This is a genomic window from Vibrio aquaticus, from assembly GCF_003970385.1.
In the GTDB taxonomy this organism is placed as follows: Bacteria; Pseudomonadota; Gammaproteobacteria; order Enterobacterales; family Vibrionaceae; genus Vibrio; species Vibrio aquaticus.
Window position 1 is genome coordinate 1 of the sequence record NZ_RXZH01000007.1, and the last position, 57,671, is coordinate 57,671.

A 57,671-nucleotide genomic window follows, 5' to 3' on the forward strand; every position below is an offset into this window, starting at 1 on the left:
AGTGCTGTGAGGCATTGAGCTAACCTGTACTAATTGCCCGTGAGGCTTAACCATACAACACCCAAAGGGTTTTGATGGACTCAATACAAGAATATTGAATGTGTTAAGAACTTAAACAGCTTTCCAGATTATTCTCTAGAAATAGAGARAAAGAATTTGCTTGGCGACCATAGCGATTTGGACCCACCTGATTCCATGCCGAACTCAGAAGTGAAACGAATTAGCGCCGATGGTAGTGTGGGGTTTCCCCATGTGAGAGTAGGACATCGCCAGGCTTCCAATTTATTTTCACTTTTTAAAAAGTGAAGACAAAAAGGTACTGTTACCCGTATAAACGTGTAACCACATCATCAGTGTACTAATCTGACGATGACAATTTGTGGAGAGATGGCTGAGTGGTTGAAAGCACCGGTCTTGAAAACCGGCATACGTTAATAGCGTATCTAGGGTTCAAATCCCTATCTCTCCGCCACTATACAGAAAGCCTGCAAAGTGATTTGCAGGCTTTCGTCATTTCTAGCTTTTTTCATTAAGGCCCGTTGCTAACGCAACGGGCCTTTTGCGTTTTATCGCATAGCCACAAGCCATTTTTTGTTATGCTAGAGAAAATCTCTTACGACATCGCTATCCATGATTAACAACGTAAACCTAGCTGATATCCGATCTTTTGTTTTGATTGCTCAACTCGGAAATTTTACTAAGGCTGCAGAGGCGCTAAACGTCTCGCGCTCTCACGTATCTCGCCAGATCTCTGCGTTAGAATCGCGTATGGGGGTGAGTCTTCTAACCCGCACTACACGCTCACTGAAACTGACTTATGCGGGTGAGCGCTTTTATAAGCAATGTGAAGGGGCATTGACCCAGGTGGAGCAGGCACTTCTTGCAGCAGTCGATGACACGGAGAAAGTACAAGGGCATATTCGCGTCAACAGCGTTGGCGGGCCCTTAGGCGAAGATGTTATTGCGAGTAATATTGCTGAGTTTATGGGGCAATATGAAGATATCTCTGTGGAGCTTGATTTTTCGAGCCCAAGAATTGACTTAATTGAAGATCAGTTTGATGTCGCTTTTCGTATGGGTAAGCTCGAAGACGCTAACTTTGTTGGTAAGCACCTTTGTGATATTGAAATGGTCACGTTGGCCAGTCCGAGCTATTTATCGAAGTATGGTGAGCCTCAGCACCCGAAACAGTTGAGTGAACATCGAATTTTACGAGGCTCTGTCACCAGTTGGCACTTTCACAGCAAGCAAGATAATAGCCGATATGAATTGAGTGTGAAGGCTCATTTAGTGTGTAAAAATGGTCGAGCTCTTGTTACTGGTGCCTTGCACGGCAACGGAATTATTCGTGTTCCAATGATGTATTGCCAAGAGCAGCTTGATGAAGGCTTGCTTGTCCCTGTGATGGAAGAATGGCAGGTTGAGCCAGTTCCTTTTTATGCAATTTATCACCGTGAGAAATATCAGCCGAAACGCCTACAGACCTTTATTGAGTTTATGCAAAGTAGATTTGAGAACCAATAGATAATAAAAAGCCGACACATCATCTGTGTCGGCTTTTCACTTATTCCCATCCAGAGCAGGATGAATCAGTCAATTAAGAGCGGTTAGCTGCTTTATCGCGTAATGCTTGCTTCTCTTCATCAGAGATGAAGGCTAGTTCAAGGCCGTTGATCTGGGCTTGGCGAATCTGCTCTTGAGATAGGCCTGCTTGAGGCGCTGCTACTTCATATTCGTAAGGAAGCTCAATACCTTCAACTGCAGGGTCGTCCGTGTTTAGACAGGCTAGAACACCGTGCTCAAGGAACTGCTTCAGAGGGTGGTTGGTTAGTGACTCAACCGTGCTAGTTTGGAAGTTAGAAGTCAGACATGACTCAATACCAATACGGTTAGCCGCTAGGTAGTCCATTAGCTTTGGATCGTGAATAGCTTTAACACCATGACCGATACGTGTTGCACCAAGCTCTTGGATAGCTTGCCACATACTTTCTGCGCCAGCTGCTTCACCAGCGTGTACAGTGACATTCAGACCCGCATCTTTAACTTGGGCAAAGTGCTTAACAAAGCGGTCCCCTGGTTGGCCAAGCTCATCACCTGCTAAGTCAACCGCAACAATATGATCTTTCTGGGTAAGGATAGCATCAAGTTCTTGCTGACAAGCGTCTGTACCAAACGTACGGCTCATAATACCAATTAGGTTAGCCTTGATGCCAAAATCACGGACACCCGCTTGTACGCCATCAACAACCGCTTCTACTACGCCTTCTACAGGCAGTTTATGTTTCATTGCCATGTAGTATGGAGAAAAACGCAGTTCTGCGTAGTCGATTTGTGCGTTAAGTGCATCTTCAACGTTTTCGTAGGCAACACGGCGACAAGCATCAAGATCACCGAGTACTGCCACACCCCAATCAAGTTTTGAAAGGAACGCGACTAGAGATGGCTCCGCTTCAACGATTTGAACGTGTGGAGTCAATGATTCGATATCGTAAGCAGGAAGTGCTACACCAAACTTCTGACCTAGTTCTAGGATTGTTTTTGTACGAATATTTCCGTCAAGGTGACGGTGCAAATCAGTTAGGGGAAGATTTTTGGTTATCATTGTCGTCGTTCCAAGTAAATGAATTGAGCTAAGTATAAGAATCAAAGATAGAAGTGTCAGTAGAGTAAGCGTAGAAAAGCCGCCATAAACGTTGGTTTTTATTTCATGTTAACCAAATCTGTTGGCCACTCTCCATAAGGAACCGGTCTACTGTATAAAAAGCCTTGCCCTTGTGGACAGTTGAGCTGGTTGAGTAGTTTTGCTTGATCAGAGGTTTCGATACCCTCAGCCACTAAGCTGACTTTCATACCACGTGTCATGTTTACGATCGCAGCCACAATAGAAGTGTCTAAATCTTGTGGAGAAAGTTTCTCAACAAAGGTGCGGTCGATTTTCAAACAGTCAAATGGCAACTTATGTAAATAAGCCAGTGAGCTATAGCCGGTACCAAAATCATCAATGGCGATATGGACGCCAAGATCTCTGATTGCCTGCATATTTTTGATGGTCACTGGATCATTGTCGACAATGCGAGACTCAGTGATTTCGAGTGTTAAGTTGTTTGGCTCGAGTGTCGATGTTGCCAAAATACGCTGCAGCGTTGAAATGAAATCAGGCTGAGATAATTGGTTCACAGACAAGTTCACATGCATGTGAAAATCTTTATCCCATTTCCCTTCTCTCATCCCCTCAACGGTATCGTTACATGCTTGAAGCAGGATCTGTTCACCAATAGCACCAATTAGGCCGCTTTCTTCAGCAATCGGAATAAATTCCAGAGGAGGCACGAGTCCGGAAGAAGGCGAGAGCCAGCGTGCCAGGGCTTCAGCGCCAATGACTTCACCACTATTTAGGTCGACGAGAGGCTGATAAAAAGGAATAAACTCTTTACGTTCAATCGCATCCTGAATTTTTGACACCATGAGCGTGCGCTTACGGGATATATCGGCCATTTCTGGTCGATAGAAACTAATATTGGCGATCTCTTGTTTGGCGTTGCTCAAAGCGATACTGCCGTTACGCAGCCAAAGGGTCATGTTGAAGTCAGGTCCTGACTCTACGATACCAATTGAGACTTTTACGACAATGCTCTCTTGATCCATGATAAACGGAGAGGCAAACATTTGTTTAATACGGCTTGCAGCAAGGAGCAGCTCTTCTTCACTCTGTTCTTGTGGAGAATAAATCGCAAACTCATCCCCGCCAATTCTGGCAATGTAATGGTCGTCAGAGAACAGTGATGTCAGACGTTGAGAGATGATCACCAATAGTTGGTCACCTTTATAGTGGCCCAAGCTGTCATTGATATCTCTAAATTTGTCGATTCCGAGAAGCAGCAATGACCCGTTTAAATTTGGCATCTTGTCACAGGTATCGATCAGACCTTCACGGCTGTAGAGGTTAGTCAGTGAATCATAAAGAAGCTGAGAGCGTAGCGCTCGGAATGACGCTTTTAGGTTGTTGGCCATCTCGTTGAAGGCATACACCAACATCGTAGTCTCGTAGATGTTACCTGGCTTAGGCATGTGGCTATCCCAGTCACCTTTTGCCAAATGCTTTGCCGCAGCAGCGGTGGAGGTAATAGGAGCGACAATGCGATTAAAGGCGAAAAGCCCAAGAGCGATACCAATCAGGCTGGCAGTCATCCCTAGAATCCAGCTGTCTCTCTGACTTTCTGGCAATTTGCCTAATAAATCACTTTCTGAAATCGCGACGCCGATGTACCACTTCAATCCGTGCTCATCAATAAATGGAGTAAAGTGATTAAAGTAACGCTCATTCTCGATATCTTGAGAGAAACGCTGTATTTCACCCTGAGAATAGAAGTTGTGTGACAGTGAGTATTCGGCATTCGCTTTGACGATTGGGTTGGCACTTTCTGTGGCCAATAAACGCTCGCCTTTGTCACTCAGCGGAGTTCCCCAAGACACCACACTGCCCCCGGTTGAGTGGGCAACTAAGCGTTGTTTATCATCTACGATATAGATAACCGCATTGGTTTGCTTCTGTTGTGAGCTTAGGAATGAGTTAAAGGTATCGATTTTGACGTCCGTGACGACCACACCCTGAAAATCTTGATCATAAAAGACGGGTGTTAGGGCAGAGAGGGTAATTTCTTGTCTTTCATCGGCATTGGCGTAGATCGATGACCACATCGGTTTCAAGCTCTTAGCAACCGGTGCATACCAAGGACGGATGCGAGGATCGTAACCTTCAATGACGGAACGTATGTCTTGGCCAACGTGTTGCCCTCGATAGATCACAAGCTTTTGCTGTGTCGTCTCGTCTTGCACCATCAAGGTATAGCCATTATTAGGCTCTTTGCGAAAACCTACGTACTCAGCGCCTTCTCCTCCAAAGCCAATCACATCTAGCTGAGGAATCGATTGATAAAGATGACTAAAAGAGGTGAGAAAGTAGTTTTCTATCGCTTTAGTGTCACCCAGTTGGTAGAGCTGGTTAAAGCCGATCGAGTGGCTTAGCGCTAAGCTGGCTTGGAAGGGTTCGTTGAGGAACTTGCTCAGCTCGAGGTTAACATTGTCGGTTAAAGAAGAAAGCTGCTTATCACTGATATCAACGACCATTTCTTCATAGCTATTTTTCTGAACGGCAATAATGACCCCAATAGTAATGATAAAAATCATCACAAATGGGAGGACAACTGCTGTTCGTAGCGTAATTTGAGTAGTCGCTGACATGAATAATCTTCTATAAGTACAGTACGCTGTATTTTATATCTTTTAGTAAATGCGAGCGAGGCTTTTTGGTCAAAAAATAGGTGATTTCTTCGATTTTAGCCCATTATCCGGAAAGTTCGGAGCTGAAATCACCTAGTTCAATTGGATGACGAGTGGTGGTTATATGAGCTCTGTGTCTTAATAAAGCTCTTTTAATTTACGTGTTAACGTATTTCGCCCCCACCCTAAAACCTTAGCTGCATCCTGCTTATGGCCATTGGTATGTTCTAATGCCGCTTCCAAAAGTATACGTTCAAATTCAGGAAGTGCGTAAGAGAGTAACTCAGTATTCCCTTTAGAGAGGGAGTTTTTCGCCCAACTCGCCAATTGCTGTTGCCAAGTCCCCAATGGGTTTTCAGTCCCGATGGCCTTTTCTTCAAACAGCTCCGCCGGTAGATCGCTAGGTAACACTTCAGTTCCGCTAGCCATGACGGTTAGCCAGCGACAAATGTTCTCCAACTGACGAACGTTGCCTGGCCATTCCAACTGCGTCAGCTTATCAGCGGTAGAACGATGCAGTGTTTTGACATCTACTCCGAGCTCTTCCGCCGCTAATGCAAGAAAGTGCAATGTTAGCTTTTCTATGTCTTGCTTGCGCTCTCGTAGTGCAGGGATCTGAATGCGAATCACATTGAGACGGTGGAAAAGGTCTTCGCGGAAGTCGCCTTTATGCACTAGACCTTCAAGGTTTTGGTGTGTAGCAGCAACGATTCGTACATCGACTTTGATTGGTGAGTGCCCTCCAACGCGATAAAACTGACCATCAGCTAAGACTCTGAGTAGGCGAGTTTGGATATCGAGGGGCATATCACCGATCTCATCAAGAAAGAGCGTGCCACCATTGGCTTGCTCGAATCGACCTTGCCTTACGCTGTTGGCGCCGGTAAAGGCGCCTTTTTCGTGGCCAAATAATTCAGATTCGATCAGGTCTTTAGGAATTGCAGCCATATTGAGGGCGATAAAAGGTTTGGCTGCGCGAGGACTATGTCGATGCAGGGCATGAGCAACCAGTTCTTTACCTGTTCCAGACTCTCCGTTAATTAGTACCGAGATTGAAGAGCGAGATAAGCGGCCGATAGCACGAAATACTTCCTGCATTGCCGGCGCTTCACCGATGATTTCAGGTGGCGTGTAATCTTCTTCAGCGAGAGTGGCTTGCTCCTGCTTTTGTTCCTGACTGTGAGCAATCGCTCTTTCGACTAACGTAAGGGTTTCATCAACATCAAATGGTTTTGGAAGGTATTCGAACGCGCCTTTTTGGTAGGCATTCACCGCGGCATCAAGATCGGAATGCGCGGTCATGATGATCACCGGTAGTTCAGGGCTGCGTTCATTGATTTGTTTCAGCAGCTCTAGACCGTCCATGCCTGGCATTCTGATGTCTGAGACCAAGACATCTGGCATTTCTCTTTCAAGTGCCAGCAGGACGCTTTCTGCGTCTGAAAAGGTTTCACACTTAATATTGGCAGACGAAAGAGTCTTTTCCATGACCCAACGAATGGAGCTGTCATCATCAACAACCCAAACATACCCTTTACTCATAATCTCTTCCTTCCAGCAATGCCAAATAACGTCTCATTAAATGGGTAAATATATTGTAAATGTTGTTCTACCCGGCCAGCTTTCAACATCAATCTTGCCTTGATGTTGGTCTATCAGGTTTTGAGCAATAGAAAGCCCTAAGCCTGTACCACCTTCCCGCCCGCTGACCATTGGGTAGAAAAGTGTGTCTTGTAAATCGGCCGGAATACCCGGGCCGTTATCAATGATTTCAATGCGAGCCGCGAGCTTGCAGCGTTGACCGTGAATATTGGCTTGATGCACTGTTCTGGTGCAAATAGTGATCTGGCCGTTTTCCTGCTGTTTGAGGATTTGCCCAGCGTTGCTGACGATGTTCAGTAGCGCTTGTTCTATTTGCGCTGCATCCATCAGGATCTCTGGCAAGCTAGGGTCATAGTCTCGGTCGATTGTGATGCTTTGATTGGTTTCTAAATCGACAAGCTGCCTGACTTTCTCAAGGATAAGGTGCAAATTCTCTTGCTGCTTTTTCCCCGGCTTCTGTGGGCCAAGCAAGCGGTCCACAAGGGCACGCAGTCTATCCGCTTGTTCGATAATGATCTGTGTATATTCAGTTAGGCTAGGGTCTGGCAGGGTTCTTTCAAGTAATTGAGCCGCGCCTCTAAGCCCGCCAAGTGGGTTCTTGATTTCATGCGCCAGTCCTCTAACAAGTAACTTTGCTGCTTGCTGCTGCGCGTGTTGATTGAGCTCTTGTGATAACCGGCGTTGTTGACCAATCTTTCTCATTTCAACTAACAGCATCAGTTCTTTTTTCCAAGAGATCGGACTGACCGTCACTTCAAGCATCAACGGTTTTCCATCGACCACAAAGGTCACATCGCTGTCGGTAATACTTTGACCACTTTGTAGAGGCTGAGATAACAGCGCCAGATCCATCGAGGCGTGTTGAATAAGGTGAGATAGCGGATGATCAACAATGCGTTTCGCACTTTGCGAGAAAAGTTGCTCCGCCGCAGGATTGGCATACTTAACCTGCAGCGTTTCATTCATGATTAAAATCGCAGTGACTTGGTGATTTAAAATAATGTCGTTGAGTTCGTTATCCACTGTATTGCCTCATCCATGAACCTGAATCATCTGACGCACCAATTTGGTGCATTGAGTCATTCAGTATGGCGCAATCAACGTTATAACGAAAGTGAAATAGAGACTTACCTCAAGCTTTTGGCGAAGGTTTTATCTTACTCACAGAGATACGCTGTAAATGCACCGTGATAGGTAAGGACGATGCAATAAGCTTGCCGTCTCTAAATGCTTGAATCACAAAAGAGTGAGTGCCTCGATCGAGGTTTTTGAGTTGCCATTGAGGAGAGGCTTTGGGCGCACCGTAGCGCTTGTTATCAACAGTCAATTGAAGCTGCTCACCAATAGCAAGCTTGCGGTTTAATTCAGCTTGAATCATCAGTGTACCATCATTGCTTCTGATGGCTTGGTCGTCTTGTGGTGAGGTGATGGTAATCTCCAACGGAGAGGGTTTTTCTGCTGGTTTTGGGGTAGCAGTGTCTTGTGGCTCTACAGGAAGAGCGGGGGCAAATTGAGGGGCAAGGGCAGGTTGTTCAAAGTTAGGCAGATCAATCGCTTTGGCTTTTTTGTTGTTTGGGACATCGTTGAAATGGAGCGTTCCATTTTCATCAACCCAAGTATAAACCGTTTGACTCTGAGCGGCTGAGCTAAAGAGCACCGCTAAGAGGAAGGCGAAGTTAAGCACCTGCATAATCTGTCCTCACGTTATGATGACGCTATATTAGCAGGTCGTTTTTTATCCAGTGATAACAAAAAGGCCCGCCTGCGAGGCGAGCCTTGAATTTATGCAACAGTGTAATCTGTTGCTTACCTAACCTGATTATACAGAGTAGTAAAGTTCGAACTCTAGTGGGTGAGTTGTCATGTTTACTTTCTCTACATCTTGAGCTTTAAGGCCGATGTAAGAGTCGATGAAGTCGTCAGAGAATACACCGCCAGCTGTTAGGAACTCACGGTCAGCGTCTAGACACTCTAGCGCTTCTTTTAGTGAGTAAGCCACTGTTGGGATTTCTGCTGCTTCTTCTGCAGGTAGGTCGTAAAGGTCTTTATCCATCGCCTCACCTGGGTGGATCTTGTTCTTAATACCGTCAAGACCAGCCATTAGCATTGCTGCGAAACATAGGTATGGGTTCGCTGATGGGTCACCGAAACGTAGCTCGATACGACGAGCTTTAGGACTTGGTACTACTGGAATACGGATAGAAGCAGAACGGTTACGTGCAGAGTATGCAAGCATAACAGGTGCTTCGAAGCCAGGTACAAGACGCTTGTACGAGTTAGTCGATGCGTTAGCAAATGCGTTGATTGCTTTAGCGTGTTTGATCACACCACCGATGTAGTAAAGTGCCATTTCAGACAGGCCGCCGTACTTATCACCAGCGAATAGGTTAACACCGTCTTTCGCTAGAGATTGGTGAACGTGCATACCAGAACCGTTATCACCAACAAGTGGCTTAGGCATGAATGTCGCTGTCTTACCGAATGCGTGTGCAACGTTATGAACAACGTACTTGTAAACCTGAATTTCGTCCGCTTTTGCTGTTAGCGTGTTAAAGCGAGTTGCGATTTCGTTCTGACCAGCTGTTGCTACTTCGTGGTGGTGCGCTTCTACCACTTGGCCCATCTCTTCTAGGATTAGACACATTGCAGAGCGGATATCTTGAGATGAATCCACAGGTGCTACTGGGAAGTAACCACCTTTAACGCCAGGACGGTGACCTTTGTTACCACCTTCATAGTCAGAACCTGTGTTCCAAGCTGCTTCTACGTCATCGATCTTGAAGAAAGAACCTGACATGTCAGTTGCGAACTTAACATCGTCAAATAGGAAGAATTCTGGCTCAGGACCAACAAGAACAGTATCAGCGATACCTGTTGCACGTAGGTAATCTTCAGCGCGTTTAGCGATAGAGCGTGGGTCACGATCGTAGCCTTGCATTGTTGCAGGCTCAAGAATGTCACAACGGATGTTTAGTGTTGCGTCTTCTGTGAATGGGTCAAGAACAGCAGATGATGCGTCAGGCATCATTACCATGTCAGATTCGTTGATACCTTTCCAGCCAGCAACAGATGAACCATCGAACATCTTACCTTCTTCAAAGAAGTCTGCGTCCACTTGGTGAGCAGGAATCGATACGTGCTGCTCTTTACCTTTTGTATCTGTAAAACGTAGGTCAACAAACTTAACTTCGTTTTCTTGGATTAGCGATAGAACGTTTTCTACTGACATCTTGGATAACCTCCAGTGTTATTAAAGCGGTATTAGCTCGATTTGTTTATTAATCCAGCATTGATTAACTTCATTTCAATCGTATTAATCGATGCTGAATTTATTAAAGCCAAAACCGTGCCAAAAAAATTAATCCATTAATTTCAATAAATTAGCGGGCTTAGTTCCATTGTGGTGAAGCGTGTTGCACCACAATGATCTCTTGTTGCTCCATTTTGGTGCAAAGAATTAGTTGCTGCACCAAAATAAAACAAAAGCGCATACCATTCAGCCCAGTTTTAGGGGCGATGTCAATCGGGATTTTGCTTTACTCGGAGTCAGCTTGCGTTTCATCAATAAAATATATGCCGAAAAGGAGCGAATGAGATCACATATTTCTGGGTTTTTCGCTAGAATCTGGTACATTATGGCCGTTTTTTTAATCAAATAAGTTTGCTGAGATTTTCAGTGGGCTTCTTATATCGAGTGAATCAAATCCATGGCTACTCCACAGATTGATAATTTAAGAAATATCGCGATCATCGCGCACGTTGACCACGGTAAAACTACACTGGTTGATAAACTACTACAGCAATCAGGTACTTTAGAGTCTCGCGGCGAAGCTGAAGAGCGTGTCATGGACTCAAACGACATCGAAAAAGAGCGTGGTATCACCATTCTTGCTAAGAACACAGCAATCAACTGGAATGATTATCGCATCAACATCGTAGATACTCCGGGACACGCGGACTTCGGTGGTGAAGTTGAGCGTATCATGTCGATGGTAGACTCAGTGCTACTTATCGTTGACGCTGTTGACGGCCCTATGCCGCAAACTCGTTTCGTAACGCAAAAAGCATTTGCTCACGGTCTTAAGCCAATCGTTGTAATCAACAAGATTGACCGCCCAGGCGCTCGTCCTGATTGGGTTATGGATCAAGTATTCGACCTATTCGACAACCTAGGTGCAACTGACGAACAGCTAGACTTTAAAGTGGTTTACGCGTCAGCACTGAACGGTTGGGCAACGAAAGAAGAAGGCGAAACTGCTGAAGACATGGAAGCGCTATTCGAAACTATCGTTGAAGAAGTAGCAGCACCTCAAGTTGACCTTGACGGCCCGCTTCAGATGCAAGTTTCTCAGCTAGACTACAGCTCTTACGTTGGTGTTATCGGTGTTGCTCGTGTAACTCGTGGTTCTGTTAAGGCAAACCAACAAGTAACGGTTATCGGTGCTGACGGTAAAACTCGCAACGGTAAAGTAGGCACAGTAATGGGCTACCTAGGCCTTGAGCGTCATGAAGTTGATCAAGCGAACGCAGGTGACATCATTGCGATTACTGGTCTTGGTGAGCTAAAAATCTCTGACACTATCTGTGCACAAAACGCAGTAGAAGCGCTACCAGCACTGTCTGTTGATGAACCAACAGTAACAATGACGTTCCAAGTAAACACTTCTCCGTTTGCGGGTAAAGAAGGTAAGTTCGTTACTTCACGTAACATCCTTGAGCGTCTAGAGAAAGAACTGGTACACAACGTTGCACTACGTGTTGAACAAACAGACGATCCAGACAAATTCCGCGTATCAGGCCGTGGTGAACTTCACCTATCTATCCTGATCGAAAACATGCGTCGTGAAGGCTTCGAGCTAGCGGTATCTCGTCCAGAAGTAATCATCAAAGAAGAAGATGGTCAGCTAATGGAACCGTTCGAAACGGTAACTATCGACGTTATGGAAGAGCACCAAGGCGGCATCATGGAGAACATCGGCCTACGTAAAGGTGAGCTGACTGACATGTCTCCAGACGGTAAAGGTCGTGTACGTATGGACTTCGTTATGCCATCTCGTGGCCTAATCGGTTTCCAAACTGAGTTCATGACGCTAACTTCAGGTTCTGGTCTTCTTTACCATACATTCGATCACTACGGTCCACACAAAGGCGGCGAAATCGGCCAGCGTGTTAACGGTGTACTAATCTCTAACGGTATGGGCAAAGCGCTAACTAACGCACTATTCAACCTACAAGAGCGTGGTCGCATGTTCATTGGTCATGGTGTTGAAGTATACGAAGGCATGGTTGTTGGTATCCACAGCCGTGACAACGACCTAACAGTAAACGTACTGAAAGGTAAGCAGCTAACTAACGTTCGTGCATCTGGTACTGATGACGCACAGGTTCTTACTCCGCCAATCAAGATGACTCTTGAGCAAGCACTAGAGTTCATCGATGATGATGAACTAGTAGAAGTAACACCAGAAAGCATCCGTATTCGTAAGAAGTTCCTAACGGAAAGCGATCGTAAGCGCGCTTCACGTTCTGGTAAGTAATCACTCGTTGATTAGATAGTAAAAGCCCCGAGCAGTCTGACTGCTCGGGGCTTTTTTGTATCGACAAGGCTAACCCAATGACAACGGTGCTTTTGGCTTCCGTTACTGAGTTTATTGCGCTAGCTTCTGCAAGAATTTATCCGACTCGGCAATCGCAGCATTCATTTGTTTAATGGCATATTGAATGTCTTTCTCTAGGCTTGAGAACTCTCCTTGAAGCGAACCGATCGCACTCGCATTCAAGTTGTGTTTAAGATAGAGCGTGTTGTCGCGAAGAGTGTTGAGTACCGGAGTCATCTTATCTTCAGCGCGCTTCATGGCACTGAGCATGGTCTTGTAAGACGCTTTAGTCTCTCTTAGCTTCTGTTCGCTAGAGCGGTGCAGCTTCGCACTGGTGTACAGTTCCAGTTCAGCTTGCCACTCATCAAACAGTGCATCCGACACATCTTCGATGGCTGCTATGCGGTCACTGACATCTTGCGCCGCTTTTTCGCTATCTAGGTATTTATCATTGATTTGGTTATAAACTGTTTCTAGCTCGCCACCATCGAAGTTGGTGAGCGCTGAGAGCGCTTCAAGTGCGCTGCTAAATTCTTGTTGTGCGTCTTGTTGTGACTCTTTGGCATCTTCAACGCGATCTACCATGATATCTCGTTTGTGGTAGCCTACCTGTTCCATCGCCGAGTAGTAGGCTGACTGACAGCCTGTTAGGGTGAAAATGGAGAATACCAAAGCCAGTAAATACGGCATGATTGTGTCCTTTCCTTTAGAATTATGATGTTAGGATGACTGAGTCGGTTAGGAGATACAAGTTGAAATTCGAGCAAATTATTAAGCAAAGTCTGATTTTTGGGCGCTATCTACTGACACGGATGAATCATGATCGCGTCAACGTGAATGCGGGCTATTTGGCCTACATTACTTTGCTGTCTATCGTCCCGATGCTGACGGTCCTGTTATCGGTGTTGTCGTCCTTTGCCATTTTTGAAAACGCGGGCGATGCCATTCAAGACTTTGTTATTACCCACTTTGTCCCTGCTGCGGGTGATGCGGTGAAAGGAGCCTTACTCGAGTTTGTGTCGAACACCGGCAAAATGAGTGCCGTGGGTGGTGCGTTCTTGTTTGTTGCAGCCCTAATGCTGATCTCTAACATCGACAAGAACCTCAATTATATTTGGCGAGTACAGCAAAAGCGCCGCGCGGTGTTTTCGTTTTCTATGTATTGGATGGTGCTCACCTTAGGCCCGATATTAGTCGGGGCGAGCATTGCCGCCACCTCTTATGTGACTTCGCTGAAGATCATTGATAGCGAAGCGGTATCGGGAGCTTATAACCTGCTGTTGCGTTGGTTACCTTTTTTACTTTCTTTATTCGCTTTTGTCGGTTTATACCTGCTTGTTCCTAACAAGAAAGTCCACTTTTCTCACGCCTTGATTGGTGCCGTGGTGGCTGCGCTGCTGTTTGAAGCGAGTAAGAAAGGGTTTGCAGCTTACATTACCCAGTTCCCGTCTTATCAACTGATCTACGGTGCGTTGGCTGCCATTCCAATTCTGTTTGTTTGGGTCTATTTATGTTGGCTCATCGTGCTAGTGGGTGCAGAAGTGACAGCCGCGCTTGGCGAGAAGGAAGAGTGGTGCCAACAGGAAGAAGTGGTACACTCTGCAAAGAACTTAACCGTACAACAAGGTGAGGAAGACGGTCGTGATAGCCCTGATTCAAAGAGTAAGTGAAGCCGCTGTCCGAGTTGACGGCGAAGTCGTAGGGGAAATCGACCAAGGTCTACTTGTGCTATTGGGCGTAGAGAAAGACGATGATGAAGCGAAAGCGAAGCGTCTTATGGAGCGAGTCACCACTTACCGAGTGTTTAGTGATGAGGAGGGTAAAATGAACCTCAACGTTAAGCAGGTGGAAGGTAAAGTACTCGTGGTTTCCCAGTTTACATTACCGGCTGATACCAAGAAGGGAACGCGAGCAGGTTTTTCTCGAGGTGCTCACCCTGTTGAGGCGGAACGCTTGTATGAATATTTTTCTGACCGCTGCGCAGAGGTTCTTCCTACTGAACGCGGGCAATTTGCTGCGGATATGAAAGTCTCACTGGTTAACGATGGCCCCGTCACGTTCTGGTTACAGGTATAATAAGATTATTGGCTAGGAAGGAAGAGGAGCTCTCTTCCATAAAAAAGGATTTGTATGTTTAAGCTGATCACGCCAAAAACGGAAAACCAACTCAATAAATACTACCATTTTCGTTGGCAAATGCTGAGGGAGCCTTGGCGTATGCCGATTGGTTCTGAGCGTGATGAATACGATCAGATGAGTCATCATCGTTTGATTGTCGATGGACGGGGTCGCCCAATGGCCATCGGTCGTTTGTATATTACCCCGGACAGTGAAGGTCAAATCCGTTTTATGGCGGTAAAAGGCAATCGCCGTAGCAAGGGGATGGGATCATTGGTTTTGGTGGCTCTGGAGTCTCTCGCTCGTCAAGAAGGCGCTAAGCGTTTAGTGTGTAATGCACGTGAAGACGCGATCTCTTTCTACGAAAAAAATGGTTTCGAGCGCCGTGGCGAACTGACGGATGTTCGTGGCCCGGTTAGGCACCAACAAATGGTGAAACCACTCGACCCAATGGCCAATGTACTGCGCAAGCCTGAGTGGTGTACTGAGCTGCAAGAGCGCTGGGAACACCAGATCCCAATCAGTGACAAAATGGGCATTAAGATCACTCAGTACACGGGTTACCAATTCGAGTGTGGCGCGCAGCTTAACCCCAATCTAAACCCTCATAACACCATGTTTGCTGGTTCTGCGTTTACCCTCGCCACTTTGACAGGGTGGGGAATGACGTGGCTGCTGATGAAAGAGCGTGGGTTAAGCGGTGATATTGTCTTGGCTGATAGCCAGATTCGCTATCGCCATCCAGTGACACAGAACCCCGTCGCTTCTACCTCTCTTGATGGCATCAGTGGTGACTTAGACCGTTTAGCCTCAGGCCGTAAGGCCCGTATCGTTATCCATGTCACCATCTATAGCGGTGATGATGCGGCTGTTGAATTTATCGGAACCTACATGCTGCTACCAAACTATAAGGCTGTGTTGGGCGATGATGGGGCGCTCGAAGTCTGATCTTCTTTGACCTGTGGTAAGTCTGGCTTATCACAGGTCTTCTTAATCACATTGGCGCGATTCAAAATATCTGACCAGAGCTCTAAGCAAGGCTGGTGGCTCTTCAGCAAAATGGTCGCGTATTCCGCTTTGGTCAAATCAGCTTGGCCAGCTAAGTGAGTAGTGTCACTTTTCCCATCAATGGTGATTCGGCCACGATCTACATGAACCTTTACCTGCTCGATATCGAGTGGCTGCGAATAATGCTGCTCTCCATCGACACTACGAGCGTTTAAGCTGACTTGATGTAAGTGAACATTGATGTCGCCCGATACGCTGTGTGACAGCATAGAGTAATCGCCAGACAATCCACTTAACTCCACCTCGAATTCAGATTGCCCCGTGAGTGTGAATGGTAGCGCTTGTTGAATAGCGTGGTGCTCCATCGGCACTCCATCGGCATGTAAAGAGAGTTGCCACGGCGCACTGAGGGTGCTTCGGTCCCACATGCCACTGGCCTCTATGTATCCTTGTTCTAAAGGAATAAATGCACGCTCAAGAATCAGCTTATTTTGGTTAGCTGAGGCAGTTAGATGAGCTTGAGTGGCGATAAGGGTATCAATATTCACCGCATTGGCACTGGCTTCGAGATTGCCCGCCAGTAGCCCTTGATGTTGTCCATCCACTAAGATCAGATCATTGCCTTCAATGTTTAACCCTGATAGTTGCCAGTAGGGCTTTCGTTCAACTTGAATCAGTTGAGTGTTCTCAATATCTAATGATTGAATGGTTAACTTATCGAGAGGCGTAAGCAGCCCTTGTACGGTCGGCAAGAGCGTGTGTGTCTCTTCTAACCATTTTAGAGCAGAGATGGAAAGCTGTTCGAGGGCGACTTCATTGGGTGTTAGGCTTCCTTTGAGTTGCACTCTTCCTTGTTTAAAGTCGGCATCGAACTCTTCAATCTGAATGCGTTCAGGATCCAAACTTAGACTTGAACGAGGAGAGATAAGTCTTAGCTCGCCGTTGGTTAAGCTTTCTGCGTTAAATGACGCATACCCCTGTTGTTGTTGCCAAAAAGAGTGATTGAGATAGAGATTCTCTAGCGAAGCATCCAGCTGTTCGAAGCGCCAGTCAGCATAGTTAAACGAGCTGTTCAAAATATCGAGGCTATTGATATGTGAAACAGGTAAATGCAGCTTGCCTAAGGTGCTCAGTAAGGTCTCGAGCTGGTTGGATTCGGGTAAGTTGAGTTGATCAACCGTGACGTTGACGAGGGACCAACCGTGAGGATATTGCTCTGCCTGACCGGAAATCTTTGCGCCTTGCCAAACAAAAGAGCTACCAAATATGGTGCTATCTTGCGGTTGATAGCGTAGGTCGACTAACAGACCATCAAGCGCTTCTCCTTGGATATAGAGTTGTTCAGCTGAGAGTTGGATATCACCAAAAGGCAGTGTTTGTTTCTCAGATAGCCATACTGGTTGATCGACTTGCAGGTTCAGCCCTCGGACAGACCAATTTGCGCTGCTGATGTCGGTCTGCTTGAGCGCGAGTTGGTGCAGTTTTACCTGCTTTGGTGCTTCAATCTTGAATGTTTGTAGGTCAAGAGTCGCTCCTTCAATAAGGAGGCTGTCGACAACAAGTTGGTCGTCTTGCCAAGGTATCTGATTGAGCCAAAGAGTTAACTTCGGAAGGAGAATGCGTTGCTCATCTTCACCGATGGTGACATCGCTCAGGCTAAACTTCAGTGGCGGCGTATACTCTACTTGGCTGGTGGTGATGGGTTGGGATGAGAAATAGTTGAAGAAGCCATTAACGACTTGCGTAGCATAGCGTGTTTGCATCACTGCATAGAGAGCGGCTGCGGATAGGGCAAATAGACCAATAAACAGTACCAACAGCAGCAAGAGTGGCTTTTTCACGTTTAATCACATTCCTTCGTTCACTAGTGCTACTAGCTTGGAACACTTTTGCTTTGCAGGCAACAAAAAGCCCCTCATAAGAGGGGCTTAGATAAACATTTACTGTCGATGTCACTAATCGAGCTGTGGGCCAGCTGCAACTAATGATTTGCCTTCATCGTTATCTGTGTACTTATCAAAGTTATTGATAAAGCGACCAGCGAGATCTTTCGCTTTGCTTTCCCACTGTAGTGGGTCTGTGTAAGTATCACGTGGATCTAAGATTGCTGGGTCAACATCGTGCAGAGCGGTTGGGACTTCCAAGTTGAAGATTGGAATGTGCTTAGTTTCTGCATTCTCAATTGAACCATCTAGGATCGCATCGATGATGCCACGGGTATCTTGGATCGAGATACGTTTGCCGCTGCCGTTCCAACCTGTGTTGACTAGGTAAGCTTCTGCACCTGCTGCTTCCATACGTTTAACTAGCACTTCTGCGTACTTAGTTGGGTGCAGTGTTAGGAACGCAGCACCGAAACACGCTGAGAACGTTGGCGTTGGTTCAGTGATACCACGTTCAGTACCTGCTAGCTTGGCCGTGAAACCAGATAGGAAGTGATACTTAGTTTGCTCAGGTGTTAGCTTAGATACTGGTGGAAGAACACCAAATGCGTCAGCAGAAAGGAAGATCACCTTGTTCGCATGACCTGCTTTCGATACTGGCTTAACGATGTTTTCAATGTGCTCGATTGGGTAAGAAACACGTGTATTCTCGGTTTTAGAACCATCATCGAAGTCAATTGAACCATCAGAGCGAACGGTTACGTTTTCTAACAGCGCATCACGACGGATTGCATTGTAGATATCAGGTTCTGCTTCTTTCGATAGTTTGATGGTTTTAGCGTAACAGCCACCTTCGAAGTTGAAGATACCATCGTCATCCCAGCCGTGCTCATCATCACCGATAAGCTCACGCTTAGGATCGGTTGATAGCGTCGTTTTACCCGTACCAGAAAGGCCGAAGAAGACAGCCACATCGCCATTCTCTTTACACTTGTTTGCGCTACAGTGCATTGAAGCGATGTCTTTAAGAGGAAGGAAGTAGTTCATCATCGCGAACATGCCTTTCTTCATCTCACCACCGTACCAAGTGCCGCCGATAAGCTGCATGCGCTCAGTAAGGTTAAATACGGTGAAGTTTTCAGAGTTCAGACCATGCTCTTCCCACTTCTGGTTAGTACACTTCGCACCATTCATTACGACAAAGTCAGGTTCAAATGTCGCCAGCTCTTCTTCACTTGGGCGAATGAACATGTTCTTCACGAAGTGTGCTTGCCATGCCACCTCAGTGATGACGCGAATACTTAGACGAGTATCCGGGTTTGCACCACAGTATCCGTCAATGACAAAGACGCGTTTGCCAGACAGTTGATTAGTCACAAGCGCTTTAAGATCGTTCCATACAGCTTGGTCGATTGGCTTGTTGTCGTTTTTCACTGCGTCGGATGTCCACCACATATGCTCTTCAGTGGTCGCATCTTTCACAATGTATTTATCTTTTGGTGAGCGGCCGGTAAAGATACCGGTATCAACAGCAACAGCGCCTAGTTCTGTTACAGTGCCTTTTTCGTAGCCTTCCAGATCAGCGCGAGTCTCTTCTTCGAACAGCAAGTCGTAGCTTGGGTTACGAATAACCTCTTTTACGTTATGAAGCCCGTGTTTGGTAAGATCAATTGTTGCAGCCTTAGTATGTTCCATAACGGTCATAGGTGCTCCTTATAGGAATATTTTGTAGGGATTTTGTAATAATTTTTTAATTGTTTTCTGCTCACCATGCTAGCAATGGGCCTCTCGGAAAACAGGGATATAGCTCAAAAAATATCCGTATTTTTCTTGGGGTTTTAAGCGACTCATCACATATTGGCTTAGTTAGTTTATCGTGTGCGCAAAGCTTTGCGCTAGGGCAAAACGATTATTAATTGTTTAAAATTAACAGGTTGTTTTATTACAGGTGAGGCTAGGTTTTACGGGGCTTTGATCACAAAAAGGCCAGCGGGTGCTGGCCTTTTGAAAGGTAAATTACAGGCTTGCTATGCCATAAAAATTAATGCAGTGTTTTCTTATCCGAATCTGAGTCTGTAAACAGCTCTTCAACGTCTGCTGAGTCGAACGAATAATCCGTGCCGCAGTAATCACAATGTAAAGAAATTGAACCAACCTCAGCCAGAATGTCATTAATTTCCGCACGATCGATGGTAATGATAGCCGCGCCGCTACGCTCACGAGAACAGCCACAGAAGAACTCAACTGGTTGAGGATCAAATAGGCGAACTTTCTCTTGGTTGTATAGTCGGTAAAGCAGTTCGTTGGCTTCTAGTGCGAACAGCTCTTCGTTTTTCACGGTATCGGTCAGTTGCTCTAGGTGCTCGAAATCTTCTGGTGAACCTGTACCATCAGGAACAACCTGAATCAGCATACCTGCTGCATGCGCTTGGCCTTCATGTTCACCAGTGCGTAGCCATAGACGAGTTTTAAGCTGCTCTGAGTTGGCAAAGTAACCTTCTAGCACTTCTGCTAGGTTATCGCCTTCTAATGCAACAATACCTTGGTAACGTTCGCCTTTCTTAGGGTCGATGGTAATCACCAAGTAGCCTTTACCCATCATGTCATGGATGTTTGCATCATCAGCGATGTCACCTTCCCAGCGAGCAACACCACGAAGCTTCTGGTCATGGTCGCCATTGATAACAGCAAGAGATACAGGGCCGTCACCTTGCAGCTGCATAGTGATAGAACCTTCAAACTTTAGGGTTGCTGTTAATAGAGTGGTTGAAACCAATAGCTCACCCAATAGCTTTTGTAGCGCTGCAGGGTATTCCTTACTTGAAATGATTTGTTGGTAAGCGTCATCCAATTGTACCAACTCACCGCGAACTGAAAGATCTTCAAATAGGTAGCGGTTCAAAACATTGTTTGCCATGTGGCGATTCCTCGTAAATCTGGTAGAGCTTATTGGTGTTTAAATTTAATGATGTCGCGGCGCTGCTTCTTATCAGGGCGGCGATCTGGGCTCGGGTTGTGAGCGTGAAGTTTGCGCTGTGCTGCGTTTTCTTCACGTTTACTGACACTCTCTGCGGTTTCTGAATAGAGCAGCTGCGCTTCTGGTGCCCCGCGTCGTTGATCAGAAATCTGTTCAATAACAACGGTTTTTTCCTCGTGGCCCTGCCTTAGAGTGATCACTGCACCGAGTTCGACTGCTTTGCTAGGTTTACTGCGTTGACCATTATAGTGGACTTTGCCGCCATCGACCATATTTCGAGCAATGGAGCGCGTCTTATAAAAGCGTGCCGCCCAGAGCCATTTGTCGAGTCTAACTGCTTCGGTTTGGGAACCCATAGTGCTGTATGTCCTCTAAGGTGATGAATCTTCGATTCCAAATTGATGCTGTAACAATGGTGATGGATGTAACACTTTTCAAGCGAGATTCAAAAAAATAGGCACTGAGGGAAAAAGCTGACCGGGTTTGATGTTTAGGTTGTTTCATAGTTTGATACAATGAAGAGTCATATTATTAATAAACTATCATTTAAATTTAGATTATTGGGTCGCCGTACTGTAAGGTGGGGCCCTAATAACGATAAGAAAGTTCGAGATAGATAGTAAGGATATTGAGTGAAGCGATTCGACGCACAAACATGGAATACGCTCAGTGCGTCTCTTAAGGAACTTAAGGTTCAACAAAGGGTCAGTTACATCGTAATGATGGCTTTGCTCGTGATTGCTGCTTGGGTTATGGGCCGCATGATTTGGCAGCCTTGGAGTGCACCTGCGGTGAATCAGTGGCAACCGAATACTATCGTTCAGCGCGGTAGTGATACGTCATCAGATATCGATATTTCAGAGCTGCAAAATAGTCATTTGTTTGGTCAGTTTCAGCAATCCAATCCAGTCGTTGAACAACCTAAAGTGCAAGATGCCCCTAAGAGTCGCCTCAATGTGGTGCTCGTCGGGTTGGTAACGAGTTCTGATCCAAGTAAAAGCCTGGCGGTTATTGCTAATCGAGGACGCCAAGCGACCTATGGCATCAATGAAGTGATTGAAGGGACCCGAGCCAAGTTAATCCAAGTGCAAGCTGATCGTGTCATTATAGACAATGCCGGGCGCGATGAAACTGTGATGCTAGAAGGCTTGAAATACAGCAAACCTCGCTCAGAGCCCCAACCTAGTCAGCGTTCTTCTACGACAAGTCAGGTTTCGAAAGATACCTTAGAGAAAATTCGCCAAGAGATTCGCCAAGATAGGCAGCAAATATTCCAATACGTCCGTATGTCACAAGTTAAGAAAGACGGTGATGTTCTGGGCTATCGCTTAGTGCCAGGTAAAGATGCCGCGCTGTTTGATGCTGTAGGGTTGAAGAGAGGTGATGTTGCAGTGTCTATAAACGGACTGGATTTAAAAGATACCTCTGTAATGAGCGAAATCTTCCAAAGCTTATCTCAGATGACAGAGTTGAATCTGACGGTTGAAAGAAACGGTCAAATGCATGAGATATACATTGAATTATAAGGGTGTCGCTGATGCGGCAGCCATTTGAGGAGTAAAGAGTGAACCATTGGCTTAAGAAAAGCGTGTGGCTTTTAGCAGGAAGCTTATTAACATCTCCTGCAATCGTGGCAGCAAATGATTTTAGTGCGAGCTTCAAAGGAACTGACATTCAAGAGTTCATCAACATTGTTGGCCGCAATCTAGAAAAAACCATCATCGTCGACCCGTCTGTTCGAGGCAAAGTGGATGTACGCAGCTATGACATGCTGACGGAAGAGCAATACTACAGCTTTTTCCTTAACGTGTTAGAAGTGTATGGTTTTGCTGTCGTTGAAATGGATAACGGCATTTTAAAGGTGATTAAAGCGAAAGACGCGAAGACCTCTGCGGTGCCCGTTGTTGGGGATGGCTCCATCCAAGGTGATGAAGTGGTCACTCGTGTTGTCGCCGTCCGTAATGTCTCTGTTCGTGAACTCTCTCCTTTATTACGTCAGCTGAACGATAACGCCGGTGCGGGTAACGTTGTGCATTACGACCCTGCCAATATCATTCTTATTACCGGTCGAGCAGCGGTAGTGAACCGTTTGGCTGATATTATCAAGCGCGTCGATCAAGCGGGTGACAAAGACATTGAAGTGGTTGAGCTCGATAACGCTTCTGCCGCTGAAATGGTCCGCATTGTTGAAGCACTAAACAAAACGACCGATAACAAGAATACGCCAGCTTTCTTGCAGCCTAAGCTAGTGGCCGATGATCGTACCAACTCCATCTTGATCTCGGGCGATCCTCAAGTTCGTCAACGTCTACGTCGATTGATCCAACAACTTGATATTGAAATGGCTTCAAAAGGTAATAACCGTGTGGTTTACCTTAAGTATGCAAAAGCAGAAGAGCTGGTCGATGTACTTAAAGGCGTTTCCGACAACCTACAAGCAGAAAAGACCTCTGGCAGTAAGCAAGGCGCAAGTGCAAAGCGTGGAGACGTAATGATTGCCGCGCACCCTGGCACCAATGCGCTGGTTCTGACTGCGCCGCCAGATATCATGAATGCGTTACAAGATGTCATTGCTCAGCTGGATATTCGCCGTGCTCAGGTTCTGATTGAAGCGCTGATTGTCGAAATGGCCGAAGGTGATGGCATCAATCTAGGTGTCCAGTGGGGCTCTCTAGAAAATGGTGCCATGATTCAATATGGCAACACGGGTGCGCCGATTGGTCAGGTTATGGTTGGCTTAGAAGAAGCAAAAGACACCACGACTACAACGGCTGTTTATGACAGTGATGGTAATTTCCAACGCAATGAAACCACCACGGAAGAAGGTGATTATTCTACCTTGGCGGCAGCATTAGGTGGCCTAAATGGTGCAGCGCTTAGTATTGCGATGGGTGATTGGACAGCGCTGATTAGTGCTGTGTCGACAGACTCAAACTCTAACATCCTATCCTCGCCGAGTATTACTGTCATGGATAATGGCGAAGCGTCGTTTATTGTTGGTGAAGAAGTACCTGTTTTGACCGGCTCAACATCGGGCTCAAACAACGATAATCCATTCCAAACCGTTGATCGTAAAGAAGTGGGCATCAAGCTAAAAGTCGTGCCACAAATCAATGAAGGTAACTCGGTTCAGCTGAACATTGAGCAAGAAGTTTCTAACGTACTGGGCGCAAATGGCGCGGTTGATGTGCGTTTTGCTAAGCGTCAGCTGAATACCTCGGTGATGGTTGAAGATGGTCAAATGATTGTCCTGGGCGGTTTGATTGATGAGCGAGCGCTAGAAAGTGAGTCAAAGGTACCGCTGTTGGGCGATATCCCTTACTTAGGCCATCTGTTCAAATCGACCAGTACTCAAGTTGAAAAGAAAAACCTGATGGTCTTCATCAAGCCAACCATCATTCGTGATGGCATGACGGCGGATGGTATCACTCAGCGTAAATATAACTTCATTCGTGCAGAGCAGTTGTATAAAGCCGACCAAGGCTTAAAGCTGATGGACGATGCGCATATTCCGGTGCTGCCGAAATTTGGTGATGAGATCCGCCATCCTGTTGAGATTCAAGCTTTCCTTGACCAGATGGATGTTCAGTAATGGATTTAGAAAACCCATCTTACTTTAAGCGCTTACCGTTTAGTTTTGCGAATCGCTTCAAGTTGGTGCTAGAGCCGAGTGAACAAGGGCTCATGTTGTACTTCATAGAGCCTCTCGCGATTGATGCCCTGCGTGAAGTGAAACGTGTTTGCCCTCAGCCTTTTGCTTTACAGGCTCTATCTAAAGAGGTGTTTGATAGCAAGCTTACTGAAGCGTACCAACGTGGCTCTTCAGAGGCTCGTCAGCTGATGGAAGATATTGGTGCCGATAACGATGACTTCTTCTCCTTGGCAGAAGACTTACCTCAAGACGAAGACTTATTGGAGTCTGAAGACGATGCGCCGATCATCAAGCTGATAAACGCCATGCTCGGTGAAGCGATCAAAGAAGGTGCGTCCGACATTCACATTGAGACGTTTGAAAAGAGTTTATTGATTCGTTTTCGCGTTGATGGTGTCCTGCGTGATGTTCTTTCCCCAAGCCGTAAGCTGGCCCCTTTGCTGGTATCGCGTGTGAAGGTAATGGCAAAGCTGGATATCGCAGAAAAACGCGTCCCTCAAGATGGACGAATTTCTCTGCGCATTGGTGGCAGAGCGGTGGATGTGCGTGTTTCTACTATGCCTTCTTCGCATGGAGAACGCGTGGTGATGCGTCTATTGGATAAGAACGCCACCCGCCTTGATCTCCAGAGCTTAGGCATGACCGACGTGAATCATGAGGCATTTGGCCAAATGATTCAGCGTCCTCATGGCATTATATTAGTTACAGGCCCAACCGGTTCGGGTAAGTCGACCACCCTGTATGCTGGCTTAAGTGAGATTAACAGCAACGAGCGCAATATCCTGACGGTTGAAGACCCAATTGAATTTGATATCGACGGCATTGGTCAAACTCAGGTAAACCCGAAAGTCGATATGACGTTTGCGCGTGGCTTACGTGCCATTTTGCGTCAAGACCCTGATGTGGTGATGGTGGGTGAGATTCGAGATCTAGAGACGGCACAGATTGGTGTTCAGGCCTCGCTAACTGGTCACTTAGTCATGTCAACACTGCACACCAATACCGCGGTGGGTGCCATTACTCGCCTGCGTGATATGGGCATTGAACCATTTCTGATTTCCTCTTCTTTATTGGGCGTTTTGGCTCAACGTTTAGTGCGCACTTTATGCCCAGATTGTAAGCAGCCTTATGAAGCAGAGAAAGAAACCAAGAAGTTATTCGGTTTAAAGAAGAAAGAAGATCTGACCTTATACCGAGCGTGTGGCTGTGAATCTTGTAATTACAAAGGTTATCGAGGTCGTACCGGTATTCATGAACTACTGGTTGTTGATGAAGAAGTTCAAGAGCTGATTCATAGCGAAGCGGGAGAACAAGCGATTGAGAAATGCATTCGTGAGCGCACGCCAAGCATTCGCCAAGATGGTTTAAATAAGGTTCGCCAAGGTATTACCTCGCTTGAAGAAGTCATGCGTGTGACCAAGGAAAGCTAATGGCTGCATTTGAATACAAAGCGTTAGATGCTAAAGGTAAATCGAAGAAAGGCGTTATTGAAGGTGATAACGCTAGGCAGGTGCGCGCTCGTTTAAAAGAACAAGGCTTGGTGCCGGTTGAAGTGACTGAAACGCGACAAAAAGCGAAAAAGCAGAGCAGTTCATCAGTATTCCAATTCAAACGTGGTTTAAGCACGCCAGATTTGGCTTTGATTACTCGTCAATTGGCGACGTTAGTTCAATCCGGAATGCCGTTGGAAGAGTGTCTAAGAGCGGTATCTGAACAGTCAGAAAAACCACGTATTCGCACTATGCTGCTGGCTGTGCGCTCGAAAGTGACAGAAGGCTACACCCTAGCGGACAGCTTAGCTGACTACCCTCACGTATTTGATGAGCTGTTTCGCTCTATGGTATCGGCGGGTGAAAAATCAGGGCATTTGGATTCTGTCTTAGAGCGTTTAGCGGATTACGCAGAAAATCGTCAGAAACTACGTTCTAAGCTTCAACAAGCGATGATCTACCCAGTCGTGCTGGTGGTTTTTGCTGTGGGTATTGTCGCCTTCTTATTGGCCGCCGTCGTACCGAAAATTATTGGTCAGTTTGTTCAGATGGGGCAAGAGCTGCCTCAATCCACTCAGTTTCTTTTGGCATCAAGTGACTTCATCCAGAATTGGGGCTTGGTGTTATTGATCGCTCTATTCGTCAGTATTTATCTTGCTAAATGGCTGCTGAGTCGACCTGCTATCCGCCTCAGCTGGGATAGAAAAGTCATTTCATTTCCTCTTATTGGCAAGATTGCTCGAGGCTTAAATACCTCGCGCTTTGCTCGTACATTGTCGATTTGTACATCGAGCGCGATCCCCATTTTAGATGGAATGCGTGTTGCGGTGGATGTCATGTCGAACCATTACGTCAAGCAGCAGGTCTTAGTTGCAACGGACAATGTTCGTGAAGGGGCAAGCTTGCGTCGTGCTCTTGACCAAACCAAGCTGTTTCCACCGATGATGCTGCACATGATCGCCAGTGGTGAACAGAGTGGTGAGTTGGAAAGTATGTTAACGCGCGCCGCGGATAACCAAGATGCGAACTTCGAATCGACCATCAATATTGCTTTAGGCATTTTTACCCCAGCACTGATCGCCCTTATGGCGGGTTTGGTGCTGTTTATCGTGATGGCAACTCTGATGCCAATCTTAGAAATGAATAACTTAATGAGTTCATAACCGTTTTAGCCGTGCTAAAGCGCTTTGGGAGAGAACAATGAATAAAAAAATGAAGAAACAGTCAGGTTTTACCTTACTAGAAGTCATGGTTGTGGTCGTAATCTTGGGCATTCTTGCTAGTTTTGTGGTACCGAACTTACTTGGTAACAAAGAAAAAGCCGATCAACAAAAAGCGATCACCGATATTGTTGCGTTAGAAAATGCCTTGGATATGTACAAGCTTGATAACAGTGTTTACCCATCAACAGACCAAGGCCTAGACGCACTAGTGACTAAGCCATCAAGCCCAGAGCCACGTAATTATCGTGACGGTGGTTACATCAAGCGTCTTCCAACAGACCCATGGGGCAATGATTACCAATACCTAAGCCCTGGCGATAAAGGCAATGTCGATATCTTTACTCTAGGCGCTGATGGCCAAGAAGGTGGCGAAGGTGTCGCCGCAGATATTGGTAACTGGAATATCCAAGATTTTCAGTAAGCAGTCGGTTTACCCTCTAATGAAGCACCGGTATTCGGGATTTACGTTACTTGAGATTTTACTGGTACTGGTGCTGATTTCTTTGGCATCGGTAGCGGTTATCTCAACCTTGCCCGTAAATGCTGAAGACAGTGCAAAAAAATACGCTCAATCCCTTTACCACCGAGTCCAACTTCTCAATGAAGAAGCGATTCTTAGCGGACGGGATTATGGCTTGTATATCGAAGAAAAAAAGTCGGCTTACAATGTCTATCAACTGGCTTCTAAGGGATGGCAGCGCCTTTCAGGTGAGGGCATTCCTGATAGAACAGAGCTCCCTGAAGGGTTAACGATTTCATTGACGTTAGGTGGAAACGTTTGGGCCGACAAAGAGCGGTTGTTCAAGCCTGGAAGCTTGTTTGATGAAGAGATGTTTGCCGAATACGAAGAGGAAAAACGCTTACCTCCACCTCAAGTCTTCATTGTATCGAGCGGTGAAGTGACGCCATTTACCGTGGCGATTCATCCTGAAAGTCGGGATGCTGGCAATGATGCATGGCGTATTATCGCGAAAGAGAATGGGCAGATTGTACTGCGAGCACCAGGAGAGAGCGATGAGGAAGAGTGATCGTGGCTTCACCTTGCTAGAAGTGTTGGTTGCATTGGCTATCTTTGCCACCGCTGCTATTGCGACTATTCGCTCGGTCAGTCAGCACATCAATACACTGAACTTTCTTGAAGAAAAAACCTTCGCGGCGATGGTCGCCGATAACCAGATGGCCAAAGTGATGCTATCAGGCAGTAAACCGAACAAAGCTAAAGGAAAAGAAACGCTTGCCGAGCGAGAGTGGTATTGGAGTGTGGAGCCTGTGCAGACCGCTGGAGATATGTTGCAAGCCTTTGATGTTAAAGTCGCAACCACTGCCAAGGGCTCGCCCGTAGTGACGGTAAGAAGTTATGTCCCTAAGTAAGAGTCGTCCAATCAAGCGCAGCCAAGGCTTCACTTTGATTGAAGTGCTGGTGGCAATCGCGATTTTTGCCAGTTTAAGTGTCGGTGCTTATCAAGTGTTAAATCAAGTGCAGCGCAGCAATGAGATCTCGTTGGAGCGTAGTGAACGGCTGAAAGCTCTGCAGCGCACATTGGTGTTTATGGATAATGATTTTCGTCAGATGGCGCTACGCCAATCCAGAACCAATGGCGAGTCGCCCTCAGCGAAGCTTATTCAGTGGCAAGACTATTTGCTCGACTCTGATACGAAGGGAGTCATGTTTACGCGGTTAGGTTGGCATAACCCACAACAACAATTTCCAAGAGGTGAGGTCAGCAAAGTTGGCTATCGCATCAAAGATGATAGCTTGGAGCGAGTTTGGTGGCGTTATGTTGATACGCCAGCGGGGCAAGAAGGGATTGTTATGCCACTGCTGACTGGCGTTGAGTCGTTTGATATGCGTTTTTATGATGGCTCTCAATGGTCGAACAATTGGCAGCAAGATTACCGATTACCCAAAGCGGTTTCCGTCGTCTTAATGTTAGAGGATTACGGTAAAATCGAGCGCATCTATTTAACCACCGGAGCAGGATTAGAACAGGCTCAGCAGGGTGAGACAGATGGCTAAGAAGCAGCGTGGCGTTGCGCTTATTATTATCTTATTGCTACTGGCGGTCATGGTCAGTATTGCAGCGACAATGGCTGATCGGTTGTTCAGTCAGTTTAAGCGAGCGACGAACCAAATTAATTACCAGCAAGCTTACTGGTATACGCTCGGCGCTGAAGCGTTAGCTAAGGTTGGGATCGAGCAGAGTTTTAAAGATTCAGAGACAATTAACTTATCTCAACCCTGGGCGCTAGAAGAGCAAACGTACCCTCTAGACTTTGGAACATTAACCGGACGACTGGTCGATAAGCAGGCATGCTTTAACATCAACGCTCTAGCGGGAGTTGAAGCGGTAGCCGGGTCAAACCAAGAACCTTACTTGGTGGCCACTTTTCAACACCTACTTGAAGAGTTAGAGGTTGAAAACTATCAGGCAGAAACGATCGCTCACTCTTTGTGGGAATTTGTTGATAGCAATAATTCTGTAAATTCAGCGAGTGGTGTGGAGGATGGCTTTTATGAGTCAATGTCTCCGGCTTATATGACAGCAAACAGCCTGCTTGCTGATGCGTCAGAAATGAGGGCAATACAGCAAGTCTCGGGTGACGTGGTGAACAAAGTTCGCCCTTATATTTGCGCCTTGCCAGCTGCTGATTTGCGGTTGAACGTTAACACGATTGCCCCAGATCAAGCGGCTTTGCTTGTGGCACTGTTTCACCCAACTCTTGGTTTAGATAAAGCGAAAAAAGTCTTGGAGAACCGCCCGTTCGATGGCTGGGCAAGTGTGGATGACTTTTTACAAGAACAACAATTTTCTGCCATTACAGACGAGCAGAAAAAACAGGCTAAGGGTTATTTGTCGATAACCACAGCGTATTTTGAATTGGATGCTGAATTGTTGGTTGGCGATTCTCGAATGAGGGTACGCAGCTTACTATTCAGTGAGAACAAAGAAACTGCGACGGTGATTCGCCGTCGCTTCGGAGGTATCGGTGAACGAGTTTCTGATCGTTCGACTGAGTAATCATACCGAGCAAACCGTCCAATGGATTGTTTGGTCGGAGTCGCAAAAGGAAGTGATTGCGAGCGGAGAATTGGCAAATCGCTCTGCTCTAGCTGAACTGAGTAGCTATGCGCAAGGTCGTCGCATCATTGTTTTGCTTTCTGCGCAAAGCCTAGTGCTTAAAGACGTCGAGATTCCAGCTGGGGCAAGCCGCCAGTTTGAGTCGATGCTGCCTTATGTACTGGAAGACGATTTGGCACAAGATGTTGAGCAATTGCATTTCACCGTATTTGAGCGGAGCAAAGAACACGCTCAAATATGTGCGGTCGATACTGAGTTCCTAACGCAAGTGCTGAATGATTTCACTGACATGGGCAGCCAAGTGCATCAAGTGATACCCGATGTATTGGCCTTGCCAACAGGTGATGGCATTTCTGCGGTTGAGCTTGATGGGCAGTGGTTGCTGAAGAAGTCTATGTTCAATGGAATGTCGATTGAATCAGGCTGGTTGGGGCTAATTGCGCAATCAGATTGGGTTAAGCAAGAAGAACACTTCTTACCACTGACCGCTTATTCAGCTTTACCGGCAGAGCTGTCATTGGCTGAAGAGCAGTCATGGAAAAATGGTGAACCTAAACTGGTGATGCAGTTACTGGCAGAGCAAGCCGTATCCAGCAAAATTAACCTGTTGTCAGGACAGTTTAAACCCAAGTCATCATTTAATCGTTACTGGAAGGTATGGCAGAAAGTCGCGATAGCCGCGATATTCTTAGTGGCGGTCATCGTGGTGGATAACGTACTTCAAATCCAACAATATGAGTCGCAAGCCACGGCTTACCGAGCTGAGAGCGAACGTATTTTCCGTCAGTCTCTACCGGGGAAAACTAAAATCCCGACGGTGAGCTATTTAAAACGAGAGATGGAGCGAGAAGCGACTCGCTTGTCTGGTGGCGGTAACAGTCATGCACTCTTGAAGCTAGTGGTGCAGCTTCCACCGCTGCTGAAACAGGTGCCGAGCTTGAATCTCACCAGTTTCAAATATGACAGTGGTCGAAATGAGATTCGTCTGCAGGCTCAAAGTAATGACTTTCAAACCTTTGAAAAAGCAGAGCAACTACTGGCAACGAAGTTTGCTGTTGAGCAAGGACAAATCAACCGCAGTGGTGGCAGCGTCAATGGCTCATTTATCTTGAAGCCGTTGTAGGGAATGAATATGGAAAAATTAATCACACCTTTACAAGCATGGTGGCAAAGTATCTCTCAGCGTGAGCAACGCCTTGTGGTTGTGGGTGCCATGCTGCTGATTGTCGGTATCCTGTATTGGGGCATCATCGAGCCTGTGGCCACTCGTGCCGAGAATGCGCAAATGCGTATTCAGAGTGAAAAGCAGCTGCTTTCTTGGGTTAAAAATAAGGCCGATGAGATCCAACAACTGAAAGGTCAGGGCGGTTCAAGTATTTCGAACTTACCGATCAATCAAGCGGTGTCATCGAGTGTTTCACGGTTTAAGGTCGAGTTGATTCGAGTTCAGCCTCGTGGTGAAGAGTTTCAAGTATGGATAGCGCCGATGCCGTTCAATCAATTCATGAATTGGATCCGCTATCTACAAGAGACGTACGGTATCGGCGTTGTCTTTCTTGATATCGACAAAGGGGCTCAGGAAGGGCTGATTGACGTTAATCGACTGCAGTTTGGCCGAGGGTGATCGTGTGAAAAAAGCCGTTTTATCAGCAGTTGTGTTAACGGGCGTTGTCTCCGCGAGCGCGTTAGTCCATCTGCCTGCTCAGTTTGTTGTTCAGTATGCCCCTTTACCGAGTCAGCTGAAGGTAGTTGGTGTTGAAGGCACAGTATGGCAGGGCTCTGCGTACCAAGTGGAATGGGCAGGACAAAAATTGGGTGAACTGAATTGGCAGCTTCATCCAAGCAAGTTGTTGACTGCCACGCTTGAAGCGAATGTCAGATTTGGTCGCGGCAGCGATATGGATGTTCAAGGTCGTGGGATCTTAGGTTATGGCCCAAGTGGAGCTTATGCCAAAAATCTTATTGCTTCCGTCCCGATTGAATCGGTGATGAAGGTGGTTCCGAGCTTACCCGTTCCACTTGAGTTGGATGGTCAGGTTGAACTGAGTTTACGCGACTACCAATATGCTGCGCCTTACTGTCAGTCTGCAGAAGGGAGTGTGGTGTGGAATACAGAGACTATTGGCTCGCCGTTAGCCAACTTGACTGTTGGCCCTGTTGTGGCCCAGTTACAGTGCCAAGATAGCCAGATTGATATTACGGCTGACCAGCAAAGTAAGCAGGTAACGAGTGAAGCCAAGGTTAGCCTAAGCGCTGATGGTCGCTATAGTGCCACCGCATGGTTTAAACCGGAAGGCGATTTTCCTAGCGAGCTAAGCCAACAGTTAAAGTGGTTACCAAACCAAGCTGATCAAGAGGGCAAATATCCGTTTAGTTACAACGGCCGTTTGTGATTTTCGTATTTGGCTTTATCGATTAAAAAGGGCAACGTTTGTTGCCCTTTTTGCTATTTGTCTGCAGGAAAACTGATTTGAACTTTGAGTCCACCGCCGCTGCGATTGTTGACGATCACTGAGCCATTATGTTGGCTGAGTATACGTTTAACGATGGCGAGCCCTAGCCCTGTCCCTTCGCTGCCACGAGCGGTATCCCCACGAGTAAAGGGTTCAAACAGCTTACCGATTTGACTCTGTTCAATACCAGGCCCGTTATCTTCCACACATACCCAGACCAGCTTGTTATCTGCTGTGATACCAGTGCTGACTTTTATCCAACCATTGCCGTAGCGAATTGCGTTCACAACCAGGTTGCTGACTGCCCGTTTAATTGCAATCGCACTGCCGAGTGTTTCCTTCATCGGCTTGTGCAGCTCGGTTTCGATTTGTACTTCGTACCCACCTTCCGATGACGCCACATCGCTGGCAATGTCATTGAGATCGACAGGAATAAACGACTCTTTGTTTACTGGCTTTAGGTAGTCCATAAATTGGCTAATGATTTCATTACACTCTTCGGTATCGCTGATGATGCCTTCGGCCAAATAGCTGTCTTCAGGGGACATCATCTCTGTCGCCAAACGAATGCGGGTCAAAGGAGTGCGAAGGTCATGGCTAATGCCTGCCATCAGCAAAGCTCGGTCTTCTTCGAGTGCCTGAATGCCTTTCGACATTTGGTTAAACGCCCGAGTCACAGAGCGAATTTCTGATGCGCCTTTTTCAGGCAGTGGAGGCGGAATTTCACCTCGACCGACGCCTTTAGCGGCTTTCTCCAACGCAATTAGGGGGCGATTTTGCAAACGAATGAATAACCAACCGCCAGCGACAATCAGTAAGGCCATGATCAAGCTGTTGCGAAACAGCGGAGTAAAATCTTCTTCTTGTAACTCGGAGAGTGGAATACGCAGTAGTGAGTCTGGAAGGGACTCAATGCTCATCCAAAGAATATAGCTCTCACTGCCAAGCATCATCCGCACATCGGTCGGTGAGCCAAGCTCGTTACTCATCTCCTCACTCATCAAATCGATCGTCACAGCGTGGTAATACTCATCGGCGACAGGACTGTCTTTGGCGTGGATGGTGACGCCAAGCTGCTCCAGAACGCGTCTTCGAAGCGGAGCATCCATTTCAAGGCCGTCTTCCATGGAAGCTGAGTCATCGAGCATCAAGTTGATTTCGTGCCCTAAGATTTTATTGAACTGCTGCAAACTGGGCATCAGGGCGTAATTGAATACCGCGTAGTATGAGTAAACCTGACTGGCAATCAGCAAGGTGAGAAAGATAAAGATGGATTGAGTAAATGAGCTGCGAATGCGCATAACACCAACCTTAAGCGAGTGGCAGAGGTCAAAACAAAGAGTGCGAGACTCAGTCTCGCACTCTATTAATAAGATTGAATCTTAAGCTTCTTTACCATCAGGAACAAAAACGTAGCCTAAGCCCCAAACGGTTTGAATGTATCGTGGCTTGCTTGGGTCAATTTCAAGCATGCGACGTAAACGTGAGATTTGAACGTCAATGGAACGTTCCATCGCAGAGTATTCACGGCCACGAGCCATGTTCATTAGCTTGTCGCGCGACATCGGTTCACGGGCGTTGGTAACAAGAGCTTTGAGTACCGCAAATTCACCTGACGTGAGCGGCATTGCTTCGTCACCGCGGAACATTTCACGAGTACCAAGGTTCAAGCGGAAGTCACCAAACTCAACCACAGACTCTTCACTGCTTGGCGCACCAGGCAGCTCAGTCGTTTGACGGCGCAGAACGGCTTTAATGCGAGCCAGCAGTTCACGTGGGTTGAATGGTTTTGGTAGGTAGTCATCTGCACCAACTTCAAGACCAACGATACGGTCGATTTCATCGCCTTTCGCTGTCAGCATCAGAATTGGTAGTGTGCTGTTGGCATTGCGTAGACGGCGACAAATAGACAGGCCATCTTCACCTGGCAACATCAAATCCAGTACCATCAAGTGGAACGTTTCGCGGGTTAGCAGGCGGTCCATCTGTTCACTGTTAGCAACACTACGAACTTGGAATCCTTGTTCTGATAAGTAGCGCTCTAGAAGGGCACGCAGTCGTGCGTCATCATCAACAACTAAGATTTTATGATTTTCTTGCATGTAATAGTTCCACCTATTGAATAAGCTAACGCAATGATGCGTAACGAGCAGTTACTGGTTTGCGTAACTTAAAATGTAACACTGTTCCGATGCTATTGGCGCAAAGAATTGTTAACGTTTATTTCCTTTTTAGCTAATGTATATCGGAACTTCAATTTAATAGCGTCAGAAATATGAAAACAAACCTAATAACGCGAGAAGGCTTTGACCGATTAAAGAAAGAACTCGACTTTCTGTGGAAGGAAGATCGTCCAGAAGTCACCAAAAAAGTGACTTGGGCTGCGAGCTTAGGGGATCGCAGTGAGAACGCTGACTATCAGTACAACAAGAAACGTTTGCGTGAAATCGACCGCCGAGTGCGATATTTAAGAAAGCGCCTAGAGCAAGTTAAAGTGGTTGATTACTCTTCGCAGCAAGAAGGCAAAGTTTTTTTTGGCGCTTGGGTAGAAATTGAAAATGACGCAGGTGATGTGAAATCGTTTCGCATTGTTGGGCCAGATGAAATTTACGGCGATGCCAAGGGATACATTTCGATTGATTCGCCAATGGCACGAGCGCTTCTCAAGAAAGAAGTGGATGACGAGTTTAGCGTGAAGACCCCTGATGGATTCAAAGAGTGGTTTATAAACCAAATTCGCTACAGCGCTGAATAAAATTAAGCCCCGCATCTTGCGGGGCTTTGGTTTGTATTATTTCTCGTAGTCCGGTTTGTCGGTGACGATATAGTCAGTATCACTGGCGACAACCGCGCCGTATTTAAGGAAGTTCTTGCCAAGAATCATGCTGTAATGGAAGCGGCTGCGGTCTTGCAAGTTGACCCTGATTTTCTTCTCTAGGTCACCGAGTGAAACGTGCATTTCCACCACAGGACGTACATTGGCCTTTTCACCTTTCTTAGCCGTGATAGTCATGGTATCGACGACCTCACGGGTAAATTTCTTCTCAGCTCCCGTATCATTTTGATAGGTGAAGCTCACCATCTTCTTGCCGTCTTTCTTAAACTGTTTGATGTTTTGAGCGTTGATAGAGCTTACGTCTGCACCGGTATCAAGCTTAACCGGAAACTCCATTCCCTCGACGGTAGCCACTTCGATATGGCCGGCTTTAAACAGTGGGTAAGGGTCAAGTAAGTGGTCTGTTCGGGTGTTGATTAACACGCCGTTTTTCGACATCTTTTGCCCAATGATGAAGTAATCGTCCACTTCATTTTCATCGAGAACATCAATGGCGTAGCGCATCTCTACCGGTTTGCCGTATAGGTCAAATGTGCCAAATACGACTGGTCGAACTGACTTGCCAACACGAAGCTTTTTGTTAATAGGTTTGGAAAACTGCTGAACATCACCTTGAGCATTGGTCAGGTAGTAAGTGACCCACTCTTTGCCTTTTTTCTCAAACATCTCAAAGCTGGCGACTTTGAGTAGTGGGGTTTTAACCACCGTCGACGCTTTGGCTTCTAGGCGAATACCATCTAAGGTAATGTCTTCTTCTCCAGAGACCTGCATCGCTTTTGAATTTAGGTTGAATGATTTAGCTGAGCCATCGAGAAGAGACTGCTGGCTAGTATCAATCATAAAACGTTTGTTAAGCGTTCCTTTGCCAAGGCGAAGTTGCGTGCTGTACTTGCTGCGATCAGTAAGGTAAACCATCCAGAACTGATCGTTATTGTTGGCTTCAATCGGTACAAACACCAATGGACGTTCTTCGCCTTCAACGTTGAGCATGCGCACTAACGGGCGAGTCAATTCACTCTGTTTTCCATCTTGGTCTTCAATGGTGAACGTGACTTGCTGCTGATCGTCAATGGATATATGGGTGGCATTTAGCGCACTGTAGTTATTTTGGAATGAATAACTGACTTTTTGAGCGAGTCCATCAATGGTGACTTGCTCTTTCTTGCCGATCAGCTGGGCATTTTTTTGCTCTTGAAGGTAGTCGTATCCGGCAAATACCCAGGCGTTATCATCTAGGTAAGTTTTGCCGATCAAAATAGGCGCAGAAAATTGAGTCCGTTCGGTCAGGTTGACGACGGTTTCAACGGTGTGGCCTGCAATCGTCATCGGCAGTTTTATCGCAGGGCGAAGAATTGGCTTTTCACTGGTGCGGCTGCGAATTGCACTGACATGCTCTAGATCATCGGTAACGGTAATATCTTGGCCCGTGTATGGGTGAGGCATAGTGAAGCTCACCGTGACTTGATAAGGAATAAACGTGTCGGCGTTCCATTTCGCTTTGGTGCCACCCAAATCATCAATAATGGCCCAAAGAAGCTTGTTGTCCTTCAGGTGCTTAAATTCTGGATTAGCACTGGTAACGTGGATATTGTCGGCGTGCATAGAAGTGGTGTCTGCACCGGTATCAATCTTGCCCGCAAAAGAAATGCCCGAAAACTCTTTGATGTCGTCGAGGTAAACACTTTCCACTCGCCCTAAAACGAGTTTGTCATCCAGTTGGTAAACGGGCTTTTGCGTAGTGGCAGAAATAGATTCTGCCCATGCGATAGAGGAGGTCAGCAACGAGCCAGCCAAGGCGACTGCCAGTGATAATTTGTGCATTATTATTTTCCGCGCCTATATGAGTAATTTTTTAGAGTTCATACAGATAGTAGGCAGTTTTTAGCCAAGAAGTTTAGGAATTAGCGCTAGTTTTGACACAAATTTGACCAATGTCCTACTTAATCTCACTTTTTATCGACTAGTTTTCGGTACTGCCTCGAAAGCATTGCAAATTCTGTACGTTACCCCAATATATTTACCCATATCGACAGCGTTGAAGCGCAATGAGGCGCAAGCTGATACACCCATTAGAATTAAGAGAACACACGGATGAGCCAAGCTATCTGTAATTTGATTGCTCAAGAACTGAATGTTCGCACTGAGCAAGTCACTGCTGCTGTAAACCTGATTGATGACGGCAACACCGTCCCATTTATTGCTCGTTACCGTAAAGAAGTGACCGGCGGCCTTGATGATACCCAACTGCGTAACCTTGATAGTCGTTTATCTTATCTACGTGAGTTGGATGACCGCCGCCAAACTATTCTTAAGTCAATTCAAGAACAAGGTAAGTTAACGGCTGAGCTCGAAGCGGAAATTACGCAAGCGGACAGTAAAACTCGCCTAGAAGACCTGTACCTACCATACAAGCCAAAGCGTCGCACCAAAGGCCAAATCGCGATTGAAGCGGGTTTAGAGCCTCTTGCAGACAAGCTTTGGAATGAACCTCAGACAGAGCCTGAGAGTGAAGCCGCTCAGTACGTTGATGCGGATAAAGGCATTGCGGATATTAAAGCGGCGCTAGATGGTGCTCGCGCTATCGTGATGGAGCGTATTGCTGAAGATGCGAACCTGCTTGAAAAAATCCGTCAGCACTTAACGCGTAACGCTGAGCTAGTGGCCCGTGTTGTTGATGGTAAGCAGCAAGAAGGTGAAAAGTTTAAAGACTACTTCGAGCACAATGAAGCGCTGAGCAAAGTGCCATCTCACCGTGCACTTGCGATGCTACGTGGCCGTAACGAAGGTTTCTTAACGTTGGCAATGAATGCTGACCCTGCGCAAGAAGAAGGCGCACGTCAGTCTTACTGCGAGACGATCATCAGTGACCATTACGGTATTTCTTTGAGCAGTGCACCTGCAGATGCTTGGCGTAAACAAGTGATCAGTTGGGCATGGCGCATCAAAGTATCGATGCACATGGAAACTGAGCTAATGGGCGCAATGAAAGAGCGTGGCGAAATTGAAGCGATTGAAGTCTTTGCCACCAACTTAAAAGATTTGTTGATGGCGGCTCCGGCAGGCCCTCGCGCGACATTAGGTCTTGATCCTGGTTTACGTACTGGTTCTAAAATTGCGGTTGTTGACTCGACCGGTAAGGTGCTCGCAACCGAGACCATCTACCCACATCCCCCACAAAAACAGTACGACAAATCTGCGCAAATCGTTGATGCGTTAGTACGTAAATACAATGTCGATTTAATTGCGATTGGTAATGGTACCGCTTCACGTGAAACGGACAGCTTTGTCGCTGACCTGATCAAGCGCGGCAACCTGAAAGTACAGAAAATCATGGTCAGTGAAGCGGGGGCTTCGGTCTACTCTGCGTCAGAACTTGCCGCGAACGAGTTCCCGAACTTAGACGTGTCACTGCGTGGCGCGGTGTCGATTGCTCGCCGTCTACAAGACCCTCTGGCAGAACTCGTGAAAATTGACCCGAAATCGATCGGTGTGGGTCAATACCAGCATGACGTAAGCCAATCCATGCTAGCAAAACGTCTGGATGCGGTCGTAGAAGATTGTGTGAACGCGGTAGGTGTGGATGTGAATACAGCTTCACCAGCCTTGCTGACTCGAGTCGCTGGTCTTTCAAGTACCATCGCACAAAACATTGTTGATTACCGTGACGAGAATGGTCGCTTTGAAGCGCGTACAACGCTGAAGAAAGTGGCTCGTCTTGGGCCTAAGGCGTTTGAGCAGTGTGCTGGTTTCTTACGAATCATGGATGGCAAAAACCCACTGGATTCGTCATCGGTTCACCCAGAAGCGTACCCGGTGGTAAAAGCCATTGCTGAGAAAAATCAAAAAGATGTCAAAGCACTGATTGGTGATACTCAGTTCCTACGTGGCTTGCATGCAGTGGACTACACCGATGAAAACTTCGGTGTGCCTACCGTAACTGACATCATTAAAGAGCTCGATAAGCCGGGTCGTGACCCTCGCCCTGAATTCAAAACGGCGACCTTTGCTGATGGAGTGAACTCAGTCTCCGATCTAGAGCCGGGCATGGTGCTAGAAGGTGTAGTATCTAACGTGGCGAACTTCGGTGCGTTTGTCGATATCGGTGTTCACCAAGATGGCCTAGTGCATATTTCTGCGCTGACCGATCGTTACGTCTCTGACCCACGTGAAGTGGTGAAAGCGGGTGATATTGTCAAAGTGAAAGTGATGGAAGTGGACGTGCAGCGCAAGCGTATTGGTCTTTCTATGCGCTTAAATGATGAGCCGGGCCAAGACAACCGTTCTCAGCGTTCATCGGCACCTCGTGGTCAACAACGTCCACAGCAGGGTGGTCAACGTCGCCGAGAAGAGCCAAGTAACGGTAACAGCGCGATGGGTGGCGCATTTGCCGCTGCTTTTGCGAAAGCCAAACGTTAAGTCGACTTAGACATCGAAAAGACAAATCCCCGCAGTAGCAATACTAGCGGGGATTTTTTTGGGTATTACCTTATCGAGCAATCGCATGACAAGGTACTACAACACCGCAATTACATCAGAAGGGGTATTGGGTGCTACCGCATGGCCGTAATGAAATTTAATCACGGTCCTTCGTTTTGCCATCATCCCCTCTGCTATCGCCGCATCGATTATGCGTCTCGGTAATCGAAAACGCATGGCATAGCCTTTACCTTGATGTTCGCTATAACTTTCAAGTGAAAGCAGTTTAAACAGGCGATCGATAGGATCGTCGACCTGCTGCTGAGAAGCACTGACCACATCATCTACGTCTTCCGTCTCATAGCTAGGGTGCTCTGAAGGATCCCATGATGATTGCTTTCGGCGCTTGTCATCTGCTGTCACTTTACGTTCAGCGTTACTCTTGGCTAATGCAAGGGTTGGAGCAATCGGCTCACGGACTTTGTTGTCGCGCGCTGCTTGCTCAGTTTGCACATTAACCGATGGGGCGATCAGTGGAACGCTTACGTTCGTAGGTGATACGAGCATCGTTGGTCTCCTCACGCCCAACTTTTGGAGTGGTTACCCCGCCAGTTAGTCTATTTATCGACCAGTTTCTGAAAATGTTTAGTATTTCTACGAACGAGTAGCGTAAATGCAGAAAAGTCTGACGATTAAGAGGTGAACTGGCGTACTTTTTCACAAAACCCATCAAACTCGGTCATAAAGGGTGCATGAGAAGAAGCGGTAAAGGTGAAGCTTTCACTATCGGGATGCAGTTTGTCGACATCGCTAGCGACTTTAACTGGTACTAGACCATCCAATCGACCGTAAAGACGTAGCATTGGCATGGTGAGCTGTTCGAGTTCTGCTCGGTAATCAATGTCTGCCAGCAAATTCAACCCTGCCAGTAGAGAAGTTGGATTCGGCGTTGGGCGAGAGAGCACGGCTTTCTTGAGCTGTTTTACATCTTGCCTTGCTGATGGACTCCCCATTGCTTGTAACGCCATAAAGCGCTCAATTGTAAGCTGAAAATCTTCAACGAGTTGCTCGGTGAAATTGCTCAGCACGGCTGGTTGGATACCGCGCCATGGACGATCAGCAGAGAACTTCGGTGAACTGGCGACTGTGATGAGCTTCGTGACGCGTTCTGGGAAGTTTAAGGCGATATGAGTAGCGACTAATCCCCCCAAAGACCAACCTAACCAAATGGCACTTTTAGGTGCTTGTTGAAGAACCTGATTTGCCAGCTCTGACATATTTGAAAAGCTGGTTTGATGGCTATGACCAAAGCCGGGTAAGTCCACTACATGAACACAGTAGTGCTGGCTTAGATCATCAACGGTTTGCTGCCAGACTGCGCCATTCATCCCCCAACCATGAACAAGCACAATGTTTTGGCCGCTGCCGGTTGTCTGCCAATGCAAAGGTTCTGTCTTGATCTCACTCTGTACCACTTTATTCATCCTTAAGCTTGTGCCTGTGTGCTCACAATGGAAAGTCATTGCTGAGGGTTGAATCATGTTAACGCAAAGGATAAAGAAATACATCGCCGACCTGTTACCGCTCGATTGTGAGTTATGCGGGTTAACGAAAGCGTCTACTGAGCAAAGTTTTTGTCAGACTTGCTACTCATTGGTTACTTCACCACAGCGCTGCTTACGATGTGGGCTACCAATGAACACCGCACAATCGGTGTGCGGCACTTGTTTGCGCGACCCACCGGCTTGGCAAAGGTTGTATTGTGTTGGAAGCTATCAGCAGCCGCTGTCGGGCTATATCCATCAATTCAAATACGAAGGTCAATTCTTGCAGGCCGATAAGCTTGCTACGTTGCTCTCACCTCTTATTGAAAGTCCGGCAGAAGTGGTGACTTCTGTCCCTCTGCATTGGCAGCGATACATGAAGCGCGGGTTTAATCAGAGTGAGTTGCTGGCTGTGTCGTTAGCAAAGCAATTAGAGCGTCCTTATGTGCCGATGTTTCAGCGCGTTCAGGCGACTCAGCAGCAACAAGGTTTGAGTCGACAGCAGCGACAGGTGAATTTGGCGAACGCCTTTAAGCTAAAGTCTGTGAAAAACTACCAGCATGTCGCAATCGTTGATGATGTTGTTACTACAGGCAGTACGGTGCATCATTTATGCAAATTACTGCTTGATGCAGGCGTAAAAAGTGTTGATATTTACTGCATCTGCCGCACTCCTGACAGTGGAACTTAGCTGAATTTGATCAAAAGGCTAGATCTCTACATTTTCAGGAGTAAAATGGGCAATTAATAGCCTACAAAATTACTCAGGTATTCGTCGTGTCAAACTCTATTATTATTACAGAAACTGCCCAAAGTCACTTTGCTAACCTGCTAGGTCAGCAACCTGAGGGTACTAATATTCGCGTATTTGTCGTAAACCCAGGGACTCAAAATGCAGAGTGTGGTGTTTCTTACTGCCCTACAGAAGCGGTAGAATCTACGGATACCGAACTGAAATTTGAAGGCTTCTCAGCATTCATTGATGAATTAAGCCTACCGTTCTTAGAAGACGCAGAGATTGATTTTGTTACGGACAAAATGGGCTCTCAGCTAACATTGAAAGCACCAAACGCGAAAATGCGTAAAGTGTCTGATGATGCGTCTCTGATTGAGCGTGTAGAGTATGTTATCCAGACTCAAGTAAACCCTCAGCTAGCGGGCCATGGTGGTAACGTAAGCCTTGTAGAAATTACTGAAGAAGGCATCGCTATTGTTGCCTTTGGTGGTGGTTGTAATGGTTGTTCTATGGTTGATGTGACTCTAAAAGAAGGCATCGAGAAAGAACTTCTACAACAGTTTGAAGGTGAACTAACGGCCGTTCGTGATGCAACTGAGCATGACCGTGGCGATCACTCTTACTACTAAATAGTCGATCAGGTTATTTAACCGCATGAAATACATAGGGTTGGCATTGAATGTCAGCCCTTTTTTTGTTTTCAAAGCTGATGATTTTCTCATATATTAATAAACTCATTTATTGCTAGGGAGTGAGCTTGTGGCTAAACGGACTCCACCAGAAATTCTCGACAAGCAGACCGTAGCGAAATCTCGATTATTTGCGATTGAAGCGTTGGATCTGCGTTTTAGTAATGGCGAAGAACGTACCTATGAGCGCATGAAGCCAAGTGGCCGTAATGCGGTGATGATGGTACCGATTACCGCGCAAGGCGATATTTTGCTAGTACGCGAGTATGCAGCAGGCACAGAACGCTATGAACTGGGGTTTCCTAAAGGATTGATTGATCCTGGAGAAACGCCGGAGCAAGCGGCAGTGCGAGAGCTGAAAGAAGAGATTGGTCAAGGCGCGCATAAGTTAACGCCTTTGAAAGAAGTGATTTTAGCGCCGTCTTATTTCTCTAGCAAAATGACCCTATTTATCGCCGAAGATCTATACTCAGAAAAGTTAGAGGGCGATGAACCAGAACCATTAGATGTGGTTCGTTGGCCGTTAGCGCAAGCTGAAGAACTGCTGACGCACCTCGATTTTAGTGAAGCGCGCAGTATTACCGCGCTGTTACTCGCTCTACGCATTCTAAAATAATAACAATCTTCTTTGCTCAAAAGGAGTGAGGCGAGAGCGCCAAGGAATTTTTATGCCAATAACAGAAGACCTTTCCCATCATTTACCTTCCGTGATTGAGATTGCTCGCTCAGCCGGGCAGTTGATCCTCGATATTTACGAGAAAAAAGAGTACGAAGCGTTCACTAAAAGTGACGAAACGCCCGTAACCAGTGCGGATATTGCGGCACACAAGTTGATTGTTGAAAAGCTGTCTGACTTAACGCCTGACATCCCAGTGTTGTCGGAAGAAGCGGCTGACATCAGCTTAGATAAACGCTCACAGTGGGATCGTTACTGGTTAGTCGATCCACTGGATGGCACGCAAGAGTTCATTGCTCGCAGTGGTGACTTTGCGACGATTATTGCGTTAATAGAAAACAACAAGCCAGTGATGGGCGTCGTGTATGGCCCTGTTTCTGGTGTGACGTATTACGCTTACCACGGCAAAGGCGCGTGGAAGATTCCTGACTTGAGTGAAAGTGTACGCATTAAATCGCATCAGCATGATGGCCCTAAGAGCCCAATTGCGATGGCGATCAGTCGTCGCCAAGATATTAATCGTATTACAAGTCGCATGAGCAGTGCTTGGAACTACGATTTGGTCCCATTAGGCTCTGCGGCTTTGAAAGCTTGTTTGGTTGCCGAAGGCGCTGTCGATTGCTATTTACGCTTAGGACCGACGGGTGAATGGGATACCGCTGCGACGCAATGTATTGTTGAAGAAGCGGGTGGGCGTATCTTGAGTACTCAACTAGAGCCGCTTTCATACAACGAGCGTGAGTCGTTAGAGAACCCGAACTTTATTGTGTTGGGTGATGAAAACTTACCTTGGGATGAGATTCTGAAGGTGAAGGACTAGAGAATCGATATCGTCACTCCATAGAGTGACGAAGGAGCGAGTAGGGAGTCTTTGTAAGTTCTCTACTTGCTTTATGGGATCCCCAACTCGTTCGTTCCTCACTCTTGAGGATGACAGCCTATCACTATGCCTTCGAATAGACATCCCTATCACCAAGCCAGCGATCAATAATCGCAATGGCATTATCTGGGTAACTGTCGTGAATATGGCGTGCGATGCGCTGAACTTCCGGAATCAGGCGTTGATCTCGAACTAAGTCAGCAATCTTGAAATCCGCCATGCCAGTTTGTTTGGTGCCGAGTAGTTCACCTGGGCCACGAATCTCCAAATCCCGTTGAGCAATCACAAACCCATCGTTGCTTTCACGTAGTACGCCTAAGCGTTTTTGCGCGGTTTTAGACAGCGGGGAGTGATAGAGCAATACACAGTGGCTCGCGACGCTACCTCGGCCTACACGGCCACGTAGCTGGTGGAGCTGAGCCAAACCTAAACGCTCTGGGTTTTCAATGATCATCAAACTTGAATTAGGCACATCAACGCCGACTTCAATCACGGTTGTTGCGACGAGTAAGTGCAGTCGATTCTCTTTGAAATCCTGCATCACCGCTTGTTTCTCTGCCGGTTTCATTCGCCCATGAACTAAACCAATCTTCACGTCCGGTAATTTTCTTTGCAGTTCTTCCGCAGTATCGGCCGCAGCTTGCGCTTCTAACACTTCTGATTCATCGATTAAGGTACACACCCAATACGCTTGTTTCCCTTCATTTAAACAGGCGTGACGAACTCGCTCGACAATATCCTCACGTTTGGTATCTGGAATGGCGACGGTTTGAATTGGCGTTCGACCCGGTGGCAGCTCGTCTATCACAGATGTTTCAAGGTCGGCATAGGCAGTCATGGCCAACGTTCGAGGAATCGGCGTAGCGGTCATAATTAACTGGTGCGGATAAGCGCCTTGCTTCTCGCCTTTCTCACGTAGCTCTAGGCGTTGGTGGACACCAAAACGGTGCTGCTCATCAATAATCACTAATGCTAAGTGGTGGAACTCAACATGTTCTTGGAATAGCGCGTGGGTCCCAACCACCATTTGCGCTTCGCCACTGGCAATTTTGCCCAGCTCCGCTTCTTTCGCTTTACCTTTGAGTTTGCCAGCCAGCCAGCCGACTTTGATATTCATTGGTTCGAGCCAATTGGCAAAGTTGATCGCATGTTGCTCGGCAAGCAGTTCCGTTGGGGCCATTAACGCAACTTGATAACCATGCTCAAGTGCCCGTAATGCTGCCAGTGCTGCAACCAAGGTTTTGCCTGAACCAACATCGCCCTGAACCAAGCGCATCATTGGATGAGGCTTTTCGAGGTCTTGTTCGATTTCTTGCACCACACGAGCCTGCGCATTGGTTGGCGAAAATGGCAGTTGGTTCAGAAGTTGTTGCTTGAGCTTGTCGCTTTTGGCTAGAGGCAGGGAAGTGTCTTGTTGGCCTTTACTGCGTACCGATAACATCGACAGATTCTGAGCAAGTAACTCTTCCATAATTAAGCGGATCTGCGCAGGGTGTTTACCTTCATCAAACTGTTCTAAGTCGATGTTAGGTGGTGGCCTATGGATGGTGTGCAGAGCCTGAGCGAGGGTCGTTTGTTGATCGTATAACCCATTAGGCAGTAATTCTTGTACCGCGGCTTTGTCGAGTAGCTCTAGCGCTTGGTCGGTTAAGTTACGCAGCGTGATTTGACGCAATCCATCGGTGGTTGGGTAAACCGGAGTCAGTGTTTGCTCAACATCGGTCTTTTGGTTTGGCGCATAGAATTTGTAATCAGGGTGAACGATTTCTAATCCGTAACCACCGCGCTTAATTTCACCATAAGCATGGACGGTCTTTCCTTCGGTGAAGTTGTTCTTCATTCCGGCGGTAAAGTTGAAAAAACGCAGTGTGATGGTGCCGTTACCGTCGCTGATTTTTACTGACAGCATCTTTCGCTTGCCAAATAGGGTATCAACGCTCATGACCTTGCCTTGAACGGCGGCCCACAATCCAGCGTGGAGTTTGACGATAGGGTAGATTCGTGTGCGATCTTCATAACGAAGAGGAAGATGGAACAGAAGATCTTGAACGGTATTAAGCCCAACTTTTGCGAGTTTTTCAGCGACTTTGGCGCCAACGCCAGTCAAAGAGGTGAGAGAAATCGCAGATAGCAGTTGGGACATAATCAAGCTCGGTAAGTCGTTCAATCTAATCTAGATAGTTAACCACCGAGCTGTGTTTTTGTACAGGATAAATTGAGGGAGGGCTAGGCTGTTTAGGCAAATATCATATTAGGAGAAGTGAAAATCTGTCATTCCATAGACTGACGAAGGAAGGAGTAGGGAATCTCTTAATTCATTGATTCACAAAAAGAGATCCCCAACTCGTTCGTCCCTCACTCTTGAGGATGACGAACGCTCGACAAAGAGAACGTTACTTCTTCTGCATCTCTGCCCACCACTCGTCGTCTGCTACGATCTGACCTTGGTCATCAAGCGGTGGGTAAGCCATGCCTTTGCGTTTAGCGACTTTGGCTAATACTGGGTGGCCACGCTCAAACAGTAGGCGGTGAATGGTTTCTTCTGGAACTGCACTGACTTCATTATCGTACATGCCAGCGGCTTCACGTTGACGCTGTGCTTCATACAGAATAACTGCACTGGCTACAGAAACGTTCAAAGACTGAACCATACCCACCATAGGCACGATGATGTCTTGATCGGCCAGTTGCTTGGCTTTTTCAGAAGCGCCGACCTTTTCACTGCCTAGAATGATTGCCGTTGGTTTGGTGTAGTCAATTTCACGAAAATCGACGGCGGTATCAGACAGGTTAGTTACCAACACTTGCATGCCTTGTGCTTTAAGCTCAGTAATTGCCTCTTCAATGCTATCGTGTGTATCGACATCAACCCAGTTACGAGCGCCTGCTGAAGTGTGGCTTAAGGTGCGCATCTCGTTTGGCCACACTGCATGGATCTTATGGATACCAGTTGCATCTGCTGTGCGAATTACAGCGGAAACGTTGTTTGGCTTGTGGACCTCCTCAAGACATAGTGTTAGGTCTGCCTGACGTGCTTTTAGGACTTCTTGAATACGGTTGTAACGTTCTAAATTCATAACTCTTTCTTACTTACAAAAATGTCCCTGAAACCTGAGGCTTCAAGGACATTTAGCTTCAACTTTTTAGCCGATTTAGTTACGGCGACGACGAACTTTTAGCGTGTTTGGCATGGCTTTTAGCTTACGCATAATGCCCGCCAAGTGAACTCGGTCTTTGGTGGTCAGTAGAACCGTAACGGTATACAAACGACCGTCACGCTCTTCTGTTGAGAGACCATGAATGTTCGAGCCAGTCTTAGAGATAACGTTGGTCAGTTCAGCCAGTGCACCTTGACGATTTTGTACGTCTACGGTGACTTCAGTAATGAACTCTTTGTCGTAATCTTCTGACCACTCTACCGCCATGTACTTGTCTGGTTCTTTTTGGTAACCGCGTACATTCGGACACATCTCACGGTGCACCACTAAGCCGCGGCCTGGTGATACGTGAGCGATGATGTGATCGTCTGGAATTGGGTGACAACAGTTGGCAAAGGTCAGCAAGATACCTTCCGCACCGCGGATTGGCAGTTTCTTCTTATTGCTGTCTGCACTATTGCTTTCGACTTCGGTCAGTTCGTCTGCGTCACCAAGTAGGCGGCGCGCAATGACGATACTCATGAGCTCACCCAAACCAATGTCTGCCAGTAAGTCGTCCAGTGAGTCGATCTTAAGATCGCCAAGAACATGGTTGATGTTCTCTTCACTAATGTCTGAAATGGATTTCTCACCCAGTGCGTGGTTGAGTAGACGGCGACCAAGAGTGATAGAATCTTCGCGGCGCATCGTTTTCAGAACCTGTCGGATCTTAGTGCGAGCACGAGAGGTCACTACGTAGTTGAGCCATGCTGCATTCGGGCGAGCACCCGGAGCACTGATGATCTCAATCGTCTGGCCATTTTTCAGCGACTTGCTCAGTGGATATGGATTGCGGTCTACACGTGCACCGACACAGGTATTACCAACGTCGGTATGAACGGCATAAGCAAAATCAACGGCGGTAGCGCCAACAGGTAGCTCAACAATGCGGCCTTTTGGCGTGAAGACGTAAATCTCATCTGGGAACAGATCTGACTTAACGTTTTCAATGAACTCAAAGGAGTTACCAGCGCTTTGTTGAAGCTCAAGTAGGCTTTGCATCCAACGTTGTGCTTTGACTTGGGCTGTTGTGCCAGTGCGATCACCATTGCCTTTGTAAGACCAATGTGCCGCGACACCTTTGTCCGCCATTTGATCCATATCTTCAGTACGGATCTGAACTTCAACGGGCACACCATGAGGGCCGACCATTGAAGTGTGAATAGATTGATAGCCGTTTGCCTTTGGTACTGCAATGTAATCTTTCATGCGACCTGGGCGCGGCTTGTACAAACCATGAACCTGACCAAGTACTCGGTAACAGGTATCGGCGCTTTCTACCACTACGCGGAATGCGTAGATATCCATAATGGTGTGGAAACGCTGCTCTTTGGTTTTCATCTTGTTATAGATGGAGAAAAGGTTTTTCTCGCGACCAAAGACACGCGCTGTCAAGCCAACTTCTTCAAGGCGACCTTCGATCTCATCATGAATGCGCTGAATCATCTCTTTACGGTTACCACGCGCCGATTTTACTACCTCTTTAAGAACGCGATAACGGTTCGGGTAGAGCGCTTCAAAGCCAAGCTCTTCTAACTCGGTTTTGATGTTGTGGATACCAAGGCGGTGCGCCAGTGGAGAGTAGATCTCTAACGTTTCTCGAGCAATACGGCGCTTTTTGTCTGGGCGTAATGCTCCCAGTGTGCGCATATTGTGAGTACGGTCAGCGAGTTTGATGAGGATAACGCGGATGTCTTGCACCATGGCAAGTACCATCTTACGGAAGTTTTCTGCCTGAGCTTCCTTGCGGTCACGAAACTTAAGCTTATCAAGCTTAGAAACGCCATCCACAAGTTCTGCAACCGTATTGCCAAATTGAGCTTCAAGCTCTTCTTTGGTTACTTCAGTGTCTTCAATGACGTCATGCAGAAGGGCTGCTTGTAGAGTTTCGATATCAAGGCGCATTTCAGCCAAGATTCGAGCCACAGCAACAGGGTGGATGATATAAGGTTCACCGCTAGAGCGGGTTTGCCCTTCATGGGCATCTTTCGCTACCACATAAGATTGACGCAGAGCCTCAACTTGAGGCTCTGTTAGGTATTCTTGGGCAACGTCTTTAAGGCTATCGAATAGATACAAACTTTAGGCCCGGAAGATAGTTGTGGAAGAGGGGCGAATTAGCGACTGTGAGCGATGCTGCTTACAGCGGCTAGTTCAGCGGCTTCTTGCTCTTGCTGCTCTTGACGCTCACGTGCATCAAGGATCTCTTTAGTGATAAGGCCTTCTTCGATTTCGCGTAGAGCGATAACCGTTTGCTTATCATTCTCCTCTGGCACTAGTGAATCTTTGCCACCAGTTTGCATTTGACGAGCGCGGCGTGCCGCAATTAGAACTAGGTCGAAACGGTTGCCAACTTTTTCAACAGCGTCTTGAACAGTTACGCGTGCCATGAGAACTCCAAATTAGTTAACTAAAATTTTGAATGACGAGAAATTATACAGGCTGACAGTTCCTAGTGTCTAGGATCTGTTTATCAATCGGCTAATTTACTCAGCTAAAAGCGCGTCAAGCATGCCTTTATATTTAGCAGCTTGCTTGTCTTGCTTCAATCTTTCTGCGCGGATGATGGCCTTAAAGTCCGTTAATGCGTTGTCGAAATCATCATTAACGATCACGTAGTCGTATTCGTTGTAATGAGAAATTTCTGATTTCGCTTCTGCCATGCGTTTTGCAATGACAGCATCACTATCCTGACCACGAGCGTTAAGGCGACGCTCTAGCTCACCATTTGATGGTGGTAGGATAAATAGACTTTTGGCTTGAGGCATCTGTTCCCGAATTTGACGACCACCTTGCCAGTCAATATCGAGGAACACATCGATCCCTTTATCTAGGTTACTTTCAATCCAAACACGAGACGTTCCGTAGTAGTTGCCAAACACTTCAGCGTACTCAAGAAATTCATTCTTTTCGATCAGCTCTTCAAAATGCTCTTTTTGAACGAAGTGGTAGTGAACACCATCTTGCTCGCCCGGGCGCATACCACGAGTAGTATGAGATACCGACACTTTCATCGCGTAGGTTGGATTTGTTTCTAGCATTGCAGAAATTAGACTAGATTTTCCAGCACCGCTTGGTGCAGATACGATATATAGAGTGCCTTTACCCATAGGGACGATCTCACATTTGGTTTGATAACAGCCAGCAGCAAAGCTGACATATATAAAGATAGCACTGACCAGGTTGACGCACCGAAGTGGTGAAATTTAGGCCAGAAAAATGGAGGCGAAGAGTAGCATGATCCTAAGGATCTTCACAAGTGGCTGAGCTTGTGAATCTGTCTAATCCTAGTCGTTAATTAGACCGCTTTAACTCACTTACTCGACGATGTTCATCACTCACTAGGTTTGAGAATTTCTTTATCTCAATCATGTCGTTACGAGTTTGAACCTGTGAAGACAATTCATTCCCCATCAATATTGAGTACAATTAACTGATTTAATTGTAGTTTATTTGTAAAAGTAAATTTAATTAACACATTTCTTATCAATAATCGTTGCGTATAGATAAATTTTAATGATAATTATTTTCATTTATAAATCTATGCAACAGAAATAAGGAGTGGCTCATTATGATGGCCATGAGTCCCGTTGATCTCAATGAAGTCGACAGCATGTATCGCGAGCATCACGGCTGGCTTTCGCTGTTTATTCAACGGAGATTAAGCTGCCCTCAAGTCAGTGCCGACTTGGTTCAAGACACTTACTTACGATTACTTGTTAGTGGCAAGCTGCCAGATCAAAAGGACTCGCGACGTTATCTGACGCATATTGCTAAAGGATTAGTGATTGATCTCTACAGACGCCGTCGTATTGAAGCGGCGTATCTCGAAATCATCGAGCACCAACCTGAAGAGGTCGCAGCCTCACCTGAAGCGCAAACCATGATGGTTGAGGTCTTGGTTGAAATTGACGCGATGTTGCATAAGTTGCCTTTCAAAGCTCGTCAGGCATTGATTCTGAGGCAGATGGAAGGGTTAAGTTACAAAGAAATTGCTCAGCGTTTGGAAGTCTCCGTCTCTTCCGTTGAGAAATATGTCGCGAAAGCACTGCAAGGTTGCATGCTGGTGGCGATGGAAGGGTACTACTAACTATGGAGCGTATATCACGTAAGTCGATCGAACAGGCTTCCTTGTGGATGGCAAGAATGTGGTCTGATGATGTGTCAGAGCAGGATAAGCGAGCTTTTCACCTTTGGCGAACTCGCCACCCTGACAATGATTATGCTTGGAAACAAATGGAAACCTTGCAGCAGAAATTCACTTCTGTGCCAGATCCTCAATCAGGCAGCAAAATCCTCGGCACTTACCGCCAGCGTGTTTCACGCAGACAGGTATTGATCTGGGGAGGCGTTTCATTAGCAACGATGAGTTTGGTGCTTTCTAGTGATGCAGCCCTACCGCAAGGAGAGACAGAATACGCCTCTGCGACCGGTGAAGTGAAACCTATCCAATTGTCTGATGGCACTGTCGTTGTGCTGAATACGGCGAGCAGAATACGTGTGGATTTCAATCAACATCATAGGACCATCCGATTGATGGACGGAGAAGTGATGGTGACGACCGGCCATCATCTAACCCCATTTAGTGTTGTCACTCCTCATGGAAGCGTTATGCCTATAGGGACGAAATTTAGTGTCCGCCTCGATCACAAGCACACGAGGGTGAGTGTGTTTGAAGGCGAGGTCATTGCCAAGCCCCAACAACAAGGTGAAGGGCAGCATTTATTCGCTGGTGAAAAAAGTAGTTTCAATACTAACCAATACGAAGAGAAACAGAACTTATTAGCCACAGATGCGCTCTGGCTGGATGAGAAAATTCTCGCTCAGGACACACCGTTACCACTGTTTATGGCAGAGTTATCTCGCTATCGTCGTGGCGTAATAAAAGTAGATCCAGAGTTATCTTCGATACGTATTTCAGGTGTGTATTCCATTCGAGATACCGATCAAACCTTACATAACCTCACGCAAATCCTCCCTATAGAAGTGCATTCTCGAACCCGTTTTTGGGTCAGTATCTCAGGCAAAAAAGAATAAATTACTGACAAGATAATAATTTTTCTCATTTGGATTGAGGTTTTGGCTTATTCGCTCGGTGTAGTCACTAGTTAACTTAGCGAATAAGGATATCAGACGTGAAGTCCCCCTTCCCCTCAAATAGGCTTTCAATGACCATGCGTACTCAGCTTCGTTGCACTGGTCTGGTTCTCCCTTGGGTAGCATTTTCTGTTCAAGCTCAGGTCTTTAATATTCCAGCAGGCAACCTAGATACGGTGCTTAACCAGTTTGCTTTGCAAGCAGGTATCGAGTACTCGCTCGATGCCAGTTTGACGCAGGGTCAGTATAGCCAAGGCTTGCAGGGGGATTACCAACCTGAAGATGCATTTAGTGTTTTACTTGCAGATGCTGGTCTTAGCGCGCAGAAACAGCGGGACGGGTCTTACTTAGTCGATATTGGAGATCAATGGGCTTTGGACGCCGTTCAAGTGGGTACCAGGTTAGATGGCGGCGCAAACCGAGATGAAGTCGGTGAGGCCAACGTATACGACAAAGATTCCGCCACTGAATATCGAGGAAAAGAAGAACTCGAACGCTTTAGAGGGGCAGATGCGGCTGACATTTTTAAAGGCATGGCAAACGTTAGTAGTGGCGATGCACGGAATGGCGGAGGTATTGACCCAAATATTCGAGGTGTTCAAGGTCCGGGTAGGGTGCCTGTTATCATTGATGGTACTGAGCAAGAAATTACCATGGACAATGGTTATCGAGCCGCCTCTAACCGTAGCTTTCTGGACCCCAACCTCATTGGAGGAATGACGGTACACAAAGGTGCTCAAATTAACCCTGATGTAAACACCTCGGTGGGTGGAGCGGTTGAAATTACCACCTTGTCAGCCAGTGACATTGTTCTGCCGGGCGAAACATTTGGTATGGAATTTATCGCTGAAAGTAGTAGTAACTCCATCGCTCCTCGGGAACCTAGGTTATATACAGGGCAGGACATTAGTTCGATACCTGAGTATGCAGACCTAGCTAACCCAGCTATTGACCTTTTGTATACTGATCCAGCCTTAGTGATTGACCCAAGGGAACGTCAAGATGACAACCCATTTAATGGCGAAGATGTCGCTTATCGTCTGGCGATTGGTGGAGTTGGGCCTAAGGTTGATTGGCTAGCCGCCTACGCTTACCGTAATCGCGGCAATTATTTTTCGGGAACCAAAGAAGCCAGTTTCTATCAACAACCGTTTAATGGCGATGAGTCTCAAGGCGTAGAAAATCGTAGGCTATTTATTCAACCAGAGCATTTAGCTTTGGTTTACCATCCCGGTGAAGAGGTGCCAAATACCTCTTCTGAAATGGAATCTTTTTTAGGTAAGTTTGCATTTAATATTAATCCAGCGACTAAGGTTGAGTTTGGTGCTCGTTATACGAAAAGTGTTCATGGGGAAATCTTGGCCGATCGAGCAGAAACACGTTATATGTCCGGGCTTGCTCAATGGCCGCTGAATCATACCGAGTTGCAAGCTTATAATCTTAGGGTGCGATCCAACCCTGCTAACCCTTACATCGACTTTAAATCCAACCTCTGGGTGACGCTATCCGACATTCGCTCTAATACCGGCCCCGGGTCGCCCAATGCTCTTACTAATGGGAATACGATCATTAAAAATACTTCTCTGATGAATTCAGAAGAAGACCGATATGGGTATAGCTTTAGCAACAAAATGCTATTTGGAAGTGATGTTGATGTCACGCTGTCAGGTAACTATCAGTACCATCAATTAGCACCGAAAGGAGACTTAGATTCTGTCATCGCTAAGTTTGATAAGGGTCAAGTACGAGCGGGTGAACGTACTGAGTACAATGGTAGTGCAAATGTCGAATGGCGAGCGAGTGACTCTATTATCTTCAATGCCGGTGTTCGCTATGGCTACTACAAATCTATTGATAACTATGTAAAAAATCGCCTTGCCGCAGGGGATCGCTCTTCTTTATCTCAATACGGTGTCGAAGGGTATCGACTTTCTTATCAGATGAATGTGCCTATTACAGATGCCAATCGTGCCACTTACCTGGCTGGTGTAGAGTCTCGAGTTCGAAACGCAGATACTAGCTTGAACCAAGAGATCGCTGACTTACGTGACGGAATTCCTAACCTTCCTCCATTCCTTGTTCCAGGTTTTCAAGCACAGTTGGATGCAAAAGTGGCGCAACAGGATGCCTTGGTCGCCCAAGAGATTGCAGCGGCTAGCGGGCATACTTCCTATGTCGAAGACATCGAGTCTGAATGGCATCATAACGGAGAACATAATTACAGTGCGGCAGACAATGGGTGTATTGCTGCAGTAAACAGCCCTAATTATGTCGAGGGTAGCTGTAAAGCAGAGAAGCTCAGTAGTTCATCCACCAGTACCTATACCAATTATGAATCGAGTGATAGTGGTTGGATGCCGTCAGCTTCAATCACTTGGTTAATGACGGAAGACAGCCGTAGTTATATTCGCTATGCCGAATCCTTACGTTTTCCGAGTATGTTCGAAAGTACCGTGGGTTTTTCTGCTGTTCCAGCAACATCGTCACCGTTGGCTCCCGAGCGATCTAAATTGTGGGAACTTGGCTATGTTTACTACTTTGACCATGCCAATGTGAAGTTAACCTATTTCGATCAGGTTATAGAGGATGTCATGGATAGAAATACTTCTGTGACGACAACAAGCTTTACCAATTTGGACAAGATGAAAACAAGTGGAATAGAGCTGCAGCTGGATTACGACGATGGCGACTATTTTGGTGACTTGTCCTTTGCCTACAATCTAGAAAATGAAGTGTGCGATGAAAACGCGGCCACACAACGCTTTATGGCTGATTTGAAAACCGATGACACGCCTAACTATCAGGAATGCCGACGTGGCGGTTTCAGTACCACGAGCTATTTGGCCAACAAAGTCCCACCTGAAATGAGCGGAAGTCTGCATTTGGGAGCTCGCTTTTTTAATAAAAAGTTAATTGCCGGAGCTCGAACTTACTATGCAGATGGAAGTCACTCAGAAGACTATGTTAAGCGCGATGACGTGACGACCTTGGATGCGTACATCGGTTACGCGTATAACAAACACATCCAGTTTGAATTGCGTGGTAGTAACCTGACCGATATCTATTACCTAGAGCCAGGTGCCGTTGCCGGTATTCCTGCGCCAGGTAGAACGATCAGCGTTAAACTGACCAGCCGTTTTTAGGGTTACGTACACCAAGAGCCGCAGCAAAAGCTGCGGTTTTTTTGTTTTTGATTACGGGTTTGTCATTGTCACTCGGTGTATTAGGTGAAGCTGCATAGAGACTGACAACCTTGGGTCTTAGCAGTGGAGAAATTTTGTAGCCTAATAAGGATTGAAGAATGAAAATCGCACAACTTTCATGGATTTCAGCGGCCATGCTTGGCCTTAGTTCACTTGCTCATGCTGGTTTTGACGGCGCTATTAGTAAGGAAGAGCATCGCCAAGTTGGTGAGTCTCAAGTCTGGGTCCCGTTTATCCACTCAAAAGGGAAAGCAGGGATTGGTAGTACTGGAGGCAAAAGAGTTGATTTTGACGGCCTGACGGTATTCGCGAGCCAAAATGGAGAGGTCTACACCTCTGGCAGTGACCACAACAATTCTAAGTATGTATTTTCTCAGGTTGCTGGACAGGACATTTGGTTTGGTGAATGGTCTTCAGGTAGCAGCAACGGTCAGGCAAATGATCGTGCCGTTTATTACGTTGGTGACGATACAGGTACGACAGTCCCAACATCTGGTTCAGCGACGTACACAGTAGCTGGCATCAACAATGGCGCGACTTTAGCAGGTCAGTTTACGGCTGACTTTGCGGCACAGAAGCTGAATGGTTCTTTATCTAACAGCAACCTAGCTATTCACCTTTACAACAATAATATCAATGCAGCCACTGCTGAGTTTTCTGGGACAGCCGTTGCTAATGGTTTGAAGATCGGTCAATCGCAAGGTCACTTCTTTGGTGCTGACGCTGCTTTCTTAGCGGGCTTTGCTAAGTTTGCGGGTGACAGCACGCTCGATACTGCCTTCGGTGGTAGCAAGAACTAAATCACTATTTGTCGTTTCTGGGAGCGGTGTATTCGCTCCCTTTTTTGATTGAATCCTTTAATGAAAACCTATCACCACTACCTGTCTTTTTTGCTGCTCGTTGTGGGTGCAAGTTATTCCCTAGCATCTAACGCCGATCAAGATACTGACTTACGCATTCAACAACGTGACGCTTTATCTTCCCGCCAGAATGAAAATGCTTTGATTGAAGAAGAACTCGAAAAAGAGCGCAAAGCAGAGCAATCCGCTACTGAAGAGAGCCGTCAAATCGCAGATACAGCGAATCAATTAGGGCCGGCTTTACATCTCGCTGTAAGGCAGCGTCAATGGTTGTTGGCACAAAACCTGTTCGTGCGATATGTTCAACTGCAAGATCGAGATCCGATGCTTGAGTATTACGCGGCGGGTGCATTGGCGAGACATGCACAAGACTATGCTCTTGCAGAGCAGCACTATTTGGATTTGTTAGAACTCCAGCCGCAATTTTTACCCGCAGAGCTTGAGCTGGCGCGCGTGTGGTTTGAGGACAGAAAAAATACCGATTCTTTGTCTTTGTTTAACGACGTTTTATCTCGTTTACCCGTTAATAACCCAAGGGCGGATGGCGTGAGAAAAACGGTAGAGAGCTTTGTGAGTGCGTTGGAGTACCGAGACGAATGGCAAGGCGCATTTTCGGTCGGCCCCACGTTCAACGACAATCTGAATCTTTCATCAGAACACTATGAATGTTTGATCCATTTTACTAATGGCCGCTGCTTTCTTGAACGGAGTGCTCCTGAGGTGAAATCCGCTTACGGGGTAGATTTTGATGCTAGCTTGAATCGACGTTTTTCACTATCAGGTCACCATGGTATTCAGTTGCGTACGTTCGCTTATGGCACCAGTTATCAAAATCATAAAGAGCACAATGAGCAAACATTGAATATCGCGTTAGGCTACAGCCATCAAACAGCAAAGAATCAACTGAGCATTGCACCTCAATTTGAATATCGAGCGTTATCGAATCGCACCCTATTTACTTCTGGAGGGTTCAAAGCTGACTGGTTCTCGAATTTAACTCCAAGCTCTGCCATGAAGTTAGAAGTGAAAGGAGAATACCTTGATTACCGCAATCAGGCATTACGTTATCAATCGGATTGGCAATGGTCAGTCTTTGGCACCTATTGGCATCAATTAGCGGATAAGTGGCTGGTCTTCGGTGGTCTGGACTGGACATTAAAGCAAAACCAACAGG

The 57,671-nt window shown here is 46.6% G+C and carries 49 protein-coding genes, 1 tRNA gene and 1 rRNA gene (1 of these 51 running past the window's edge); 30 read left to right on the forward strand and 21 right to left on the reverse strand.

Translation table 11 applies throughout. From position 1 onward, the window contains the following. Positions 1-159 precede the first annotated feature (159 nt). The 3 genes from rrf to EJ063_RS14730 all read left to right on the forward strand — a co-directional run bounded on the left by rrf (position 160) and on the right by EJ063_RS14730 (position 1,524). Positions 160-275 (forward strand): 5S ribosomal RNA (gene rrf / locus EJ063_RS14720). Between the two features lie 106 nt (positions 276-381). Next, a tRNA-Ser gene (locus tag EJ063_RS14725) sits at positions 382-472 on the forward strand. 158 nt (positions 473-630) lie between these two features. Next, positions 631-1,524, forward strand: a complete 894-nt coding sequence (locus EJ063_RS14730; protein WP_126575119.1) for a LysR family transcriptional regulator — start codon at positions 631-633, stop codon at positions 1,522-1,524. A 73-nt stretch (positions 1,525-1,597) separates the two neighbouring features. Here the strand turns inward: EJ063_RS14730 and add are convergent, their stop codons facing one another. The 6 genes from add to glnA form a co-directional block, all read right to left on the reverse strand. Continuing rightward, the gene (gene add / locus EJ063_RS14735; protein WP_126575120.1) at positions 1,598-2,602 is read right to left on the reverse strand and encodes an adenosine deaminase; all 1,005 of its coding nucleotides are present in this window, start codon (positions 2,600-2,602) and stop codon (positions 1,598-1,600) included. Positions 2,603-2,700: 98 nt separating this feature from the next. Then, the gene (gene gepA, locus EJ063_RS14740; RefSeq protein WP_126575121.1) at positions 2,701-5,241 is read right to left on the reverse strand and encodes a phosphodiesterase GepA; all 2,541 of its coding nucleotides are present in this window, start codon (positions 5,239-5,241) and stop codon (positions 2,701-2,703) included. Between the two features lie 177 nt (positions 5,242-5,418). Then, complete coding sequence (gene glnG / locus EJ063_RS14745) at positions 5,419-6,822, reverse strand: nitrogen regulation protein NR(I) (protein WP_126575122.1); 1,404 nt, start codon at positions 6,820-6,822, stop codon at positions 5,419-5,421. 36 nt (positions 6,823-6,858) lie between these two features. Beyond that, positions 6,859-7,905, reverse strand: coding sequence for a nitrogen regulation protein NR(II) (gene glnL / locus EJ063_RS14750; RefSeq protein ID WP_126575123.1), 1,047 nt, complete (start codon positions 7,903-7,905; stop codon positions 6,859-6,861). A 109-nt stretch (positions 7,906-8,014) separates the two neighbouring features. Further along, positions 8,015-8,572 (reverse strand): DUF4124 domain-containing protein, encoded by a 558-nt coding sequence (locus EJ063_RS14755; protein ID WP_126575124.1) that lies wholly within the window; start codon positions 8,570-8,572, stop codon positions 8,015-8,017. A 129-nt stretch (positions 8,573-8,701) separates the two neighbouring features. After that, positions 8,702-10,111 carry a glutamate--ammonia ligase gene (glnA, locus tag EJ063_RS14760; protein ID WP_126575125.1) on the reverse strand — a complete coding sequence of 470 codons (1,410 nt, stop codon included), beginning with the start codon at positions 10,109-10,111 and terminating at the stop codon, positions 8,702-8,704. Between the two features lie 478 nt (positions 10,112-10,589). On the opposite strand from glnA, the gene typA reads away from it, so the two are divergent. Continuing rightward, positions 10,590-12,419, forward strand: coding sequence for a translational GTPase TypA (gene typA, locus EJ063_RS14765; RefSeq protein WP_126575126.1), 1,830 nt, complete (start codon positions 10,590-10,592; stop codon positions 12,417-12,419). A gap of 111 nt (positions 12,420-12,530) precedes the next feature. Here the strand turns inward: typA and EJ063_RS14770 are convergent, their stop codons facing one another. Next, positions 12,531-13,169, reverse strand: a complete 639-nt coding sequence (locus EJ063_RS14770; protein ID WP_126575127.1) for a DUF2959 domain-containing protein — start codon at positions 13,167-13,169, stop codon at positions 12,531-12,533. A gap of 35 nt (positions 13,170-13,204) precedes the next feature. Here EJ063_RS14770 and EJ063_RS14775 point away from each other — a divergent pair, with 35 nt between their 5' ends. Genes EJ063_RS14775 through EJ063_RS14785 form a run of 3 tightly spaced genes read left to right on the forward strand, consistent with a single transcriptional unit; the run spans position 13,205 to position 15,545 of the window. After that, on the forward strand, positions 13,205-14,149 hold the full coding sequence (locus EJ063_RS14775) for a virulence factor BrkB family protein (protein ID WP_439333289.1): 945 nt from the start codon (positions 13,205-13,207) through the stop codon (positions 14,147-14,149). Continuing rightward, on the forward strand, positions 14,121-14,555 hold the full coding sequence (gene dtd, locus EJ063_RS14780; RefSeq protein WP_126575129.1) for a D-aminoacyl-tRNA deacylase: 435 nt from the start codon (positions 14,121-14,123) through the stop codon (positions 14,553-14,555). The genes EJ063_RS14775 and dtd overlap by 29 nt, the downstream gene beginning before the upstream one ends. A gap of 54 nt (positions 14,556-14,609) precedes the next feature. Beyond that, positions 14,610-15,545: a bifunctional GNAT family N-acetyltransferase/hotdog fold thioesterase gene (locus EJ063_RS14785; protein WP_126575130.1), complete on the forward strand. Its 936-nt coding sequence runs from the start codon at positions 14,610-14,612 to the stop codon at positions 15,543-15,545. On the opposite strand, the gene EJ063_RS14790 is transcribed toward EJ063_RS14785, so the two are convergent. From EJ063_RS14790 to hslR, 4 genes are all read right to left on the reverse strand, one after another. Beyond that, the gene (locus tag EJ063_RS14790) at positions 15,503-17,446 is read right to left on the reverse strand and encodes an AsmA family protein (RefSeq protein WP_126575131.1); all 1,944 of its coding nucleotides are present in this window, start codon (positions 17,444-17,446) and stop codon (positions 15,503-15,505) included. The two genes, EJ063_RS14785 and EJ063_RS14790, sit on opposite strands and share 43 nt — an antisense overlap. Before the next feature lie 114 nt (positions 17,447-17,560). Further along, entirely contained in the window at positions 17,561-19,192 is a 1,632-nt protein-coding gene (gene pckA, locus EJ063_RS14795; protein ID WP_126575132.1) for a phosphoenolpyruvate carboxykinase (ATP), read from the reverse strand. Positions 19,193-19,529: 337 nt separating this feature from the next. Beyond that, positions 19,530-20,405, reverse strand: a complete 876-nt coding sequence (hslO, locus tag EJ063_RS14800; RefSeq protein WP_126575133.1) for an Hsp33 family molecular chaperone HslO — start codon at positions 20,403-20,405, stop codon at positions 19,530-19,532. Between the two features lie 29 nt (positions 20,406-20,434). Next, the gene (hslR, locus tag EJ063_RS14805) at positions 20,435-20,821 is read right to left on the reverse strand and encodes a ribosome-associated heat shock protein Hsp15 (RefSeq protein WP_126575134.1); all 387 of its coding nucleotides are present in this window, start codon (positions 20,819-20,821) and stop codon (positions 20,435-20,437) included. A 276-nt stretch (positions 20,822-21,097) separates the two neighbouring features. On the opposite strand from hslR, the gene gspC reads away from it, so the two are divergent. From gspC to EJ063_RS14865, 12 genes are read left to right on the forward strand one after another with little or no spacing between them, the layout of a single operon-like run. Next, positions 21,098-21,991, forward strand: coding sequence for a type II secretion system protein GspC (gene gspC, locus EJ063_RS14810; protein ID WP_439333290.1), 894 nt, complete (start codon positions 21,098-21,100; stop codon positions 21,989-21,991). A 38-nt stretch (positions 21,992-22,029) separates the two neighbouring features. After that, a complete protein-coding gene (gspD, locus tag EJ063_RS14815; protein WP_126575135.1) occupies positions 22,030-24,057 on the forward strand; it encodes a type II secretion system secretin GspD in 2,028 nt (675 codons plus the stop codon). Further along, the gene (gene gspE, locus EJ063_RS14820) at positions 24,057-25,547 is read left to right on the forward strand and encodes a type II secretion system ATPase GspE (protein ID WP_126575136.1); all 1,491 of its coding nucleotides are present in this window, start codon (positions 24,057-24,059) and stop codon (positions 25,545-25,547) included. Before gspD ends, gspE begins: the two co-directional genes overlap by 1 nt. Continuing rightward, positions 25,547-26,770 (forward strand): type II secretion system inner membrane protein GspF, encoded by a 1,224-nt coding sequence (gene gspF / locus EJ063_RS14825; protein WP_126575137.1) that lies wholly within the window; start codon positions 25,547-25,549, stop codon positions 26,768-26,770. The genes gspE and gspF overlap by 1 nt, the downstream gene beginning before the upstream one ends. A 37-nt stretch (positions 26,771-26,807) precedes the next feature. Beyond that, complete coding sequence (gene gspG, locus EJ063_RS14830) at positions 26,808-27,251, forward strand: type II secretion system major pseudopilin GspG (RefSeq protein WP_126575138.1); 444 nt, start codon at positions 26,808-26,810, stop codon at positions 27,249-27,251. 19 nt (positions 27,252-27,270) lie between these two features. Continuing rightward, entirely contained in the window at positions 27,271-27,858 is a 588-nt protein-coding gene (gspH, locus tag EJ063_RS14835) for a type II secretion system minor pseudopilin GspH (RefSeq protein WP_126575139.1), read from the forward strand. Then, positions 27,845-28,201 (forward strand): type II secretion system minor pseudopilin GspI, encoded by a 357-nt coding sequence (gene gspI / locus EJ063_RS14840; protein ID WP_126575140.1) that lies wholly within the window; start codon positions 27,845-27,847, stop codon positions 28,199-28,201. Before gspH ends, gspI begins: the two co-directional genes overlap by 14 nt. Beyond that, on the forward strand, positions 28,188-28,847 hold the full coding sequence (gene gspJ, locus EJ063_RS14845; protein WP_126575141.1) for a type II secretion system minor pseudopilin GspJ: 660 nt from the start codon (positions 28,188-28,190) through the stop codon (positions 28,845-28,847). The genes gspI and gspJ overlap by 14 nt, the downstream gene beginning before the upstream one ends. Then, a complete protein-coding gene (gspK, locus tag EJ063_RS14850) occupies positions 28,840-29,850 on the forward strand; it encodes a type II secretion system minor pseudopilin GspK (RefSeq protein WP_126575142.1) in 1,011 nt (336 codons plus the stop codon). Before gspJ ends, gspK begins: the two co-directional genes overlap by 8 nt. Next, a complete protein-coding gene (gene gspL, locus EJ063_RS14855) occupies positions 29,819-31,033 on the forward strand; it encodes a type II secretion system protein GspL (RefSeq protein WP_126575143.1) in 1,215 nt (404 codons plus the stop codon). Before gspK ends, gspL begins: the two co-directional genes overlap by 32 nt. A gap of 9 nt (positions 31,034-31,042) precedes the next feature. Next, positions 31,043-31,534: a type II secretion system protein M gene (locus EJ063_RS14860; protein ID WP_126575144.1), complete on the forward strand. Its 492-nt coding sequence runs from the start codon at positions 31,043-31,045 to the stop codon at positions 31,532-31,534. A 4-nt stretch (positions 31,535-31,538) separates the two neighbouring features. Further along, positions 31,539-32,303 carry a type II secretion system protein N gene (locus EJ063_RS14865; protein ID WP_126575145.1) on the forward strand — a complete coding sequence of 255 codons (765 nt, stop codon included), beginning with the start codon at positions 31,539-31,541 and terminating at the stop codon, positions 32,301-32,303. A 53-nt stretch (positions 32,304-32,356) separates the two neighbouring features. Here EJ063_RS14865 and envZ read toward each other — a convergent pair whose 3' ends face one another. Beyond that, a complete protein-coding gene (gene envZ, locus EJ063_RS14870) occupies positions 32,357-33,664 on the reverse strand; it encodes a two-component system sensor histidine kinase EnvZ (RefSeq protein WP_126575146.1) in 1,308 nt (435 codons plus the stop codon). Between the two features lie 81 nt (positions 33,665-33,745). Continuing rightward, on the reverse strand, positions 33,746-34,465 hold the full coding sequence (gene ompR / locus EJ063_RS14875; protein ID WP_126575147.1) for an osmolarity response regulator transcription factor OmpR: 720 nt from the start codon (positions 34,463-34,465) through the stop codon (positions 33,746-33,748). A 173-nt stretch (positions 34,466-34,638) separates the two neighbouring features. Between ompR and greB the strand changes: the two genes are divergently transcribed. Next, positions 34,639-35,118 carry a transcription elongation factor GreB gene (greB, locus tag EJ063_RS14880; protein ID WP_126575148.1) on the forward strand — a complete coding sequence of 160 codons (480 nt, stop codon included), beginning with the start codon at positions 34,639-34,641 and terminating at the stop codon, positions 35,116-35,118. A gap of 36 nt (positions 35,119-35,154) precedes the next feature. On the opposite strand, the gene EJ063_RS14885 is transcribed toward greB, so the two are convergent. Continuing rightward, positions 35,155-37,020 (reverse strand): putative ATP-dependent zinc protease, encoded by a 1,866-nt coding sequence (locus EJ063_RS14885; RefSeq protein ID WP_126575149.1) that lies wholly within the window; start codon positions 37,018-37,020, stop codon positions 35,155-35,157. Between the two features lie 270 nt (positions 37,021-37,290). Here EJ063_RS14885 and EJ063_RS14890 point away from each other — a divergent pair, with 270 nt between their 5' ends. Next, positions 37,291-39,615 carry a Tex family protein gene (locus tag EJ063_RS14890; RefSeq protein ID WP_126575150.1) on the forward strand — a complete coding sequence of 775 codons (2,325 nt, stop codon included), beginning with the start codon at positions 37,291-37,293 and terminating at the stop codon, positions 39,613-39,615. A 96-nt stretch (positions 39,616-39,711) separates the two neighbouring features. Here EJ063_RS14890 and EJ063_RS14895 read toward each other — a convergent pair whose 3' ends face one another. Together EJ063_RS14895 and bioH are read right to left on the reverse strand one after the other, a co-directional pair. After that, positions 39,712-40,182 carry an ATP-dependent Lon protease gene (locus tag EJ063_RS14895; RefSeq protein ID WP_126575151.1) on the reverse strand — a complete coding sequence of 157 codons (471 nt, stop codon included), beginning with the start codon at positions 40,180-40,182 and terminating at the stop codon, positions 39,712-39,714. A gap of 125 nt (positions 40,183-40,307) precedes the next feature. Further along, on the reverse strand, positions 40,308-41,099 hold the full coding sequence (gene bioH, locus EJ063_RS14900; protein ID WP_126575152.1) for a pimeloyl-ACP methyl ester esterase BioH: 792 nt from the start codon (positions 41,097-41,099) through the stop codon (positions 40,308-40,310). 211 nt (positions 41,100-41,310) lie between these two features. Between bioH and EJ063_RS14905 the strand changes: the two genes are divergently transcribed. From EJ063_RS14905 to cysQ, 4 genes are all read left to right on the forward strand, one after another. Further along, positions 41,311-41,850: a phosphoribosyltransferase family protein gene (locus EJ063_RS14905; RefSeq protein WP_341866957.1), complete on the forward strand. Its 540-nt coding sequence runs from the start codon at positions 41,311-41,313 to the stop codon at positions 41,848-41,850. An 86-nt stretch (positions 41,851-41,936) separates the two neighbouring features. Continuing rightward, on the forward strand, positions 41,937-42,524 hold the full coding sequence (gene nfuA, locus EJ063_RS14910) for a Fe-S biogenesis protein NfuA (protein WP_126575154.1): 588 nt from the start codon (positions 41,937-41,939) through the stop codon (positions 42,522-42,524). Between the two features lie 130 nt (positions 42,525-42,654). Next, entirely contained in the window at positions 42,655-43,200 is a 546-nt protein-coding gene (gene nudE, locus EJ063_RS14915; RefSeq protein WP_126575155.1) for an ADP compounds hydrolase NudE, read from the forward strand. 52 nt (positions 43,201-43,252) lie between these two features. Beyond that, complete coding sequence (gene cysQ / locus EJ063_RS14920) at positions 43,253-44,080, forward strand: 3'(2'),5'-bisphosphate nucleotidase CysQ (RefSeq protein ID WP_126575156.1); 828 nt, start codon at positions 43,253-43,255, stop codon at positions 44,078-44,080. 124 nt (positions 44,081-44,204) lie between these two features. Here cysQ and recG read toward each other — a convergent pair whose 3' ends face one another. The 5 genes from recG to gmk form a co-directional block, all read right to left on the reverse strand. Beyond that, a complete protein-coding gene (recG, locus tag EJ063_RS14925) occupies positions 44,205-46,283 on the reverse strand; it encodes an ATP-dependent DNA helicase RecG (protein ID WP_126575157.1) in 2,079 nt (692 codons plus the stop codon). Between the two features lie 250 nt (positions 46,284-46,533). Continuing rightward, positions 46,534-47,217 carry a tRNA (guanosine(18)-2'-O)-methyltransferase TrmH gene (gene trmH / locus EJ063_RS14930; protein ID WP_126575158.1) on the reverse strand — a complete coding sequence of 228 codons (684 nt, stop codon included), beginning with the start codon at positions 47,215-47,217 and terminating at the stop codon, positions 46,534-46,536. A gap of 75 nt (positions 47,218-47,292) precedes the next feature. Next, on the reverse strand, positions 47,293-49,416 hold the full coding sequence (spoT, locus tag EJ063_RS14935) for a bifunctional GTP diphosphokinase/guanosine-3',5'-bis pyrophosphate 3'-pyrophosphohydrolase (RefSeq protein ID WP_126575159.1): 2,124 nt from the start codon (positions 49,414-49,416) through the stop codon (positions 47,293-47,295). Between the two features lie 38 nt (positions 49,417-49,454). Beyond that, positions 49,455-49,727 carry a DNA-directed RNA polymerase subunit omega gene (gene rpoZ, locus EJ063_RS14940; RefSeq protein WP_004410883.1) on the reverse strand — a complete coding sequence of 91 codons (273 nt, stop codon included), beginning with the start codon at positions 49,725-49,727 and terminating at the stop codon, positions 49,455-49,457. 96 nt (positions 49,728-49,823) lie between these two features. Next, positions 49,824-50,447, reverse strand: coding sequence for a guanylate kinase (gene gmk, locus EJ063_RS14945; protein WP_126575160.1), 624 nt, complete (start codon positions 50,445-50,447; stop codon positions 49,824-49,826). 461 nt (positions 50,448-50,908) lie between these two features. On the opposite strand from gmk, the gene EJ063_RS14950 reads away from it, so the two are divergent. The 5 genes from EJ063_RS14950 to EJ063_RS14970 form a co-directional block, all read left to right on the forward strand. Continuing rightward, positions 50,909-51,427, forward strand: a complete 519-nt coding sequence (locus tag EJ063_RS14950; protein WP_126575161.1) for a sigma-70 family RNA polymerase sigma factor — start codon at positions 50,909-50,911, stop codon at positions 51,425-51,427. Between the two features lie 2 nt (positions 51,428-51,429). After that, positions 51,430-52,374, forward strand: a complete 945-nt coding sequence (locus EJ063_RS14955; protein ID WP_126575162.1) for a FecR domain-containing protein — start codon at positions 51,430-51,432, stop codon at positions 52,372-52,374. Between the two features lie 131 nt (positions 52,375-52,505). Next, positions 52,506-55,577 carry a TonB-dependent receptor gene (locus EJ063_RS14960; protein WP_244225195.1) on the forward strand — a complete coding sequence of 1,024 codons (3,072 nt, stop codon included), beginning with the start codon at positions 52,506-52,508 and terminating at the stop codon, positions 55,575-55,577. Positions 55,578-55,735: 158 nt separating this feature from the next. Beyond that, positions 55,736-56,437 carry a Slam-dependent surface lipoprotein gene (locus EJ063_RS14965; protein WP_126575164.1) on the forward strand — a complete coding sequence of 234 codons (702 nt, stop codon included), beginning with the start codon at positions 55,736-55,738 and terminating at the stop codon, positions 56,435-56,437. 60 nt (positions 56,438-56,497) lie between these two features. Further along, positions 56,498-57,671, forward strand: partial view of a surface lipoprotein assembly modifier gene (locus EJ063_RS14970; protein WP_126575165.1) — the 5' portion only. 305 nt of this gene lie beyond the right edge of the window; only the first 1,174 of its 1,479 coding nucleotides appear in the window; its start codon is at positions 56,498-56,500; its stop codon lies off the right edge, out of view.

Bases quoted from the DNA above. Each gene is read 5' to 3' on its own strand.
- EJ063_RS14730 (WP_126575119.1), top strand. From the start codon at position 631: ATGATTAACAACGTAAACCTAGCTGATATCCGATCTTTTGTTTTGATT.
- add (WP_126575120.1), bottom strand. From the start codon at position 2,602: ATGATAACCAAAAATCTTCCCCTAACTGATTTGCACCGTCACCTTGAC.
- gepA (WP_126575121.1), bottom strand. From the start codon at position 5,241: ATGTCAGCGACTACTCAAATTACGCTACGAACAGCAGTTGTCCTCCCA.
- glnG (WP_126575122.1), bottom strand. From the start codon at position 6,822: ATGAGTAAAGGGTATGTTTGGGTTGTTGATGATGACAGCTCCATTCGT.
- EJ063_RS14755 (WP_126575124.1), bottom strand. From the start codon at position 8,572: ATGCAGGTGCTTAACTTCGCCTTCCTCTTAGCGGTGCTCTTTAGCTCA.
- glnA (WP_126575125.1), bottom strand. From the start codon at position 10,111: ATGTCAGTAGAAAACGTTCTATCGCTAATCCAAGAAAACGAAGTTAAG.
- typA (WP_126575126.1), top strand. From the start codon at position 10,590: ATGGCTACTCCACAGATTGATAATTTAAGAAATATCGCGATCATCGCG.
- EJ063_RS14770 (WP_126575127.1), bottom strand. From the start codon at position 13,169: ATGCCGTATTTACTGGCTTTGGTATTCTCCATTTTCACCCTAACAGGC.
- EJ063_RS14775 (WP_439333289.1), top strand. From the start codon at position 13,205: ATGACTGAGTCGGTTAGGAGATACAAGTTGAAATTCGAGCAAATTATT.
- EJ063_RS14785 (WP_126575130.1), top strand. From the start codon at position 14,610: ATGTTTAAGCTGATCACGCCAAAAACGGAAAACCAACTCAATAAATAC.
- pckA (WP_126575132.1), bottom strand. From the start codon at position 19,192: ATGACCGTTATGGAACATACTAAGGCTGCAACAATTGATCTTACCAAA.
- hslO (WP_126575133.1), bottom strand. From the start codon at position 20,405: ATGGCAAACAATGTTTTGAACCGCTACCTATTTGAAGATCTTTCAGTT.
- hslR (WP_126575134.1), bottom strand. From the start codon at position 20,821: ATGGGTTCCCAAACCGAAGCAGTTAGACTCGACAAATGGCTCTGGGCG.
- gspE (WP_126575136.1), top strand. From the start codon at position 24,057: ATGGATTTAGAAAACCCATCTTACTTTAAGCGCTTACCGTTTAGTTTT.
- gspF (WP_126575137.1), top strand. From the start codon at position 25,547: ATGGCTGCATTTGAATACAAAGCGTTAGATGCTAAAGGTAAATCGAAG.
- gspG (WP_126575138.1), top strand. From the start codon at position 26,808: ATGAATAAAAAAATGAAGAAACAGTCAGGTTTTACCTTACTAGAAGTC.
- gspH (WP_126575139.1), top strand. From the start codon at position 27,271: ATGAAGCACCGGTATTCGGGATTTACGTTACTTGAGATTTTACTGGTA.
- gspI (WP_126575140.1), top strand. From the start codon at position 27,845: ATGAGGAAGAGTGATCGTGGCTTCACCTTGCTAGAAGTGTTGGTTGCA.
- gspJ (WP_126575141.1), top strand. From the start codon at position 28,188: ATGTCCCTAAGTAAGAGTCGTCCAATCAAGCGCAGCCAAGGCTTCACT.
- gspK (WP_126575142.1), top strand. From the start codon at position 28,840: ATGGCTAAGAAGCAGCGTGGCGTTGCGCTTATTATTATCTTATTGCTA.
- EJ063_RS14860 (WP_126575144.1), top strand. From the start codon at position 31,043: ATGGAAAAATTAATCACACCTTTACAAGCATGGTGGCAAAGTATCTCT.
- envZ (WP_126575146.1), bottom strand. From the start codon at position 33,664: ATGCGCATTCGCAGCTCATTTACTCAATCCATCTTTATCTTTCTCACC.
- ompR (WP_126575147.1), bottom strand. From the start codon at position 34,465: ATGCAAGAAAATCATAAAATCTTAGTTGTTGATGATGACGCACGACTG.
- greB (WP_126575148.1), top strand. From the start codon at position 34,639: ATGAAAACAAACCTAATAACGCGAGAAGGCTTTGACCGATTAAAGAAA.
- EJ063_RS14885 (WP_126575149.1), bottom strand. From the start codon at position 37,020: ATGCACAAATTATCACTGGCAGTCGCCTTGGCTGGCTCGTTGCTGACC.
- EJ063_RS14890 (WP_126575150.1), top strand. From the start codon at position 37,291: ATGAGCCAAGCTATCTGTAATTTGATTGCTCAAGAACTGAATGTTCGC.
- EJ063_RS14895 (WP_126575151.1), bottom strand. From the start codon at position 40,182: ATGCTCGTATCACCTACGAACGTAAGCGTTCCACTGATCGCCCCATCG.
- bioH (WP_126575152.1), bottom strand. From the start codon at position 41,099: ATGAATAAAGTGGTACAGAGTGAGATCAAGACAGAACCTTTGCATTGG.
- EJ063_RS14905 (WP_341866957.1), top strand. From the start codon at position 41,311: ATGAACACCGCACAATCGGTGTGCGGCACTTGTTTGCGCGACCCACCG.
- cysQ (WP_126575156.1), top strand. From the start codon at position 43,253: ATGCCAATAACAGAAGACCTTTCCCATCATTTACCTTCCGTGATTGAG.
- recG (WP_126575157.1), bottom strand. From the start codon at position 46,283: ATGTCCCAACTGCTATCTGCGATTTCTCTCACCTCTTTGACTGGCGTT.
- trmH (WP_126575158.1), bottom strand. From the start codon at position 47,217: ATGAATTTAGAACGTTACAACCGTATTCAAGAAGTCCTAAAAGCACGT.
- rpoZ (WP_004410883.1), bottom strand. From the start codon at position 49,727: ATGGCACGCGTAACTGTTCAAGACGCTGTTGAAAAAGTTGGCAACCGT.
- gmk (WP_126575160.1), bottom strand. From the start codon at position 50,447: ATGGGTAAAGGCACTCTATATATCGTATCTGCACCAAGCGGTGCTGGA.
- EJ063_RS14950 (WP_126575161.1), top strand. From the start codon at position 50,909: ATGATGGCCATGAGTCCCGTTGATCTCAATGAAGTCGACAGCATGTAT.
- EJ063_RS14955 (WP_126575162.1), top strand. From the start codon at position 51,430: ATGGAGCGTATATCACGTAAGTCGATCGAACAGGCTTCCTTGTGGATG.
- EJ063_RS14960 (WP_244225195.1), top strand. From the start codon at position 52,506: ATGACCATGCGTACTCAGCTTCGTTGCACTGGTCTGGTTCTCCCTTGG.
- EJ063_RS14965 (WP_126575164.1), top strand. From the start codon at position 55,736: ATGAAAATCGCACAACTTTCATGGATTTCAGCGGCCATGCTTGGCCTT.